At 64.4% G+C, this 56498-nt stretch carries 53 protein-coding genes (2 of these 53 running past the window's edge); 24 read left to right on the top strand and 29 right to left on the bottom strand.

Annotated features, from left to right (window positions below):
• The 3 genes in view from WG908_RS11095 to recN are tightly spaced (at most 58 nt apart) and all read left to right on the top strand, a layout consistent with a single transcriptional unit that may run on beyond the window.
• Positions 1 to 547: the 3' portion of a sensor histidine kinase gene (locus tag WG908_RS11095; RefSeq protein ID WP_340186647.1), read on the top strand. Its footprint begins 473 nt before the window's first position; only the last 547 of its 1020 coding nucleotides appear in the window; its start codon lies beyond the left edge, outside the window; its stop codon occupies positions 545 to 547.
• Positions 548 to 590: 43 nt separating this feature from the next.
• Complete coding sequence (locus tag WG908_RS11100) at positions 591 to 1388, top strand: outer membrane protein assembly factor BamD (protein WP_445326705.1); 798 nt, start codon at positions 591 to 593, stop codon at positions 1386 to 1388.
• Positions 1389 to 1446: 58 nt separating this feature from the next.
• Positions 1447 to 3111, top strand: a complete 1665-nt coding sequence (gene recN / locus WG908_RS11105; protein ID WP_340186649.1) for a DNA repair protein RecN — start codon at positions 1447 to 1449, stop codon at positions 3109 to 3111.
• Between the two features lie 180 nt (positions 3112 to 3291).
• On the opposite strand, the gene arsB is transcribed toward recN, so the two are convergent.
• From arsB to WG908_RS11150, 10 genes are all read right to left on the bottom strand, one after another.
• A complete protein-coding gene (gene arsB, locus WG908_RS11110) occupies positions 3292 to 4365 on the bottom strand; it encodes an ACR3 family arsenite efflux transporter (RefSeq protein WP_340186650.1) in 1074 nt (357 codons plus the stop codon).
• Entirely contained in the window at positions 4362 to 4808 is a 447-nt protein-coding gene (gene arsC / locus WG908_RS11115) for an arsenate reductase (glutaredoxin) (protein WP_340186651.1), read from the bottom strand. The genes arsB and arsC overlap by 4 nt, the downstream gene beginning before the upstream one ends.
• Before the next feature lie 25 nt (positions 4809 to 4833).
• Entirely contained in the window at positions 4834 to 5181 is a 348-nt protein-coding gene (locus WG908_RS11120) for an ArsR/SmtB family transcription factor (RefSeq protein ID WP_340186652.1), read from the bottom strand.
• A gap of 104 nt (positions 5182 to 5285) precedes the next feature.
• The gene (locus WG908_RS11125) at positions 5286 to 5975 is read right to left on the bottom strand and encodes a response regulator (RefSeq protein WP_340186653.1); all 690 of its coding nucleotides are present in this window, start codon (positions 5973 to 5975) and stop codon (positions 5286 to 5288) included.
• Entirely contained in the window at positions 5972 to 8629 is a 2658-nt protein-coding gene (locus tag WG908_RS11130) for a DUF4118 domain-containing protein (RefSeq protein WP_340186654.1), read from the bottom strand. The genes WG908_RS11125 and WG908_RS11130 overlap by 4 nt, the downstream gene beginning before the upstream one ends.
• Positions 8626 to 9222 (bottom strand): potassium-transporting ATPase subunit KdpC, encoded by a 597-nt coding sequence (gene kdpC / locus WG908_RS11135; RefSeq protein WP_340186655.1) that lies wholly within the window; start codon positions 9220 to 9222, stop codon positions 8626 to 8628. The genes WG908_RS11130 and kdpC overlap by 4 nt, the downstream gene beginning before the upstream one ends.
• A gap of 11 nt (positions 9223 to 9233) precedes the next feature.
• Positions 9234 to 11249, bottom strand: coding sequence for a potassium-transporting ATPase subunit KdpB (gene kdpB, locus WG908_RS11140; protein ID WP_340186656.1), 2016 nt, complete (start codon positions 11247 to 11249; stop codon positions 9234 to 9236).
• Positions 11250 to 11263: 14 nt separating this feature from the next.
• Positions 11264 to 12967 (bottom strand): potassium-transporting ATPase subunit KdpA, encoded by a 1704-nt coding sequence (gene kdpA / locus WG908_RS11145; RefSeq protein ID WP_340186657.1) that lies wholly within the window; start codon positions 12965 to 12967, stop codon positions 11264 to 11266.
• Between the two features lie 13 nt (positions 12968 to 12980).
• Complete coding sequence (kdpF, locus tag WG908_RS16555) at positions 12981 to 13070, bottom strand: K(+)-transporting ATPase subunit F (protein WP_445326706.1); 90 nt, start codon at positions 13068 to 13070, stop codon at positions 12981 to 12983.
• Between the two features lie 94 nt (positions 13071 to 13164).
• Positions 13165 to 13455 carry a hypothetical protein gene (locus tag WG908_RS11150; protein WP_340186658.1) on the bottom strand — a complete coding sequence of 97 codons (291 nt, stop codon included), beginning with the start codon at positions 13453 to 13455 and terminating at the stop codon, positions 13165 to 13167.
• Between the two features lie 140 nt (positions 13456 to 13595).
• Here WG908_RS11150 and WG908_RS11155 point away from each other — a divergent pair, with 140 nt between their 5' ends.
• Positions 13596 to 15491, top strand: a complete 1896-nt coding sequence (locus tag WG908_RS11155; RefSeq protein ID WP_445326707.1) for a potassium transporter Kup — start codon at positions 13596 to 13598, stop codon at positions 15489 to 15491.
• A gap of 279 nt (positions 15492 to 15770) precedes the next feature.
• On the opposite strand, the gene WG908_RS11160 is transcribed toward WG908_RS11155, so the two are convergent.
• The 4 genes from WG908_RS11160 to WG908_RS11175 form a co-directional block, all read right to left on the bottom strand.
• Positions 15771 to 16670: an ROK family protein gene (locus WG908_RS11160; RefSeq protein WP_340186659.1), complete on the bottom strand. Its 900-nt coding sequence runs from the start codon at positions 16668 to 16670 to the stop codon at positions 15771 to 15773.
• Positions 16667 to 17758: a glycoside hydrolase family 68 protein gene (locus tag WG908_RS11165; protein ID WP_340186660.1), complete on the bottom strand. Its 1092-nt coding sequence runs from the start codon at positions 17756 to 17758 to the stop codon at positions 16667 to 16669. The genes WG908_RS11160 and WG908_RS11165 overlap by 4 nt, the downstream gene beginning before the upstream one ends.
• Before the next feature lie 73 nt (positions 17759 to 17831).
• Positions 17832 to 19946 (bottom strand): TonB-dependent receptor, encoded by a 2115-nt coding sequence (locus WG908_RS11170; protein WP_340186661.1) that lies wholly within the window; start codon positions 19944 to 19946, stop codon positions 17832 to 17834.
• Between the two features lie 91 nt (positions 19947 to 20037).
• Complete coding sequence (locus WG908_RS11175) at positions 20038 to 21516, bottom strand: MFS transporter (RefSeq protein WP_340186662.1); 1479 nt, start codon at positions 21514 to 21516, stop codon at positions 20038 to 20040.
• 117 nt (positions 21517 to 21633) lie between these two features.
• On the opposite strand from WG908_RS11175, the gene WG908_RS11180 reads away from it, so the two are divergent.
• From WG908_RS11180 to WG908_RS11190, 3 genes are read left to right on the top strand one after another with little or no spacing between them, the layout of a single operon-like run.
• Positions 21634 to 22701: a LacI family DNA-binding transcriptional regulator gene (locus WG908_RS11180; protein ID WP_340186663.1), complete on the top strand. Its 1068-nt coding sequence runs from the start codon at positions 21634 to 21636 to the stop codon at positions 22699 to 22701.
• Positions 22698 to 23912, top strand: coding sequence for a serine hydrolase domain-containing protein (locus tag WG908_RS11185; protein ID WP_340186664.1), 1215 nt, complete (start codon positions 22698 to 22700; stop codon positions 23910 to 23912). The genes WG908_RS11180 and WG908_RS11185 overlap by 4 nt, the downstream gene beginning before the upstream one ends.
• Positions 23912 to 24901, top strand: a complete 990-nt coding sequence (locus WG908_RS11190) for an alpha/beta hydrolase (protein ID WP_340186665.1) — start codon at positions 23912 to 23914, stop codon at positions 24899 to 24901. Before WG908_RS11185 ends, WG908_RS11190 begins: the two co-directional genes overlap by 1 nt.
• A 140-nt stretch (positions 24902 to 25041) precedes the next feature.
• On the opposite strand, the gene trmB is transcribed toward WG908_RS11190, so the two are convergent.
• The 4 genes from trmB to WG908_RS11210 form a co-directional block, all read right to left on the bottom strand.
• Positions 25042 to 25737, bottom strand: coding sequence for a tRNA (guanine(46)-N(7))-methyltransferase TrmB (gene trmB / locus WG908_RS11195; RefSeq protein ID WP_340186666.1), 696 nt, complete (start codon positions 25735 to 25737; stop codon positions 25042 to 25044).
• A 100-nt stretch (positions 25738 to 25837) separates the two neighbouring features.
• Positions 25838 to 27043, bottom strand: coding sequence for a methionine adenosyltransferase (gene metK, locus WG908_RS11200; protein ID WP_340186667.1), 1206 nt, complete (start codon positions 27041 to 27043; stop codon positions 25838 to 25840).
• Between the two features lie 58 nt (positions 27044 to 27101).
• Complete coding sequence (lnt, locus tag WG908_RS11205) at positions 27102 to 28649, bottom strand: apolipoprotein N-acyltransferase (protein ID WP_340186668.1); 1548 nt, start codon at positions 28647 to 28649, stop codon at positions 27102 to 27104.
• Positions 28650 to 28654: 5 nt separating this feature from the next.
• On the bottom strand, positions 28655 to 29290 hold the full coding sequence (locus WG908_RS11210; RefSeq protein WP_340186669.1) for a YqaA family protein: 636 nt from the start codon (positions 29288 to 29290) through the stop codon (positions 28655 to 28657).
• Between the two features lie 112 nt (positions 29291 to 29402).
• Here WG908_RS11210 and WG908_RS11215 point away from each other — a divergent pair, with 112 nt between their 5' ends.
• The 8 genes from WG908_RS11215 (at position 29403) to WG908_RS11250 (ending at position 36836) form a co-directional block, all read left to right on the top strand.
• On the top strand, positions 29403 to 30191 hold the full coding sequence (locus WG908_RS11215; protein WP_340186670.1) for a hypothetical protein: 789 nt from the start codon (positions 29403 to 29405) through the stop codon (positions 30189 to 30191).
• Between the two features lie 136 nt (positions 30192 to 30327).
• Positions 30328 to 30717: a winged helix-turn-helix domain-containing protein gene (locus WG908_RS11220; protein WP_340186671.1), complete on the top strand. Its 390-nt coding sequence runs from the start codon at positions 30328 to 30330 to the stop codon at positions 30715 to 30717.
• Between the two features lie 176 nt (positions 30718 to 30893).
• Complete coding sequence (locus tag WG908_RS11225; RefSeq protein ID WP_445326711.1) at positions 30894 to 33185, top strand: TonB-dependent receptor; 2292 nt, start codon at positions 30894 to 30896, stop codon at positions 33183 to 33185.
• 223 nt (positions 33186 to 33408) lie between these two features.
• Complete coding sequence (locus tag WG908_RS11230; protein WP_340186672.1) at positions 33409 to 33882, top strand: hypothetical protein; 474 nt, start codon at positions 33409 to 33411, stop codon at positions 33880 to 33882.
• 71 nt (positions 33883 to 33953) lie between these two features.
• Entirely contained in the window at positions 33954 to 34283 is a 330-nt protein-coding gene (locus tag WG908_RS11235; RefSeq protein WP_340186673.1) for a hypothetical protein, read from the top strand.
• A gap of 27 nt (positions 34284 to 34310) precedes the next feature.
• Complete coding sequence (locus tag WG908_RS11240) at positions 34311 to 34814, top strand: DUF2793 domain-containing protein (protein ID WP_340186674.1); 504 nt, start codon at positions 34311 to 34313, stop codon at positions 34812 to 34814.
• 181 nt (positions 34815 to 34995) lie between these two features.
• Positions 34996 to 36057, top strand: a complete 1062-nt coding sequence (locus tag WG908_RS11245) for an OmpA family protein (protein WP_340186675.1) — start codon at positions 34996 to 34998, stop codon at positions 36055 to 36057.
• A 239-nt stretch (positions 36058 to 36296) separates the two neighbouring features.
• Positions 36297 to 36836 (top strand): superoxide dismutase family protein, encoded by a 540-nt coding sequence (locus WG908_RS11250; protein WP_445326708.1) that lies wholly within the window; start codon positions 36297 to 36299, stop codon positions 36834 to 36836.
• Here the strand turns inward: WG908_RS11250 and thpR are convergent.
• Positions 36823 to 37371: an RNA 2',3'-cyclic phosphodiesterase gene (gene thpR / locus WG908_RS11255; protein ID WP_340186676.1), complete on the bottom strand. Its 549-nt coding sequence runs from the start codon at positions 37369 to 37371 to the stop codon at positions 36823 to 36825. The genes WG908_RS11250 and thpR overlap by 14 nt on opposite strands.
• A 133-nt stretch (positions 37372 to 37504) precedes the next feature.
• On the opposite strand from thpR, the gene WG908_RS11260 reads away from it, so the two are divergent.
• Positions 37505 to 38233 carry a Bax inhibitor-1/YccA family protein gene (locus WG908_RS11260; protein ID WP_340186677.1) on the top strand — a complete coding sequence of 243 codons (729 nt, stop codon included), beginning with the start codon at positions 37505 to 37507 and terminating at the stop codon, positions 38231 to 38233.
• Between the two features lie 73 nt (positions 38234 to 38306).
• Here the strand turns inward: WG908_RS11260 and WG908_RS11265 are convergent, their stop codons facing one another.
• The 3 genes from WG908_RS11265 to WG908_RS11275 all read right to left on the bottom strand — a co-directional run bounded on the left by WG908_RS11265 (position 38307) and on the right by WG908_RS11275 (position 41835).
• Positions 38307 to 38936, bottom strand: coding sequence for a glutathione S-transferase family protein (locus WG908_RS11265; RefSeq protein WP_340186678.1), 630 nt, complete (start codon positions 38934 to 38936; stop codon positions 38307 to 38309).
• A 227-nt stretch (positions 38937 to 39163) separates the two neighbouring features.
• Positions 39164 to 41482 (bottom strand): ATP-dependent Clp protease ATP-binding subunit ClpA, encoded by a 2319-nt coding sequence (gene clpA, locus WG908_RS11270; protein ID WP_340186679.1) that lies wholly within the window; start codon positions 41480 to 41482, stop codon positions 39164 to 39166.
• Positions 41483 to 41637: 155 nt separating this feature from the next.
• On the bottom strand, positions 41638 to 41835 hold the full coding sequence (locus WG908_RS11275; protein WP_340186680.1) for a DUF1192 domain-containing protein: 198 nt from the start codon (positions 41833 to 41835) through the stop codon (positions 41638 to 41640).
• A gap of 102 nt (positions 41836 to 41937) precedes the next feature.
• Here WG908_RS11275 and WG908_RS11280 point away from each other — a divergent pair, with 102 nt between their 5' ends.
• The 7 genes from WG908_RS11280 (at position 41938) to WG908_RS11310 (ending at position 48509) form a co-directional block, all read left to right on the top strand.
• Positions 41938 to 42942, top strand: coding sequence for an NAD(P)H-quinone oxidoreductase (locus WG908_RS11280; protein ID WP_340186681.1), 1005 nt, complete (start codon positions 41938 to 41940; stop codon positions 42940 to 42942).
• A gap of 107 nt (positions 42943 to 43049) precedes the next feature.
• A complete protein-coding gene (locus WG908_RS11285; protein WP_340186682.1) occupies positions 43050 to 43925 on the top strand; it encodes a UDP-2,3-diacylglucosamine diphosphatase in 876 nt (291 codons plus the stop codon).
• Positions 43926 to 43940: 15 nt separating this feature from the next.
• On the top strand, positions 43941 to 44969 hold the full coding sequence (locus tag WG908_RS11290; protein ID WP_340186683.1) for a glycosyltransferase family 4 protein: 1029 nt from the start codon (positions 43941 to 43943) through the stop codon (positions 44967 to 44969).
• 114 nt (positions 44970 to 45083) lie between these two features.
• A complete protein-coding gene (locus WG908_RS11295; RefSeq protein WP_340186773.1) occupies positions 45084 to 45761 on the top strand; it encodes a cell cycle transcriptional regulator TrcR in 678 nt (225 codons plus the stop codon).
• Between the two features lie 99 nt (positions 45762 to 45860).
• Entirely contained in the window at positions 45861 to 47582 is a 1722-nt protein-coding gene (locus WG908_RS11300) for a long-chain-fatty-acid--CoA ligase (protein ID WP_340186684.1), read from the top strand.
• A gap of 44 nt (positions 47583 to 47626) precedes the next feature.
• Positions 47627 to 48160, top strand: a complete 534-nt coding sequence (gene msrA, locus WG908_RS11305; RefSeq protein WP_340186685.1) for a peptide-methionine (S)-S-oxide reductase MsrA — start codon at positions 47627 to 47629, stop codon at positions 48158 to 48160.
• 85 nt (positions 48161 to 48245) lie between these two features.
• Positions 48246 to 48509, top strand: coding sequence for a hypothetical protein (locus WG908_RS11310; protein ID WP_340186686.1), 264 nt, complete (start codon positions 48246 to 48248; stop codon positions 48507 to 48509).
• 120 nt (positions 48510 to 48629) lie between these two features.
• Here WG908_RS11310 and WG908_RS11315 read toward each other — a convergent pair whose 3' ends face one another.
• From WG908_RS11315 to WG908_RS11340, 6 genes are all read right to left on the bottom strand, one after another.
• The gene (locus WG908_RS11315) at positions 48630 to 51467 is read right to left on the bottom strand and encodes a TonB-dependent receptor plug domain-containing protein (RefSeq protein WP_340186687.1); all 2838 of its coding nucleotides are present in this window, start codon (positions 51465 to 51467) and stop codon (positions 48630 to 48632) included.
• Between the two features lie 190 nt (positions 51468 to 51657).
• On the bottom strand, positions 51658 to 52416 hold the full coding sequence (locus tag WG908_RS11320; protein WP_340186688.1) for a metallophosphoesterase family protein: 759 nt from the start codon (positions 52414 to 52416) through the stop codon (positions 51658 to 51660).
• A 20-nt stretch (positions 52417 to 52436) separates the two neighbouring features.
• Positions 52437 to 52991: a dCTP deaminase gene (gene dcd, locus WG908_RS11325; RefSeq protein ID WP_340186689.1), complete on the bottom strand. Its 555-nt coding sequence runs from the start codon at positions 52989 to 52991 to the stop codon at positions 52437 to 52439.
• Between the two features lie 7 nt (positions 52992 to 52998).
• The gene (locus WG908_RS11330) at positions 52999 to 53448 is read right to left on the bottom strand and encodes a cytidine deaminase (RefSeq protein ID WP_445326709.1); all 450 of its coding nucleotides are present in this window, start codon (positions 53446 to 53448) and stop codon (positions 52999 to 53001) included.
• A complete protein-coding gene (locus WG908_RS11335; protein ID WP_340186775.1) occupies positions 53445 to 54089 on the bottom strand; it encodes a GH25 family lysozyme in 645 nt (214 codons plus the stop codon). Before WG908_RS11335 ends, WG908_RS11330 begins: the two co-directional genes overlap by 4 nt.
• 54 nt (positions 54090 to 54143) lie before the next feature.
• On the bottom strand, positions 54144 to 54626 hold the full coding sequence (locus tag WG908_RS11340) for a UPF0262 family protein (protein ID WP_340186690.1): 483 nt from the start codon (positions 54624 to 54626) through the stop codon (positions 54144 to 54146).
• Between the two features lie 139 nt (positions 54627 to 54765).
• Here WG908_RS11340 and WG908_RS11345 point away from each other — a divergent pair, with 139 nt between their 5' ends.
• Complete coding sequence (locus tag WG908_RS11345) at positions 54766 to 56253, top strand: replicative DNA helicase (protein WP_340186691.1); 1488 nt, start codon at positions 54766 to 54768, stop codon at positions 56251 to 56253.
• A 34-nt stretch (positions 56254 to 56287) separates the two neighbouring features.
• Here WG908_RS11345 and WG908_RS11350 read toward each other — a convergent pair whose 3' ends face one another.
• Positions 56288 to 56498, bottom strand: the 3' end of a protein-coding gene (locus WG908_RS11350) for a phosphoadenylyl-sulfate reductase (protein WP_340186692.1). It continues 575 nt past the right edge of the window; the window shows 211 of its 786 coding nt (coding positions 576-786); the start codon falls outside the window, past its right edge; it ends in the stop codon at positions 56288 to 56290.

The raw sequence follows: 56498 nt of genomic DNA on the forward strand, positions 1-56498 counted from the left end.
GCTGATTGCTCTGCAGCGTCGCGATATCGATCATGACGGAGCTGCCAAGGCGCTGGATCAGGCGGCCGCTCGCCTGGCGCTGATCGGCAAGATCAGCCGGGGCCTTTATGATCCCACGGGAGAAGGCCAGAGTGTCAGGGGCTTTCTTTCTGTCCTGGCCGGCGATCTGATCGAGGCGAGCGGGCGAAATGACATCAAGATCGCCGTGGTTGCGCCTGATGACCTGACACTGCCCCCTGATGTCGCCGTGCCGATTTCCCTGATTACGGCCGAAGCCATCAGCAATGCGATCGAACATGGCTTGTCGGGTCGATCGGGCGGCCACATCGCGGTGACGCTGGATCATGGCGATGGCGGATCGCTGATATTGCGGATCAGCGATGACGGGCAGGGGTTGCGGCCCTCTTTCGATGCCGCGTCGCTCAACAGTTTGGGGTTGCGGATCGCGACGACGCTCGCCGAACAGCTGGGCGGTCAGTTCAGCCTTGAGCCGGGCACGGCAACCGGGGCGGTCGCAACGCTGACCCTGCCCCGGCAAAGCGTTTGAGCGAACGACAATCTGCCGCTTGGCGATGGGCGACGGCTCGGCTATGACCGCGCCCATGCTGAAGAAAAAGATGAAGCCGTGGACCCTGTGCGCCGGCGCCGCAACCGCCCTCGCCCTGCTTGCAGGCTGTTCGACGTCGAAGAACAAGACGGACACGCAATATGTCGCCCGCGACGTATCGACGCTGTATAACAGCGGCAAATCGCGGCTCGACCGGGGCCAGTACAAGCTGGCCGCGGCTTTGTTCGACGAGGTGGAACGGCAGCATCCCTATTCGCCCTGGGCGCGCCGGGCGCAGCTGATGGCGGCGTTCAGCTATTATATGAACACCGATTATAACGAAGCGATCGGTGCTGCGCAGCGTTTCCTGGCGATTCATCCGGGCAACAAGGATGCACCCTACGCCTATTATCTGATTTCGCTGTGCTATTATGAGCAGATTGCGGACGTCACTCGCGACCAGAAGATTACGCAACAGTCGCTCGATGCGCTCGGTGAACTTGTTCGGCGTTATCCGGGCACGCGCTATGCGGCCGATGCCCGGCTGAAGATCGATCTGGTGAACGACCATCTGGCGGGCAAGGAGATGGAGGTCGGCCGCTTCCTGCAGCGGCGTGGGCAGTGGCTGGCGGCGACGTTGCGGTTCCGCGTCGTGATCGACAAATATCAGACGACGACTCATACGCCAGAGGCGCTGGAACGTCTGGTCGAAAGCTATCTGGCGCTTGGCATACCCGAGGAAGCGAGGAAAGCAGCGGCTGTGCTGGGCGCGAACTATCCCGGCAGCAAATGGTATGAGCGCTCCTACAAGCTGATCGAGGATCATGCGTCTGCGGCCTGACGGGCCATGGTTCCGTCAGTTTGTTCCCCTTTTGTGCAATAGGGGCTAGAAGCGCATTGTGCTGACCGCACTGTCCATCCGCAATGTCGTGCTGATCGAAGCGCTGGACCTGGAATTCGGGCCGGCGCTGAGCGTGCTGACGGGCGAGACGGGGGCGGGGAAGTCGATCCTGCTCGATTCGCTTGGCCTGGCGCTGGGCGCGCGGGCGGATACCGGCCTCGTCCGCCATGGCGAGGGGCAGGCGAGCGTCGTCGCCACCTTCGATGCGCCGCCGCCCGGTCATCCCGGCCGGGCGCTGCTCGCCGACAATGGCATCGACATCGATCCGGGCGAGCCGCTCATCATCCGCCGGACGGTGAAAGCCGATGGCGGCAGCCGGGCGTTCGTCAACGACCAGCCTTGTTCCGCCGGGCTGCTGCGCGAACTGGGCGCCAGCCTGGTCGAAATCCATGGCCAGCACGACGATCGCGGCTTGCTCAATCCACGCGGCCATCGGGCGATGCTCGATAATTACGGTCGCTGCGACACGTCCGCCGTGGGTGAGGCGCATGAAGCGTGGCGGGCAGCGGCTGCGGTGCTGGCGCAGAGCCGCGCGACGGTAGAGACGGCGGCGCGCGATCGCGATTACCTGACCCATGTCGTTGCCGAGCTGGCGGCGTTCGCGCCTGAGCCGGGGGAGGAAGCGACGCTCGCGCAGGCCCGTGCGACCATGCAGAAGGGCGCGCGGCTGACCGATGACCTGACGGTGGTCAGCGATTGCCTGACAGGGTCCGACGGCGGCCTTGCCCAGTTGCGGCAGGCAGCGCGCCGGCTCGACCGGATCGTGGGGGAATATCCGCCGCTGGGCGCAATATTGGAGGCGCTCGATCGCGCGGTCATCGAAGCGGGCGAGGCGGAGGAGCGGCTGGCCGAGGTAGCGCAAGCGTTGAGTTTCGACCCGGCGCGGCTCGACAGCATCGAAACCCGGTTGTTCGATTTGCGTGCGCTGGCGCGCAAGCATCAGGTGCAGCCCGACGAACTGGCGGGCTTGCGCGGCGAACTGGCGGCGCGGCTGGCGGCGATCGAGGGCGGGCAGGAGCATATCGCCGCGCTGGAGGCCGATGTCGCGGCCAAGGCGGCCACCTATCGCAGCGCGGCGCTGGCGCTCACCGGGCAGCGGCAGGCGGCGGCGGCGCGGCTGGATGCGGCGGTGGCGGCCGAACTCGCGCCGCTCAAACTGGACGCGGCGCGGTTTCGCACCGCCATCGTTCCGCTCGACGAGGGCCAGTGGGGAGCAAAGGGCGCGGATCGGGTCGAGTTCGAGATTTCGACCAATCCCGGCGCGCCGTTCGCGCCATTGGCCAAGATCGCGTCGGGTGGCGAACTGTCGCGCTTCATTCTGGCGATGAAGGTCGCGCTGGCCGAGCGGGGCGGGGCGGATACGCTGATTTTCGACGAGATCGACCGCGGTGTGGGTGGCGCGGTCGCTTCGGCGATCGGCGAGCGGCTGGCGCGGCTGTCGGGCGGAAACCAGATATTGGTGGTGACGCACAGCCCGCAGGTCGCGGCGCGGGGGGCGGGGCACCTGCTGATCGCCAAGGCCAGCGACGGCATCGTCACGCGGACCGGCGTCCACGCGCTGGACGAGGGAGAGCGGCGCGAGGAAATTGCGCGGATGCTGTCGGGCGCGCAGATCACCGCCGAAGCAAGGGCACAGGCCGACCGGTTGCTGGAGCGGCTGTAGCGGCGCTTAACTTCGCACTTTTCACGTTCGATCAGACATAATCGTGCGCGGCCGCGATCCTATCGAGCGGTGCCGGGCGGGGGAGGGTTGACAAAGCAAGGAGCCGGGATCGCCAAAACAGGCGATCCGCCAGAATGATGACATATCGTGGCCCTGTAGGACAGAGGCGCGGTCATGCGATCATGCGCGGGCCTGTGGCGGGACGGTCGCGGGAAACCAGCGCCGCCCGAGCCAGAAGGCGACATTGACGAGCAGGATCAGCACCGGCACCTCGACCAGCGGCCCGATCACGGCGGCGAAGGCCACCGGCGAGGCCAGGCCGTAGGCGGAGATGGCGACCGCGATGGCGAGTTCGAAATTATTCCCCGCCGCGGTGAAGGCCGCCGCCGTGGTACGCGGGTAGTCGCTGGCGATCAGCTTGCCCATGTAAAAGCTGATGCCGAACTGGACCACGAAATAGATGGCGAGGGGCATGGCGATGCGGAGCGTGTCGCCCGGCAGGGTCATGATCTCGCCGCCCTTGAGGCTGAACATCGCGACGATGGTGAACAGCAGCGCGACGAGCGTGAGGGGAGCGATTTTCGGAAGAAAGCGCGTTTCGTACCAGTCGTGGCCCCGGGCGCGCGTCAGCCATGCGCGCGTGAGATAGCCGGCCAGAAAGGGAATGCCCAGATAGGTCAGCACCGCTTGCGCGATCGTCCAGAAGCTGACCGTGACGACACTGCCTTGCAGCCCGAACAGCGGCGGCAGGACGGCGAGAAAGACCCAGGCATAGACGCTGAAGAACAATATCTGGAAGATCGAGTTGAACGCCACCAGCGCCGCGACATATTGATTGTCGCCCCTGGCAAGCTGGTTCCAGACGATGACCATAGCGATGCAGCGCGCAAGGCCGATCAGGATCAGGCCGGTCATATATTCCGGCTGGTCGCGCAGGAACAGAATCGCCAGCGCGAACATCAGCGCCGGGCCGATGATCCAGTTCTGGACCAGCGAGATCGCCAGCACCCGCCTGTCGTCGAACACGCGCGGCAGTTGTTCATAGCGCACACGCGCGAGCGGCGGGTACATCATCAGGATGAGGCCGATGGCGATCGGCATGTTGGCGGTGCCCCATGACAATGCGCCGATGGCGTCGGGCAGGCCGCCGAACGTCGATCCCAGGCCGACGCCCAGCGCCATGGCGAGGAATATCCACACGGTCAGATAGCGATCGAGGAACGAGAGGCGGGCGCGGCGAGGCCGGGTCGTCATGCCGGCCCCCCGGTCGTGCCGGCGATGCGACGGCCGGCGGCGTCGACCACCTGTTCGCCGTCTTCCTTGGCAAAGGCGCCGCGCTGACCGACCGGGATGAGGTCAAGCACCGTTTCCGAAGGACGGCACAGCCTGACGCCCAGCGGCGAGACGACCAGCGGGCGATTGATCAATATCGGATGCGCCATCATCGCGTCGATCAGTTGCGCATCGTCAAGGTCGGGATTGCCCAGCCCCAGTTCGGCATAGGGCGTGCCCTTTTCGCGCAGCAGCGCGCGGGCGCCGTTCCCGGTCCGCGCGATCAGGCTTTCCAGCAGGGCGCGAGAGGGCGGAGCCTTGAGATATTCCACGACATGCGGCTCGATCCCGGCGTTGCGGATCAGGGCGAGCGCGTTGCGCGAGGTGCCGCATTGCGGATTATGATAGATGATGATGTCGGTCATCGGGGGCGATCCCATGATGCGCTTGTCAGCCGGCGGGACAGGCGATCTGGCCGAGCAGGTCGGCGCATATTTCGGGCGCCCCCCGGCAGCAGTCCTGCATCAGGAAGCCGAGCAGGCGGCGGATGCCGGCATAGTCGGCGCGATAGTGGATCAGGCGGCTTTCGCGTGTCGACGCGACAAGGCCGGCGCGTTCCAGCGTCGCCAGATGATGCGACATGGTGGAGGGCGGTACGCCCGCACGCGCAGCGATGGTTCCGGCGATCAGCCCATCCGGGCCGGCCTTCACCAGCATCCGAAACACCGACAGCCGGGTTTCATGCGCAAGCGCGCCAAGGGCATCGACAGCCCAGTCCTGCGGGTCCAGCATGTTCATAATTTCATCCTTCGAGGAGGATGGAAATATGAACATTGCGCGGAGCCGTCAAGCGATGGTTCGATGGATGTCGAAAGGGTTATGTGTTCGCAAGGCGCGCGCGGTCAGTGTCCAGCCAGCAGTCGATAGCCGACGCCCGGTTCATTCCTGATCAGTTTGGCTTGCGACGGGTCATCCTCAATCTTTCGGCGAATGTTGCGGGCAGCGACGCGAAGATATTCGACGTCGGTTTCATGGCCAGGTCCCCAAACGGACTTGAGGAGGTGCGTGTGAGTCACGACGCGGCCGGGTGACTTGGCGAGTTCGGCCAGCAGGCCATATTCCTTTGGCGTCAGGTGCACCTCTTCTCCATTCTTGCGGACCTGCCGGAGCGACAAGTCGATTTCGACCGTACCGAGGCGCAGGACCGGAGAGATCACTTCGCTGGTCAGCTTGTGGCGCAGGGCGGTCCTGATCCGGGCCAGCACCTCTTCGCTGTCGAACGGCTTGGAAACATAGTCGTCAGCGCCAAGGTCCAGCGCCGCGACCTTCTGATCGGTCGCCTCACGCGCCGACACCACGATCACCGCGAGGCCAGCGCCCTTGATCATGGGGATCAGTTCGAGCCCATCGCGATCGGGCAAGCCGAGGTCGAGCAGGACCAGGTCGGGCTTGTCGATCTGCACGCTCGTCAACGCTTCCTTCGCCGATCCGGCCTCCACGACCAGATAATCGGCGCGAGTGAGGCCGGCGTGCAGCAAGCGCCGGATGGCAGGCTCATCATCGACGACCAGCACGGTCACGGGACTGCTCATTCGCCGGGCCATTCTTTCAACTGGTCATGACGAAAATGGATCCTGAACGAAGCGCCCCGGTCATCCGCGCGGTTGGATGCTTCGACTTCGAGGCCCATCGCTTCGGCAAAGCCCTTGACAATGGCAAGGCCAAGTCCGGTCCCGCCTTTTCGATCCGACCCTTCGATGCGAGTGAAGGTTTCGAATATGCGCCGTTCCAGCCCTTGTGGAATTCCCGGTCCTTCGTCTTCGACGCACAGCGTCAGGCCATAGGGATCACGAGCGGCGGTGATGGTGACGGGGGCGTTGGCGCCGCCATATTTGGATGCGTTTTCGATAAGGTTGATCAGGCAATGATGAAACAGTTGCGGATCGACCATGACGAAGGGAAGGTCCGCCGGAATTTCGACCTTGGCCGGGTGATCCTGAAGCGCGGCGCCAAGATCGTGAAGGGCGCTGGAAACGGCCTCCGACAGATCGACAGGCTCGATCTTCTGGTGCAGCGACCCCGCCTCGATCCGCACCATGTCGAGGAGGTTGGCGACGAACCGGTGGAGTCTTTCTGCCTCGGCCTTGGTCGCCGTGAGCTGAACATCTTGTTCCGGCGACATCGCCCGCATTTCCTTGAGCGACCCCAGAATTGTGGTGAGCGGGGTCCGCAGGTCGTGACTGACGGACGAAAGCAGGGCATGGCGCAGCCTGTCGCGTTCGCGCACATGGGCGAGCGAGGACATTTCCTCTTCAAGCGCGATACGTTCGAGTGCGAGGCCGGCCTGATCGAGCAGGCTGAGCAGGAGCGGCAGCTGATCCGAGCGGATCGGCGCGCGCGCGTCGGAACGGGAGAGGCCGAACACTGCCAGGACCCGGCCCGATGTGCCGACCGGATAAAACAGCCATTCCGATGCAGTCAGGGTGTCCGATCCCCTGCCGGCGGGCTTGTTGTTGTCCAGCGCCCAGCGGGCCGCCGCATCGTCGAGCATTTCGAGCCTGCATTCAGGGGGAGCGGACGACCGTATCGACAGGCCTTCCATGGCGGGCATCAGCAGCACCGTATTGCTGTCCAGCAACTGATTGACTTCCCGGCAAAGAACCTGCGCCAGGTGGTCGATCGTGCTGATACCCGTCAACTGGCGTGCGAACCCGGCCAGTGAACTGTTCTGAGCGGCGCTCGCCTGCGCCAGCAACGCCTGTTCCCGAACGCGCGATGCGAGCTTGCTTCCGACGATGGCGACGCCCAGCAACACCAGGACGGTTATGAGATTCTGCGGATCCTGAACCGTGAAGGTGTGCAACGGCGGGATGAAGAAGAAATTATAGGCAAGCGAGCAGGTGAGACCCGTCACGATTCCGGTCCGCATGCCGTATCGCGTCGCCGCCAGCATCACCGGGATCAGAAACAACAGCCCGATATTGGTGATGTTCCCATGTTCGAAAATCGCTTTGCCAAGGAAGGTGACGATCGCGGCCAGGCCCAGCGAGACGCCATAGCCCGACCATGACCCCCAATCCGAAGCCGCGCGCTGGCCCAGGTTCAGGCGCGCGGGCGGCGCCGCGTCGAGCGGGAGAACGTGCACGGCGAGGCCGGGCGTCTCTCGCACCAGCCGGTCAACGATCGATCCGTGGCGCATTTCGAACCAGAGGGATCGTGCCGACTTGCCGACGATCAGCTGGGTGGCGCGAGCGTCGGCGGCAAACTGCCTGAGGCCGTCGAACACCGATTGAGCGGGCACGGTCGCAATCTGGGCGCCCAGTTGCGTCGCCAGATGCATGGTTTCGGCAAGGCAGGCATGTTCGGCATCGGTAAAGCCGGTGCTGCGCGGCGTTTCGATATGCACTGCCGTCCACGGCGCGCGCAGCGCATCCGCCAGCCGCTTGGCCGCGCGCACCAGTTCGGGCGATCCGGGCTGTTCACTGATCGCGACGACGAGCCGGTCGTTGACGGCAAAGGTGCCGCCAACCGCGTTGGCGCGTATGTAATCCAGCATCTGGGCATCGACGGCCTGGGCCGCGCGCCGCAACGCCAGTTCGCGCAGCGCCGACAGGTTCGATTTCGAGAAAAAATGACCGAGCGCGCGCGAAGCCTCTTCGGGCACATAGACCTTGCCTTCGCGCAGGCGCTCGATCAGCTCATCCGGCGGGATATCGACGATTTCCAGTTCGGCGTTCTCGATGACCCGATCCGGCAGGGTTTCGCGCACGCGCACCTTGGTGAAGGAAGCGACCAGGTCGTTGAGACTTTCAAGATGCTGGATGTTGAGCGTGGAATAGACGTCGATGCCGGCCTCCAGCAGCTCCTCGACGTCCTGATAGCGCTTGTCGTGCCTGCTTCCGGGGGCGTTGGTGTGGGCCAGTTCATCGACGAGCACCAGCGCGGGCTGGCGCGTCAGGATGGCGTCGATGTCCATCTCTTCGAGAATATGGCCCTGATATTCGATCCGCTTGCGAGGCGTGATCTCAAAGCCTCTGGCCTTGGCTTCCGTTTCGCGACGCCCGTGCGTTTCGACAATGCCGATGACGACATCGACGCCGACATCGCGCCGTGCGGCGCCGTCGGTGAGCATTTCATAGGTCTTGCCAACGCCAGGGGCCGACCCAAGGAAAACCTTGAGCCGGCCCTTGTTCTCACGGGCGGCGGCGCGGAGCAGCGCGTCGGGATCAGGCCTGACTTCGTTCATCGGCCCCGGTTTGCGCCCCTTGGTGCCATCCTGTCGAGAGCAAGGTTGAGCTCCAGGACGTTGACCCGCGGTTCGCCCAGAAATCCGAACATCGGTTCGTCGACATGATCGGCAACGAGCGTGCGGAGGGCAGATTGTTCAATGTTCCGCGCCCTGGCGACGCGGCCAAGCTGAAAATAGGCCGCCTCGGGGCTGATATGGGGGTCGAGACCCGAGGCGGAAGTTGTCACCAGGTCAGGCGGAACGGAAACCCCCGGTGATTGCTGGAAGGATGCAAGGTCGGTCCTGACGCGGTCGGCAAGCACCTGGCTTGTCGGGCCAAGGTTCGAACCCGACGATGCGGTCGGATCGTAACCCTTGCCCGCCGCCGATGGGCGGCCCTGAAAATATCCGTCCTCAGCGAAGCTCTGGCCGATCAGCCGCGAGCCGACGATCCGGCCGTTGCGTTCGATCAGGCTGCCATTGGCGGCCGCAGGAAAGGCAAGCTGGGCGATGCCGGTCAAGGCCAGGGGATAGGCGAGCCCCAGCAGGAGCGCGAACAGGCCGGTCAGGACGAGCGCGGGGCGAAGGGCGGAAGCAAGATCCTTGGTCATGTGCGATATCCTCAGACGAGGTTGAGGCCGGCGACGGCGAGGTCGATCGCCTTGATGCCGACGAAGGGCGCGATCAGGCCGCCAAGGCCGTACACCGCGAGGTTGCGGGCGAGCAGCGGCCCGGCGCCCATGGGCTTGTAGGCGACGCCCCCGAGCGCCAGCGGCACAAGAGCCGGAATGATCAGCGCATTGAAGATGATCGCCGAAAGAATTGCGCTTTCCGGCGAGGCCAGCCGCATCACGTTGAGCACGCCCAGGCCCGGATAGAGGACAACGAACATGGCCGGGATGATCGCGAAATATTTCGCCACGTCGTTCGCCACGGAAAAGGTCGTCAGCGCGCCGCGCGTCATCAGCAATTGCTTGCCAAGGCCGACGATCTCGATGAGCTTCGTCGGATCGCTGTCGAGATCGACCATGTTGCCCGCTTCGCGCGCGGCCTGTGTGCCGGTGTTCATCGCAACGCCGACATCGGCCTGCGCCAGCGCCGGCGCATCATTGGTGCCATCGCCGCACATCGCGACGAGCTTGCCCCCCTGCTGTTCCTTGCGGATCAGCGCGAGCTTGTCTTCCGGCGTCGCTTCGGCAAGGAAATCGTCCACACCCGCTTCGGCCGCGATCGACGCTGCGGTGAGCGGGTTGTCGCCGGTGATCATCACCGTGCGGATGCCCATGCGCCGCAATTCGCTGAAGCGTTCGCGAACGCCCGCCTTGATCACGTCCTTGAGCGCGATGACGCCGAGCAGGCGGCCATCCTGGGCGACGCCGAGCGGCGTCTGGCCAGAACGGGCGATCTCTTCCGATATCCGGCGCAGTTCCGCCGCCTGCGCGCCGGACGCCGCTTCGGGGTTGGCGCGCAGAATGGCATCGACCGCTCCTTTCTGGATGATGCCGTTCGCGGTCTTCACGCCGGAAATGCGGGTCTGGGCGGTGAAGGGGATGATCTGCGCCCCTTCCGGCAACCGGGTCATCGTCACGCCGAACCTTTCGCGCGCAAGGACGACGATTGACCGACCTTCGGGCGTTTCGTCCGCAAGGCTGGCCAGCATGGTCGCCTGCGCCAGCGCACCGGGCTGAACACCGCCGAGCGGGCGGAACTCGCTGGCCTGGCGGTCGCCGATGGTGATCGTTCCCGTCTTGTCGAGCAGCAGCACATCGACATCCCCCGCAGCCTCGACCGCACGGCCCGACTTGGCCAGCACGTTGAAGCGCACCAGGCGATCCATGCCGGCAATGCCGATGGCGGAGAGCAGGGCGGCGATGGTCGTCGGGATGAGCGTGATCAGCAGCGCCGCCAGAATGGCGACCGGGATGGTGCCGCCGGCGTAGCTGGCGAATGAAGGGATCGTCGCCACCGCAATCAGGAAGATGATGGTGAGGCCGACCAGCAAGATGGTCAGCGCGATTTCATTGGGCGTCTTTTGGCGTTCGGCCCCTTCGACAAGCGCAATCATCCGGTCGAGAAAGCCCTGGCCCGGTTCCTGGGTGACGCGCACCCGGATCGAGTCCGAAATGACGCGCGTGCCGGCGGTTACCGCTGACCGGTCCCCCCCGGCTTCGCGAATCACCGGCGCGCTTTCACCCGTGATGGCCGCCTCGTTGACGGAGGCGACGCCTTCGATCACCTCACCGTCGGCGGGGATGAGGTCGCCGGTGCCGACGATCACCTCGTCGCCGCGCACGAGTTGCGACGCGGGCAGCAGCCGACCGTCGGGCAGGCGTGCGGTCAATTCGCTCTTGGCGGCGCGCAGCGATGCCGCCTGCGCCCGCCCGCGCCCTTCGGCCAGGGCTTCGGCGAATGTGCCGAACAATACGGTGAGCCAGAGCCAGACGATCAACTGGGCCTGAAAGCCGAGCGGCAGCCGTTCGTCGCCGATCAGCAGCAGCACGGTCAGCAGGAGCGCTACCACCGCAGTGGTGAACAGGACCGGGTTCTTCACCAGTTCGCGCGGGTCGAGTTTCCCGAAGGCGTCGCCGATCGCCGGAATGACCAGCTTGGCCGAAAACATGGAGGATGCTGTTGTCATGGTTCGAATATCCCTCAGAACAGCTGGCCGGAGATCATCGCGAGATGATCGGCTATCGGGCCGAGCGCGAGGCTGGGAAGAAAGGTGAGGCCGCCGACGATCAGGATGATGCCGACCAGCAGGCCGACCCACAGCGGGCCGGTCGTCGGGAAGGAGCCTGTTGTTTCCGGCGTGTATTTCTTGGCCGCCAGGCTGCCGGCTATGGCGAGCGCGGGCACGATCATGAAGAAGCGCCCGGTCCACATCGCGATGGACAGAAGGCCGTTGTAGAACGGCGTGCCCGCCGTCAGACCCGCAAAGGCCGAGCCGTTGTTACCGGTGCCCGACGCATAGGCGTAGAGGATTTCGGTAAAGCCATGCGGCCCCTTGTTGAGCGGCGCCGCAAGGCCGGCGGGCATAACGGCGCTAAGCGCGGTGAAGCCGAGGATGCACAGCGGCAGCACCGCAATGGCGAGCACGGCCAGCTTCACTTCCCTGGCCTCGATCTTCTTGCCGACATATTCGGGCGTGCGTCCGACCATCAGGCCCGCGATGAACACCGCGAGCAGCGCGAACAGCAGGAAGCCGTAGATGCCCGCGCCGACGCCGCCGACGACGATTTCGCCCAATTGGATGTTGAACAGCGGGATCATGCCGCCCAGCGCGGTAAAGCTGTCGTGCATGGCATTGACCGCGCCGCAGGAGGCGGCGGTGGTGATGACCGAGAACAGGGCGCTTGCAGCGATGCCGAAGCGGACTTCCTTGCCTTCCATATTGCCGCCGGCGACGCCGAGCTGGTGCAGCACGGGGTTCCCGGCCGCTTCCTGCCAATAGGTGATCCCGGCGCCGGCCAGGAACAGGATCATCATCGCGGCGAGGATCGCCCAGCCCTGACGCGTGTTGCCGACCGTCTTGCCAAAGCACCGGGTCAGGCCGGAACCGATCGCGAAAATCGACAGCATCTGGACAAGGTTCGTCAGCGCGGTCGGGTTTTCGAAGGGGTGGGCGGAGTTCGCGTTGAAGAAGCCGCCGCCGTTGGTGCCGAGCATCTTGATCGCTTCCTGGCTGGCGACCGGACCGAGAATCAGGGTCTGTTTCGCCCCTTCCAGCGAGGTCAGGTCGATGCTGGAGGCCAATGTCTGGGGCACGCCGGCGGCGACAAGGAACAGCGCATAGACGAAGCAGGCCGGCAGCAGCAGGTAGAGCGTTATCCGGGTGCAATCGACCCAGAAGTTGCCGATGGTTCCGGCCTCGCGCCTGGCAAAGCCGCGGAACAGGGCAAAGGCGATGGCGATACCGGTGGCGGCCGACAGGAAGTTGTGAATGGTCAGCCCCAGCATCTGGCTCAGATTGCTCATCACCGCTTCGCCGGCATACCATTGCCAGTTCGTGTTGGTCGCGAACGAAATGGCCGTGTTCATGGCGCCGTCCGACCCGACCGCGGCCAGATCACGAGGATTGAGCGGCAAGACCGCCTGGAGCCGCAGCAGGGCGTAGGTGAACAGCGTCAGCACCAGCTGGAACAGCAGCATGTGCAGCGCGTAGGCGCGCCAGCTCTGTTCGCTGTCGGGCCGGATGCCGGCGAGCCGGTAGAAGCCGCGCTCCACCGGGCCAAGAACGCGGTGCAAAGCTGTCGTTCGTCCGTCATAAAGGGCGAACAGGAACGCGCCCACCGGCTTGGCCAGGGCGACGGTCAACGCTGTGAACAGGAGGATCAGCGTCCAGCCTTCGATGGTCATGGGATGCTTCCGATCAGAATCGTTCAGGCCGCACGAGCGCGGCGATGAGGTAAATGAGAAGACCGGCCGCAGTCAGGCCGGCAAGGGTGAGGGAAAGGGTCACAGCATGCTCCTCAGGCTTTTTCGCAGAGGCGCAGGAACGCCAGCGTGACGAGGAAAAGGCCGCCCAGAAGCGCGAGCCAAAGCAGATCCGTCATTCAATTTTCCTTCCAGTACCACGAGCTGCGTGACGAGATCGGCACCTCTTCGAACAGGCCAGGTCCAAAGAGGGTCAGCGCCAGGCCGCTGGTCAGCAGCACGACAATCCCGAAGCAGACCGCGAATTCGCCCATCGTCGCTTCGTGCGGTGGCGGCGTCGCGGACATTCGATGCGCGACGAGCCCGAGCTTGCCGCAGCCCGCCAGCAGCGCAAGACCCAGCGCCCTGAGCATGAAGTCGGCCGCCCACCAGCGCTCGCCGCGGCGAAGTCGTTCGAAATGAGGTGACATGGGCAGGCTCCCGCACGGCATATGCGGTGTCCCGTTTGCGTCATGCGATCGTTAAGATTCTACCGGGAAGATCGGCCGCGGCATAAAGATTTCGTAAAGTCCGTGGTGCCTCCCCGCGCGCGCGCGTAGACACCCATGCCATGAGCGATATGTCGACGGATGCCGGGGAGCACCACAGCCACAACGAAAGTCTGACGGCGTTGGCGATTGGCGCGATCGGCGTCGTTTTCGGCGATATCGGCACCTCGCCGCTCTATGCGCTGAAGGAAAGTTTTGTCGGCCACCACCCGCTCGCCGTCGATCCGGCGCATATTTTCGGCGTTCTTTCGCTGATCTTCTGGACGATGATGCTGATCGTCACGGTGAAATATGTATTCGTCATTCTCCATGCCGACAACAAGGGGGAAGGCGGCAGCCTCGCTTTGCTCGCAATGATCGGGCGCAAGCTGGGCACGAACCGGTGGAGCCCGCTCGTCGCGACCCTGGGCGTTGTCGCCACGGCCCTGTTTTACGGCGATGCCATCATTACGCCGGCCATTTCGGTGCTGTCCGCCGTGGAGGGCCTGACGGTCGTCAACGAAGGATTTGCGGTTTGGGTGCTGCCGGTTTCGATCGGGATCCTGGTGGGGCTGTTCGCGATCCAGTCGCACGGCACCGCCGTGGTCGGGCGCCTGTTCGGCCCGATCATGGTCATCTATTTCATCGTGCTCGCGGTGCTTGGACTGACCAATATCGTCAAGGCGCCCGAAATGCTGTGGGCGCTCAGCCCCCACTATGCGCTCCAATTCTTCCTGATCGATCCCAAACTCGCCTTTCTGGCGCTGGGATCGGTGGTGCTCGCGGTCACCGGGGCGGAAGCGCTTTATGCCGACATGGGGCATTTCGGACGCAAGGCGATCATGGTCTCGTGGCTTTACATCGCCTTTCCGTGCCTGCTCATCAACTATCTCGGCCAGTCGGCACTGCTGCTCAAGACCCCGGCCGCCGCGGAGAACCCGTTTTTCCTGATGGCTCCCGAATGGGCGCGACTGCCGCTCGTGGCCCTGGCGACGATGGCGACGATCATCGCCAGCCAGGCCGTCATTTCGGGCGCCTATTCCGTGTCGCAGCAAGCCGTGCAGCTCGGCTTTCTGCCAAGGCTCAAGATACTGCACACAAGCGCCAGGGCCGCCGGGCAGATCTATATTCCCGTCGTCAACTGGATGCTGCTGATCCTGGTCATCCTGCTGGTGCTGGGCTTCAAGAGCTCCGGCAACCTCGCCGCGGCCTATGGCATCGCCGTGACGGGCACCATGTTCATAACGGCCTGCATGCTGGGCGTCCTGACCTTCGCGGTCTGGAAATGGCACCCGCTTCTGGCGACGGTGGTGACCGGGTCCTTCCTGGTCGTCGATGGCCTGTACTTCGCTTCGAACGTCACCAAGATCCCCGATGGCGGCTGGTTCCCATTGCTGGTGGCGGCCATTGCGTTCACCTTCCTCACCACCTGGGCGACAGGGCGGCGGCTGATGCGCGAGCGCCTGGAAGAAGGGGCCATGCCGATCAATGTGTTCCTGAAGTCGATCGGCCACAAGGTGCGCCGGGTGTCAGGCAGCGCGATATTCCTGGCCTCAAGCTCGGAGGGGATCCCGCCCGCGCTGCTTCACAATCTCAAGCACAACCACATCCTGCACGAGCGCGTGGGCATCCTTACCGTCGTGACCGAGGGAGTGCCGCACGTTCCGCCAGAGGGGCGGCGCGAAGTCGACGATCTGGGGCATGGCTTCTATCGCATCGTCCTGCGCTACGGCTTCATGGACGAGGTCGACGTTCCGGCGGAACTCGCCATCGAGGATCGCGCGGGCGGGCCGTTCAGGACGCTGGACACGAGCTATTTCCTGGCCAGGCAAACGCTGATCGTTTCAAGCAGGCCCGGCATGGCGATCTGGCGCGAAAAGCTGTTCGCCTGGATGGTGCGCAACGCCGAAAGCGCGATGCAGTTTTTCAAGCTGCCAACGAACCGGGTCATCGAACTGGGAAGCCAGGTGGAAATCTGAAGGCCAAGCGGTTCATCACGCGGCTTTTGGCGGGTCCCATGGGAACGGGCCGTAAGCATCGGCCGTGGCGAAGGCTTCGGGCAAGAGCGACGAAAAGCCTTTGGCCTGTCACCGCCTGCGATAGCGGAAGTACCAGACGACAGGCACGGACCCCTGGTCCCATTCTACCCCCTCGCCAGGGAGTCGGACGATTGGAAGCTCCACTTCCCGCGCCGGTCGTGACTTCCATAAGATCCGCACTCCGGTCAGTCGTCGCGATGCTGAGCGCGGTTTCCGCTTTTACTTGAGCTTCCCGTCAAGCTGCCCCGCGGCGATCAGCCCGCCCGCCAGTCCCGCGTCGCGCAGGGCGCATGGCACGATATAGCCGGCCCAGTCTCCCGACCGAACCACGTCGATATAGCCATTCACCAAATCGGCAGCCTTGCTGCGAACTTTGCCCAGCAGCAAAGGCGTGTCCATTACCCCGCCGCCCATCACGATCCGGTGCGGCCTTGCCACCAGGGTCAGGTTGACGACCAGATGGGCGACATAATGGGCAATGATGTCGATCGCCGCAGGCTCCGCGACAGCATCGAGCGGCGCTCCCCATCGAGCCTTGATCGCCGGGCCGGCCGCCATTCCCTCGATACAGTCGCCATGGGCCGGACAGCCTCCATCATAGGCGTCGCCCTGCGCGCGCGGGCAGACCATATGTCCCGCCTCCGCATGGCCAGCCCCGATGACGATTTCGCCATCGACGCACAGAGCCGCACCAATGCCCGTTCCCACGGTGACGTAGGCGATCGACGGTGCGCCCAGACCCGCGCCTGCCGTCGCCTCGGCCAGCGCGGCCATGCCGACGTCCGTCGACAAAGCGACCGGCACCTGTCGGGACGAAAACATCTCGATCAAGCTGACCCCGCGCCACAAGGGCTTGGGCGTGTTTCCGATCAGGCCATAATCTGGCCGAGACCTGTCCAGCTCAACCGGGCCGAACGCGGCGATGCCGAGCGCGGAAAACGCACCATGCCGCTGCTGCAGATCGTCGAGCGCCGCATCGATCAGCATGGATGTTTCCGGCGGAGCAGCGGTATCGATACGGACGGAGTCCACTATCGTCCCGTTTCGATCTCCGACCGCGCAAATGATCTTCGTGCCGCCCAGTTCTACCGAAGCGAGCAAGGGCGATGCTGTCGTCATAGGCTCTGAGCCGTTGCCCGCTCCCCGTTGAGGACGAGGCGCATCATGGGGGCGATCGTGCCCACGAATATGGGGGGCGCGGATGGCATTCCGGGCAAGAGGTCGGCGAAGCTCACCACGGACAGGTCGTTCAGCACCTGCCACGCGTAGGTCTGCGATGGAGCCTCGCTGGGGTTGCGCATCACCAGGCCATTGCCGTTGATCGGGACATACGGCCCCATCATCGCGGAAGCGACCATGCCATACAGGCCGGTTGGCGCGTCGATCCGCGGATGGAAGGTGTGGGATTGCGTGGACCAGAAGAGATAATATCGCCCCTCGAAAATGATGGCATGGGGACGTTCCAGTTCCATGTTCACCCCGACCGCGCTGATCAGCGGTGGTTGGGGTATCCAGCGCGATCCGGCGCGCCGCGCGACGCCGACTACGCCGTTGTAGCGTTCGTCTTCGCGCGGGGATGAACCCGCGAACAGCATATATTCCTCGCCGCCCGCCGGATCGGCGACGATATAAGGGTCGCGGAAGGCGGTCATGAAGCCGGGCGCCGCTTTCGTCTCGGTCGCGGGGCGATACCATGTCCCATCCGCTTCGAGGCATTCACGATGATCGGTCCAATCGGTTGTGACGATGGGCGTCCCTGGGCGCAGCTTTCCATGCGCCTCGAAGATCCGCTGCCGATATGTCGTCGCTGTTTCCCCACGTTCGCCGGCGGCGGTGTAATAGAGCGTAAGGGACCCTGTCCGCGCATTGAGGAAGGCGCAGCCCGACCATTCGCGACTGCCCGCGCTGAAACCGTCGGGCAACAGATTTCCCTCGTCGCGCCACATGGTTCCCGTCACCGACAGCAGCCTGATGCGCGCCCGATCATGGCGCTGGTCGCGCGAAAGATGATCGGGAGCGGAAAGCGCCATCCAGAGCTGACGCCTGTCGACCGTCGCCACCTCGCCACCAGCGTCATAGACCGGCCAGAAGTCCCAGAGATGAAGTCCCGCGACCAGCTGCCTCAAGCTGCCGGCGGGAATGGCCGGGATGACAGTATGGGTGTCGCCACGGCTGCGCAATAGGCTGGCCGTCCAGCTCGACGTCATGATAGCTATTTCTCCGGTTTTCAAAAATTCGGCGTCGACCCCGTGCAGGAGGCCGACGCCGATCACCTGCGGCCTATTTTACGCTTGCCGTCAGGCGAAGTCCGATGGTGCGAGGGAAGGGACCCGCGAACAGCGTGGAGTTCCGCACGAATGTCGGACGCCGGCTGTCGCTAAGATTTTCGCCAAACAGCGACAATTTCCAATCGCCCCTGCGCAGCCCTATCGATCCCGCGAACAGCGTCGATGACGGCACGATATAGCCATCGTTCATCAGGCGATTGCCACCTGTGGAGGCGGATGCGTTCATCGTCAGGTCCAGTCGGTCGCCGATCGGATGACTATAGTCCACATCCACCCGTGTGTTGAACTTCGCGGTGTTGAGCATCCTGCCGTCCTGCCGGATCGCCGGGGCGCCCGCCGCGACCAGCGGATTGACGTCCAGGAACTTGGAGTCGTTGACATTGCCAGTGAAGCCGAGCGCCAGTCCCTGGACCGGCGTCTTCCAGCGGACTTCCAGATCGATGCCGTTGGAGCGCGCGTTGCCCAGCGTCGCGAAGCCCGGAATGAACAGCGTGGACGTATTCAGGCCCGATTGGAGATTCTTGTATCTGACCGAGTAGAGATTGAGCCCGACCTGCAGATCATCGCCGGCCAGCCGGGCCTTGATGCCCAGCTCATAGTTGATCAGCCGGTCCGGCCGCACACCCTGGCTGGAGATGATCCCGTCCTTCGCCAGGGCATCGACCTGGAACTGTGACTGGACGATGCCGCTGCGAAAGCCGGTGCCCGCGTTGAAGAAGATGGTGAGATCCTGGTTGGGATAATAGGAAAGGTTGGCGCGCCAGGTGGTGATCCTGGCCTTGGCACCGCCCGGATTGACGGCCCGTGTGCCCAGCACGGTCTGATCGTTCACCGACCGGCGATCATCGTCGAAATAGCGCAGCCCGACGAGCGGAACGAGCTTGCCGTCGAACAGGTCGTAGCTGGCCTCGCCGAACACCGCCCAGTTCTTGGTTCGGGTGATCGTGTCGCCGATCACGAACGGGATGCCGCCCAGATTGAGGTCGAAGTTGAAGGTTCCCTTGGCCTTGGAATAGATCGAGCCGATGAACCAGTGCAGCGGCCCGGCGCCATTCGAGGTTAGCCGTGTTTCCTGTGAGAAATTATAGGACGGATAGCGGTTGACGAGCGGCGAGTCCGGCGCCACCGCGGCGAGATAGCCAGTGCTGCCTTCCAGATAGGAGGTGCTGCTCGACAGGGTCGCGAACCCCAGGTCATATTGCATGCTGAGGCTGTAGATTTCGAAATTGGTCTTCTCGAAGCCCTTGACCCCGCCGTAATTGGTGATGGTTGGCGGATCGAGCGAGTTCAGGCTCTGCGTGTAGCCCTGCTGGCCTTCGAAATGCCAGATCTGGGCCTGCGCCTGAAACGTGTCGGAAGGCTTCCACAGCAATGTCGCGCGGATGTCGCTGTTGTTGATGTAGTTGGCGTCCTTCGCCCTCGGCGCGCCGACCGCACCGCCGCTGTAGACATCGACGTAACCCGCCCGATGATCGTAGCCGCCGCTCACCCGCAATGCCAGTGTGTCCTTCACGATCGGCACGGATATCGCGCCTGCCAACCCGTAATTCAGGCCGCCCGCTTCCCTGGTCGTTGAAGCATTGGCGTCGATCTGCGCTTCCGCCTGAGTCAGGTTGGGGCTGCGCGTATGGTAGATGATCGTTCCGCCCATCGATCCCTGGCCGTAAAGCGTGCCCTGCGGTCCGCGCAGGACTTCGATCCGGTCGAGGTCGAGGAAGCGCACCGGCGGCGCGAAGCCGATATTGGGGATGGCGAAGGGGGCATCGTCCAGATAATAGCCGATCAGCGGATCGCCGACGGCGCCCCCCGCGCCCGACCCGCGCAAGGAATAGGCCCTCAGCAACGAACCGACCTGCTCCAGCGGCGCGGCGCCGGGGATCAGCGCAACCAGGTCCCCATTGTCCTTGACGCCCTTCGATGCCAGCGCCTCACCGGTGAAAGCCTGGATGGCGAGCGGCGCCTTCTGCAGCGTCTGCTCGCCCTGTTTGGAAGCCGTGACGATGATGTCGTCCGGCCTGGAGTCGTCATCGGCCGCCGTCTGGGCGTGTGCGGCCCCCACGATCATCGCAACGGATGCCGCCGATACCAGAAATCTCAATCCCCTCATTCTATCCTCCCTCGGGCGACATATATGACGCTCTGCAATCGATTGCCTAAAGCATCGTGCAATCGAATGCAAGTGCAATCGAATGCACGACTCATTCAACTGCGGGGACATTTCCCGCCTCGCGATCGCGCAGGTCGCGGATCAGGGCTTCATGCCTTCGGCGGTCCAGCCGGTAGGCCAGAAAGAAAGGCGCGCCCGCAAACAGCAGAACCGCCAATCCCGGACCCCAGAGCAGCCCGAGGCCGACGACCGTGGCCGACGGCAGGCTGGCCAGATCGGACGGAGCATGGGCGGCCGGAAAACCGATCCATTTAAGGCCGAGCCCAGCCAGCATCGAGCCGACGCCAGTCGCCGCCTTGGCCGCGAAGGTCAGCGAAGCATAATAAAGGCCTTCGCAGCGGACGCCGAAAAGATGATCATGTTCATCGATCGCATCGGCCGCCATCGAATAGAAACAGATGAAGCAGAGGTTGGAGCAGATCCCGAAAACGGCGCCGTTGGCGATCAGCAGGCCCAGCAGCGGATTTCCATGCGGCAAGATCCCGGTCATGTTGAGCAGCGGGAGCGACCCCTGCGTGACCGCGAGCAGGATGATGGCGACCAGCGCGCCGGTCCGTTTTTCCACATGCCGCAAAAGCTGAACGGCGAATGGGGTGCCGATCAGCATGCCGACGGGCAGGGCGAGCGTGGGAAGCTGAATCTGCTCGGCGCTCAGTCCCCAATAGAAGCGGTAGGCGTGGAGATTGAGCGCCAGCGCGCTGCCTGAGCCGATCAGCACGATGATGGCGCCAGCGAACAATTTCATGAAGGTCGGGTTGTGCAGCAGCTGGCTGATGTCGCGGAGGAAGCCATCAGCCGCCCCTGCAAGGCCTCTTTCGCCATGTCCTGGAGGAAGCGCGCGAACCTGGCGGGAGACGCCCAATATGCAGATCAGTCCGGACAGGATGGTCAGAAAGGCTATCAGGAGGCCAAGAAGCGGATAGGCCTCTCGCTCCTGCAAACCGCCGCGACCGGAAAATATCAGGCTGAAGGCTGGGCCGAGGCAGGCGAACGTGCCCAGGACGATGAAGATCGACCGGTAGGCCATGATGCTGGAGCGTTCGCGATAATCGTCCGACACCTCCGCGGCCAGGGCCGAATAGGGCAGGCTGAAGACGGAAAGCGATACCCGCACGACGATGTTCAGCCCCAGCACATAGGCGAACAGCATAGATGCCCCCATGCCGGAGGGCAGGGCGAACAGGGCCGTGATACTGGCGGCGAGCGGCGCCAGCGCGCCGGCCATGAAGGGCAGCCTGCGTCCCCAGCGCGATCGATAATGGTCGGAAATGGCGCCGATCAGCGGATCGGCGACCGCGTCGATCGCCAGCGACAGGAACAGTATGATCCCCGCGAGATCGGGGGAAATGCCGCAGACGGTCGTGAGATAGAAGAGGAGGAAGGTGCCCAGTGCGGCCTGCGTCGCGGCATCGACCATCTGGCCGGAGCCATAGGCCAGCTTGAACCCCGCTCCGAGCTTCGTGACTGAAGCGCCGTTGTGCGACCCGTCGCGATCCTGCTCCTGCGCCATGCAGCTTCCTCCCATTATGTCTTGCAATCGTTTCCATATTCGCCGGCGAGGATTTATGCAATCGATTGCCAACGGCTGGCTTGTCGTCTAAGGAGTCATGGAAAGGCGAGGGAGAAGATGGTGGTAGGTGGAAAAGGCCGTGGTGCAACGCTAGCCGATGTGGCGCGCGCCGCCAATGTTTCGCCCTCCACAGCATCGCGCGCGCTCAATGACAGTCCGCTGATTCCCGATGCCACCAAGGCGATCGTGCGGGAGGCCGCGCGGAAGCAGAATTATCGGGTCAACACGACCGCCCGGAACCTGCGGCGGCAGACTTCATCGACCGTCGCTCTGGTGCTTCCGGCCGATCCGGAAAGCGGCCAGATGGTTTCCGACCCGTTTTTCCTCGATATTCTTGGCGCGGTGGCGGACGCGCTGCAGGAAAAGAAATATGATCTGCTGCTAAGCACCACTGGCGCCCATCCGGACCGATGGTTCGAAGACTTCATCATGTCGCGCCGCGCCGATGGCCTGATCGTTATCGGGCAGGCGCATCATGCCGATGCGCTGGAACAACTCGCCGGGGAAGGGGCGCCGGTGGTCGTCTGGGGCGCCGCCGCCACCGGACTGCCTTATTGCAGCGTGGGAAGCGACAATCTGGCCGGCGGCGATATCGCGACATCGCATCTGCTCGCGCTCGGGCGACGGCATATCGCCTTCCTGGGCGATACCGACCTGCCGGAGGTGGCGCTTCGTTATGAAGGCTATCGCCGCGCGCTCGCCGCGCAGGGTCTGTCGGCCGACCCGGCCCTGCTGAGCCGCACGCCCTTCACGCGCGAGGGGGGCGCCGCCGCCATCAATCGGCTCGCCGACAGCGGGACCAGGTTCGACGCGGTCTTCGCCACCAGCGATCTGCTGGCGATGAGCGCGATCCAGAGCCTGCAGGCGCGAGGGATCGGCGTGCCGCAGGATGTATCGGTGGTCGGCTATGACGACATCCAGATGGCGGCCCATTACAGCCCCGCGCTGACCACCATCAGCCAGAACATTGCCTTGGGAGGGACGCTGCTGGTGAACAAGTTGATGGATCTGATGGCGGGTCAGCCAGCGGGCACGGACGTGCTGGAACCACGGCTCATCATTCGCCAGTCCTGCGGCAGTCCGGTCATGTCGGGCGGAACCGCGCCCGCCGGGGATCGCGCGTGAAACCCGGCTCGATGGCGGCGCAGGGTTCGAGCGCAGCGGGCGGGGCCATCGCCCATGGCTGGGCATCGCCTGACTTCGCCCCTGCTGCCGAAGCCTTTGCAAAGGTCCTCGCCAGCGGCGCGGAATTGGGTGCCGCCTGCTGCGTCTATTATCAGGGTGAGCCAGTGCTCGACATGTGGGGCGGGGTGGCTCGCCTGCCCGATCAGGCTCCGTGGACAGCGGACACGCTCATTCCCGTCTTCTCGATCTCCAAGGGCGTGTCCGCGCTCTGCGTTCTCACCCTTGTCGATCAGGGGGTGATCGACCTGGACGAACCGCTCGCCCGCTACTGGCCCGAATTCGCGGTCCATGGCAAGGATGTCATCACCGTGCGGGAAGCGTTGGCGCACCGGGCAGGGGTTCCGGCGCTGGATGGTGAAGTCAGTTTCGCGGATCTGCGCGACACGGTCGCCTGTTCCGCGCGACTCGCCGCGCAGGAGCCCGCCTTCACGCCCGGCAGTTCTCACCTCTACCATGCCCTGACGATCGGCTGGATCACCTCGGAACTGGTGCGGCGCGTCACTGGCCTCTCGCTTGGCCGCTTCTTCAGGGATCGGATCGCGGCCCGGCTCGATCTCGACATCTGGTTCGGCCTGCCCGCCGAACAGGCGGGGCGGGTGGGTAGCGTGGAGCCGCCGGAATTATCCGGCTTCATCCGGGAGCTTTGCCCGCCGGGCTCCCTGCCATGGCGCGCGATAACGCTGAACGGCCTGCTTCCGCTTGAACTGGCCGGCCCTGGCACGGGCTTCAACGATCCCCGCGTCCAGTCGGTGGAGATGGCAGGCGGAAACGGCATCGCCACGGCCCGCTCGCTGGCCCGGCTTTATGCGGCGACCATGGCGCCGCTGAACGGCGATCGACTTCTGTCTTCTGCGACGATCGCCGACGCCTGCCGCCCGGTTTCGACGGGTCCCATGTGGGGAACCGAGGTTGAAGGGCCAAATTGGGGAGCCGGTATAATGCTGCCTTCGCCGATGCAGCCGATGCTGGGGGACGGTTCCTTTGGCCATGACGGCGCGGGCGGGTCCCTTGCGTTCGCGCACCCTGCCAGCGGCATCAGCTTCGCTTACGTCCGCAATCGCATGGCAGCGGGCGGCATCATCGATCCGCAGGTTTATGCCGTGATCGATGCGCTAGGCTCTTGCATCGCGCAGGCGGGAGGCAAGTCATAATGGCGCTCGATCCTTTGCTCAGGTTATTGCTGCGTCTCGTCCCGTCAGTGCCCCCTGGCCCGGTGGACTGGCGTCAGATCAGGGAAACGATCCGCAAGGCGACGCCGATGATGCGAGGGCCATTCGGGCGACTGGCCGTCGGGCCGGTGGAGGACAGGACCGCGCCTGGCCTCGCGGGAGAGGTGCCGCTGCGCATCTACCGTCCCAAACGTGCGGCCAGTAAATCGACCTTGCTCTTCATCCATGGCGGCGGCTGGACGACTGGCGATCTCGACGCGTCCGACCAGACCGCGCGCCGCCTGTGCCGTGAACTTGACGTGGTGGTGGTCGCCAGCACGTACCGGCTGGCACCCGAACATCCCTTTCCCGCCGCATATGAGGACGCGATGGCGGCCGCCGTGTGGGTGTTGGACAATGCGGCCGATCTGGGTGGCGACCCGCATGCCGTATCGATCGGAGGAGACAGCGCCGGCGCCAATCTGACCGCCGCCGTCTGCATCGGACTGCGGGACCGTGATGATGAGGCGCTGGGCCTCTCTCCCGTCGGCAGCGTCCGCGCCGGGATGCGATCGCAGCTTCTGCTTTATCCCTGTGTCGACTTGCGGCCGAGCGCCTGGGATCTGCCATCGCGCATCGCCGACGCCGACCCCGGCCTGCGCCGTGATCCTACCGAGCAGACCATGGCCGCCTATCTCGGCGGCGCCGATCCCACGAACTGGCGCCTGTCTCCCTTGGTTGCTCCATCCCACGCGGACTTGCCTCCCGCCCTGGTCGTAGTGCTGGAGGTCGACCCGCTTCGTGACGAGGCGCTGCTTTATGCCGACAAGCTGAAGGGCTCGGGCGTCGCCGTCGATGTCATGCTGTTCGAGCATCTGACCCACGGTTTCATGTATTTGGCGGGATTGCTTCCGGCCGCTCGCCGTGCCTTCAGGTCGGTAGTACGGCGCTTCGGGCCACTATTGGCGGGCCAGGGCGCAGGCGGCAATTAGCCACCAATTGGGCGAAGGTCCTTTGATGACCTGCGGGCGTTCCGTCGATGTCGACATCGATCGTGCCGCCGCAGCGCGCTATGGCATCCGAGTCAGGATGATGAAAGGATGCAAATCCGGCAATCGCGGCGAAGAACGCTCTATTTACGCCGGTATCGAAAGTACCAGACCTCATGGCCGAGGCGGCGGGCCTTGGCTTCGTAGCGGGTTTCCGGCCAGCCGCCGGGGCGGTTCTGGAAATCCTTCGGCTCGTTCGCCAGCCAGTCGAAATCGGGATGGCCGTTCATCACCATCATCGCCCAGCGCAGATAGACGGGATGATCGGTGCCGAAGCGGAATTCGCCGCCGGGCTTCAGCTTGCGCGCGATCATCGCGACCGGGCCGGGGTTCATCATCCGCCGCTTGGCGTGCCGCGCCTTGGGCCAGGGATCGGGATGGAGCAGATAGACGAAGCTCAAGGCGCCGTCGGGGATGCGGGCCAGCACGTCCAGGGCGTTACCCATGTGGATGCGGACATTGCCGAGCGCGGCGTCGCGGACATGCGCGAGCGCGGTGACGACGCCGTTGAGGAAAGGTTCGCAACCGATAAAGCCATGGTCGGGCAGAAGGTCGGCGCGATAGGCGAGATGTTCGCCGCCGCCAAAGCCGATTTCGAAATGCAGGGGGCGATCATAGCCAAAGAGGCTGGCGGCGGTGATCTCGCCTTCGTCCGGCACCGAGATGGCGGGCAGGAGGGAGTCGACCAGTTCCTGTTGGCCGGCGCGCAGCTTGTGCCCCGACTGGCGGCCATAAAGGCGGTTGAGCGTCGTGGGATCGCCGGATTTATGCGCTGTCATGGCGGCGGCGGATAGCGGCAGGCGGCAGCGGGGGCAAGCGGTTGCTTGGCAGGGCGATCGGGCGCCGTCCCGGCTTTCGCCGGGACGGCACATTCCGATGTCAGAGAGCGGCCTTGAGATCCTCGACCAGATCGATCCTTTCCCAGGGGAAGAAGTCGCCTTCGGGGTCGCGGCCGAAATGGCCGTAGGCGGCGGTGCGCTGGTAGATCGGCTTGTTGAGGCCAAGATGGGTGCGGATGCCGCGCGGGGTCATGCCGCCCAGCTTTTCGATCCGCCCGATCGCCGCTTCGATCGCGTCGTCACCGACGGTTCCGGTGCCGTGGGTGTCGACATAGAGCGACAGCGGCCTGGCCACGCCGATGGCATAGGCGAGCTGGATCGTGCAACGTCTGGCGAGGCCGGCGGCGACGATGTTCTTTGCAAGATAGCGAGTGATGTAGGCGGCCGAGCGATCGACCTTGGTCGGGTCCTTGCCGCTGAACGCGCCGCCGCCATGGGGCGATGCGCCGCCATAGGTGTCGACGATGATCTTGCGGCCGGTGAGGCCCGCGTCGCCGTCAGGCCCCCCGATTTCGAAGCTGCCGGTCGGATTGATATGATAGACGGTTTCGTCCGACAGCCATGATGCGGGCAGCAGGTCGGCGACCACCTGCCGGACATAGGCGTGGAGCTGCGCTTCTTTGTCGCCCTGGTCATAGCCGGGCGCATGCTGGGTCGACACGACGATGGCGGTCGCGGCGACGGGCTTGCCGCCTTCGAAGCGCAACGTCACCTGGCTCTTGGCGTCGGGTTCCAGGAAGGGGGCCACGCCCGAATGCCGGTCCTGCGCCATGCGGTGCAGGATGCGGTGGCTGTAATAGAGCGTCGCGGGCATCAGGTCGGGGGTTTCATCGCAGGCGAAGCCGAACATGATGCCCTGATCGCCGGCGCCTTCATCCTTGTTGCCGCTGGCGTCGACGCCCTGGGCGATATGGGCGGACTGGGCATGGAGGTTGTTTTCGAACCGGAAGGTCCGCCAGTGGAAGCCGTCCTGTTCGTAGCCGATGCGCTTGACCGTTTCACGCACAGTCTTTTCGATCTCTTCCCGCGCGCCGGGCGCCCACTGGTCATTTTCGAACACGCCCTTGCAGCGGATTTCGCCGGCGAGGACGACGAGCTGGGTGGTCGTCAGCGTTTCGCAGGCGATGCGGGCCTCAGGATCCTTGGACAGGAACAGGTCGACGACGGCGTCCGAAATCTGGTCAGCGACCTTGTCGGGATGACCTTCGGAAACCGATTCCGAGGTGAAAAGATAATTGCTGCGCATGGGACTCCCGTTACCTGATAGCCGAGCAGGGCGATATAAAGAATTTGTTATATGGCTATTAGCCGCGCCTGCCGCGCATGGCAATTGCAATCGCGCCCAACGCCAGCGCGACGACAAGCGCCGCCCAGTTGCCGACGCGCGCGAACAGGGGCGGCGGCAGCGCGGGGGGCAGGCCGGTGTCGAGAAAACCGGCGCGATCATGGCCGATCGCGGCGCGCACCTGGCCGCGCGCGTCGATGATCGCGGAAATGCCGGTGGGGGTCGAGCGGATGACGGGCAGGCCTTCCTCGATCGCGCGCAGGCGGGCCTGCGCCAGATGCTGGACCGGACCCCAGCCACCGAACCAGGCGTCGTTGGACGGGTTGAACAGGAAGGCGGGGCGATGGGCGGCATCGACGACATGGCCCGAAAAGATGATTTCGTAGCAGATCTGGACGCCCATCGGCATTTCCGGCCGGCCGATCGCGCCCGGCAGGGTCAGGCTTTGCGGGCCGGGACCGGGCCAGAAATCCGCATCGCCCGGCACCAGCCGCGACAGGCCGATCGGCTGGAGAATCGAGCGGAGCGGCAGATATTCGCCATAGGGGACCAGATGCGCCTTGTCATAGCGGCCCGCGAGCCGGGCGTCGGGGGTGACGATGAAGAGGCTGTTGTTCGCGCCGGCAAGGACGCGATCGGTGTAGCCGCCCATGTCGCGGTCCTTGAAATAGACCTTGGTGCCGCCGGTCATCAGCAGATCGCCGGGGCCAAGGAGCGAGGCGAGCCGATCGCGCCATTCCGGTTCCATGTCGAGATAGGCCGGGATCGCTGCTTCGGGCCAGAAGATGAGGCGCGGGGCGGGGCGGGGCCGACCCGACAGAGTGGCGAGCTTGCGGAAGTTCACCTGTTCGAGATGCGCCGAATATTTTTCCGCCTGGCCGATATTGGGCTGAACGACGCGGATGCGCGGCGCGCCGGCCGGAACCGGCGGAGCGGGCACGAGCAGCCCCCAGAGGGACAGGGCGACAAGCGGAGCGGCGAGCGCCGCGGCAGCGCGGAACTGGCGCTGGAGCAGCAGCAGCGGCACGCCGCTACCCAGGATGACGAGCGCGCCGAGGCCGTAGGTGCCGATGAGCGTCGAGGCGATCGCAAGGCCGGTGGGCAGCGCGACGACGCCGAGCGGGTTCCAGGCGAAGCCCGTGAACAGGGTGGCGCGGAGATATTCGGCGGCCAGCCAGAGCGCGGCGAACAGGAGGATGCGCGAAGGCAGCGCAAGCGCCAGGCGGCGACCGGCCCACCATGTCGCCAGCGTGGCGAACGCGGGATAGATGGCGAGATACAGCGACAGGAGGACGACGGCGCCATAGCCGAACCAGTGAGGCATCATGTCCTGAAAGGTGAAGGCGAAGGCGATCCAGTTGAGGCCGAGAGTGAAATGGCCGACGCCGAACAGCCAGCCGCGCAGGGCGGCGGCGCGGCGGTCGGGCGCGGCGTCGATCAGCACCATCAGCGTCGCGAGGCAGGCGAGCGTGACCGGCCAGAAATCAAGTGGGGCAAAGCCCGTCGCCGACAAGAAGCCGGCGAGCAGCGCGGCGACGCGGGGATGGCGGAGCAGGGCGAAGCGCACGAGCGTCAGCGGATCGTCGCCATGGTCGCGCGGCTGCAGGCGTCGGCCTTGTCCCCGCCGCCCGACAGCATCGACGCGGCGACGAAGCCGCCGACGATCAGGACCAGGAAGAGCGCCGAGAGCCAGGCAAGATATCTTTCGATGAACGCCTTGATCGGGCGGCCGAATTTCCAGAACAGGAAGCCCACCAGCATGAACTGGAACGCGCGCGAGAGGATGCTGGCCCACAGGAACGTCACCAGCGGCAGGCCGATGAAGCCCGCAGTGATGGTGATGAGCTTGAACGGGATCGGCGTCGCGCCCTTGATCAGGATGATTTCGGCGCCATATTCGCGCAGATAGCAGGCCGCGACCGGGAATTTGGCGGCAAGTCCGAGCGCGGCCAGTATCTGTTGGCCCAGCGCTTCGTAAAGGAAATAGCCGATCGCATAGCCCAGCAGCCCGCCCAGCACCGAAGCGAGGGTGCAGATGAAGCCGAAGCGGATCGCGCGTTCGGGGCGCGCGAGGCACATGAGGCCGAGCAACGGGTGCGGCGGTATCGGGAAAAAGCTGGATTCGAGGAAACTGATGACGAAAAGCCAGCGTTCGGCATGGGCGTGCGCCGCCTTGGCCAGGGTCCATTGGTAGAGCCGGGTGAGCATCGAGCGGGGACCTAGCCGAGATCGTTTCCGCTCGCCAGCGCTTTTGCTGTTCCAGGCTTTTGGGCGGGTTGCGGCGGGGGGCGACGTGCGCCTATGAGCGGAGCCGTGCGAGATGAGGCAGACATGCGGCCCAAGGGCAACCCCGACGGTGCATGAGCGGGTGACGGCGCCGCAGGGCACGGGCGGCCGCTATGGCGATGCCGGAGACGCGCGAGGGCGCGCGCTGGGGCTGGCGCTCGCGGTCATGATCAACACGCTGCTGCTGTTCGCGCTGCTGACGGTCGCGCCCAAAATCTGGGAACCGAAAAAGGAGCGGCGGATGCCGGTCAGCTTCACCCTGTCGGACGATCCCAAGCCGGGCAAGACCGCCGCGCCCAGGCAGGCCGCGCCGGAAAAGACGCCCGATGCGGAAAAACCGGTGACGCCCCGCCCGGTCGAGCGCGTGCCGCCGCCGGAAACGCCGGCGTTGCCCTTCATCGTCATGAGCCGCGAGGACATGGCGTCGGGCGACATCGGCAAGCTGGCCAGGCGCGGCGGCGGCGCGAGCGCGGCCGGAGCGGACAGCGCGGCTGCCTATGGCCCCGGCGAAGGACCGGGCGGCGAGCGGCTGTATGACGCCGAATGGGTGCGCGAGCCGACCGACGCGGAGCTTGGCCCCTATATGCCCGCCAATGCGCCGCCCGACGGATGGGGGCTGGTCGCGTGCAAGACGGTCGAGCGGTTCCGCGTCGAAAATTGCCAGATCTTGGGCGAGCATCCGCTGGGGTCGGGGCTGGCCAAGGCGGTGCGGCTGGCCGCGTGGCAGTTTCTGGTCCGTCCGCCCCGGATCGGCGGCAAGGCGCAGGTGGGAGAGTGGGTGCGGATCAAGATCGATTACAAGGAACGGCGGGTAGTGGAGTGAGGTGGCGGCACGGCGATAATCCTGGTCGCCGGCGGGAGGCCATGGCATCATGGCCGACAGCAAACTTTCCTTCGCCCCGGATTTTCGGCTATTCAGCCACCATGAGTGTCATCCTGCCTAATCGGATCGTCGGTACGTGCGCGTCGGGCCGCTGAAAATCAAATTGCAGTTGTTATGCGGCGACGGCTTCGCGATGGGGCCGGGCAAGGCGGACCTGTTGGAAGCGATCGACATGGAGCAGTCGATCTCAGGCGCGGGCCGCGCGCTGGGGATGAGTTATCGTCGCACCTGGCTGCTGGTGGACGAGATGAACCGATGTTTCCAGGATAAGCTCGTCGAGACGCTGGCCGGCGGCGGCAGGGAGCGGGGCGCGCGAGTGACGCCGTTCGGGCATCGCGTGCTTGCGGCCTATCGCGCGGCTGAGGTGGAGGCGGCCCGTGTGGGCGACAGCGCAGCCTATGCGGAATTGATCGGGATGCTGCTCGATGAACCGCGCGCCGACAAGCCACAAAAACCGGAAACCTGACGCTCTGCTTTTCTCGATCGAGGGCATGCCGATTGCCCGCCTTGCCCGTCGCGAAAAGCTCTATATATCATAGAATATAGAGATTCGCTGGTGACCACTTGCCGGCAGGCAAAGGGATATTCGTGCGCTTTCATTCCGCTACTCCGCTGTCCTGCGCGGCGGCATTCGCCTTCGTCATGCCTGCCGCAATGGCGCAGGACCAGGCCGACCCGTCCGCCGACGCCGGCAGCAGCAGCGTCCAGCCGATCATCGTCACCGCCCGCCGTCGTGCGGAAGATGCGCAATCCGTGCCAGCGGCGCTTTCCGTGGTCGGCGGGGCGCATCTCGACCGGTCCTATACGGTCAATAGCGGGCAACTGAGCCAGCTGGTCCCCGTGCTCAATTACAGTTCGGCCAATCCGCGCAATACCGCTTTCACCATCCGGGGCCTGGGCAGCAGCGTGGTCGCGGTCAGCCAGGCGAATGACGGGCTGGAGCCAGGCGTCGGCTTTTACGTCGATCAGGTCTATCACGCGCGCCCGGCGACGGCCGCGTTCGATTTTACCGATATCGACCAGATCGAGATAATGCGCGGGCCGCAAGGGACGCTGTTCGGCAAGAACAGCACAGCGGGCGCGATCAGCATCGCTAGCCGCCTGCCCAGCTTCACGAGCCAGGGCAGCGCCGAGCTGTCCTATGGCAGCGACAATTTCCTTCAGGCCAAGGCATCCGTGTCGGGGCCGGTCAGCGACAGGTTGGCATTTCGCCTGTCGGGCCTGTCGACGCGACGGGATGGCGTGATCCGCAATGTCGCGACCGGGCGCAAACAGAATAATATCGGCAATCAGGCGGTGCGGGGCCAGTTGCTCTACAAGCCGTCCAAGGATTTTTTGCTTCGCCTGATCGGCGACTTCGCCAATTTCCAGAGCAATTGTTGCACGCAGGTGCATGTCCGCACCGCACCCACGCTGAAGGTTCCGGCGCGGCAATATGCGGCGCTGGCGGCCAATGTGCCCGGTGGTCCCTATGTGCCGCCAAGTTTCAATCCCTATGACCGGGTGACGGACATTGACGCGCCGCTGAGCGTCAATACGAACGAAGGCGGCGTTTCCGCGATCATCGACCGGACTCTGGGCGAAGCGACGCTGACGTCCGTAAGCGCCTGGCGCTTTTGGAATTGGGATGCAGCCAACGACCGCGACTATACCGGCATCCCGATCCAGTTGATCCAGCATATTCCATCGCGGCAGGACCAATTCAGCCAGGAAGTGCGTATCGCTTCCAGTGGCGACGGGCCGCTGAGCTATGTGGGCGGGCTTTATTTCTTCCGGCAGAAGATCGTCGGACGACCGATCTCCATCTATGGGCCGCGCGCGGCCTACTGGCTGCTGTTTACGGATTCGGATCTGCTCGATGGCTATGGCACCGATGGCCATACCGATTTCCGGTCCGACAGCTATGCCGTCTTCGGCGAGGTCAACTGGCGGCCCGCCGCCCGGCTGACGATCACCGGGGGGCTGCGCTACACCTATGAGGAGAAGGAAGGGACCTACGACAGTTTCACGTTCGGCGGGCTAGCGACCGTGACCGCCGCGCAGCGCACCCAGCAGCTGTCCATCCTGCGCGGGCAGAGCTATGCCGCCAGCGACAGGGATGGCGACGTTACCGGGCGCGCGAACATCTCCTATGCCTTCACCGACGGCGTGCTGGGCTATGCCAGTTTTGCGCGCGGCGCCAAGTCCGGCGGCATCAATATGTCGGGCCTGCCGCTCGACAATAATAATCTGCCGGCGATCAACACCGCGGTGATCAGGCCAGAGAAGACCATCGCATACGAAGTGGGCCTGAAGACAAGCGCGCTGGACCGGCGGCTGATCGTCAACGTCGACGCCTATTATACGCAGGTGAAGGATTACCAGACCAATGTTACCGATACCGGCGCGGCGGTGGCGTTGCGCACCTACCTGGCCAATATTCCCAAGGTGCGGGTGAAGGGCGTGGAGGTGGACGCGATCGCGCAGATAAGCCGCGATTTCCAGTTGCGCGCGTCAGCCGCATACGCCGACGGGGCCTATGTTTCCTATCCCGGCGGTCCGTGCCCCATCGAACGTATCGGCACGGGTGCATCGGCATGCAACCTGTCAGGCCGCGGGCTGCCGGGCCTGCCCGGCTGGTCGGTGACGATCGGGGGTGACTATGCCCGCCAGGTCGGCGCGGCGACTGTTATCCTGCACGCCGATGCCAGTTCGCGCACGAAGAGTTCGAGCGATCCGACCGCTTCGGCCTATACGGTCATCCGGGACTATACGGTCGTGAACGGGAGCATCGGTGTACGCGCCGGCCGTTTCGAGGTGGCGGTGTTCGCGCGCAACCTGTTCAACAGGAATTACATGCAGAACCTGACCATTCAGGTCGGCAATTCGGGTTTGATCGTCGGGACGCCCAGTGATCCCCGCACGATCGGCTTCACATTGCGCATGCAGCAATGACATCAAGGGATGGCGATGGACGCCGCCGTGCCGCCGTCCGTCCCGCGATACCCGGCAATAATAACCTATTTGGAACATTATGGTTGACATCGTCACGCTGATATGGCACATGCGTAGACACTGAGAAATTGTGAGTCGCCGCTGCGGCGGGGTGCGAAGGTCGGTTCCGGGAGGGATCGGCCTTTTTCGTGTCCTGACGCGCTGCGACGAAATGGGGGATCGCATGGCTGGGGACGGGACGGGCGGGTCTGGTGGGGGAAAGCGTAGCGGATCTATCCGCCATTATGCCAAGCAGGGCAGGGCGGTGGTGCTGGACGCCGCATCGGCGATGGCGGCGAGCGAGGAGCGCGGGCCGGACCGGGAGGCGACGGACCAGGCGGCGCCCGAACGGCAGGCTTCAGGGCGGGGCGTGCAGTGGCGGGCGACGCGCAAGGACGGGTGGACGCCGGCCAGGCGCCAATTGTTCATGGAGACGTTGCAGGCGACCGCCAATATCGCCGAGGCGGCGCGCGCGGCGGGCAAGTGTGTCAGCAGCGCCTATACGCAAAAGAAGCGCGATCCGGCCTTTGCCCGCGAATGGTCGCAGGCGCTGGCGGTGGGCTATGACGAATTGTCGGCGCTGTTGTTGCGGCAGGCGCTGTTCGGCGTCGAACAGGAGGAAGTGACGACCGACGCGGCGGGCGAGGTCAAGAGCTGACCATCGCCGCGCTCGGCATCGGCGATGTCGAGCCTGCCGAGGCGACGATCGCGATTACGGGCGACGCGATCATGCCCCCCAGCCCGGTGCATGTGCGCGCGGTGGACGACGGCGCGGGGGGCTGGTCGGTCGGCTGGACGCGGCGCAGCCGCACCGGCTGGCGCTGGATCGACGGGGCAGACGTGCCGATGGCCGAAGAGAATGAACTTTACGCTGTCGAGATAACCGACGGCAGCGGCGCGTTTCGAAGCGCGCAGGTCCCTGTTCCGGCATTTCACTATGACGCTGCGATGCGGAGCGCCGATCTGGCCGCGGGGCATGGGGGGCCGTTTTCGGTCCGCATCAGGCAGATGGGCGCTCACGCGGCCGGTCGGTGGGCCGTAATTTCCCTGGCGGCCTGACTTTTTTCGATTGAAGGAGCATCAGACATGACCATGGAAACCACGCCGCGCTGGGCGATGCCGATGCTGCACGCCGGGCAGGCGCAGAAGGAATTGTTCCACAATGAAGCGCTGGCGCTGATCGACATGCTGTTGCACGGGCGGGCCGAAAGCGCCGATGACAGCGCCCCGCCTTCCAGCCCTGCCGCCGGCCAATGCTGGATCATTGCCGCCGGCGCTTCAGGCGCGTGGGCGGGGCGCGATGACGCGCTGGCCCTCTGGACGCCGGGCGGATGGCGGTTTGTCGTGCCGGAAGAAGGGCTTGCCCTATGGGTCGCCGACCGGGGGCATGCGATGCACTATGACGGAACCGATTGGCATGATGGGGCATTGAGGGCGGACGGACTGTATCATGACGGCGCGCGCGTGGTGGGTGCGCGTCAAACGGCCATCGGCAATCCCGTTGGCGGGACAGTGATAGATGTCGAAGCGCGCGCCGTCATTTCGGCGATATTGGTCGCTATGCGCGCCCATGGTCTGATCAATCCATGAGAGCTGATGATTTCATCACCATTACATTGACGTAGCCTGACGAGCATTTGCGGTTGATTGGAAAGAGATTATAACTGCGGCATAATAGCAACAGTTTAGGCAATTGTGCGCTTGCCATGAAACTTTCCACCCGTTACAGGGTTTTCCCAGTCCTTCGTGACACTCTTGAAAGGGGATTTTTATGCGGAAGCTCGCCCTCGCGGCTGCGCTCGCGACAACCGCCCTGGCTACTCCGGCCATGGCGCGCGACGACAGTTGGTACATCGGTATCGATTCCGGTATCACCATTACTGAAGACCAGAACATCACTTACACGCCGGGTTACACCACCCCGACGCTGACCACGAGCGCCGAATACCACAAGGGCTGGGACGTTGACGGCGTTGTCGGTTACGACTTCGGCGGTTTCCGCCTGGAGGCCGAAGCCGCCTACAAGCGCGCCAAGGTCGACCTGAGCGAGAGCGGTTTCGGCGGTGCTACATCGGCCCTGTCGTTCATGCTGAACGGTTTGCTGGACTTTGGTCCCGATGACGGCCTGCAGGGCTTCATCGGCGGTGGTGCCGGTATCTCGCGCGGCAAGCTGGCCACCGACATCGTGAACGATTCGGATACGGGCTTCGCCTGGCAGGCGCTGGCTGGCGTTCGCTATCCGTTGACCGACAATGTCGACGTGTCGCTGAAATATCGCTTCTTCAATCAGGACGATATCAAGCTGGTTTCCGGCTTCAACACGACCGGCGGCCCCGCCGGCGCTTCGGTTGAAACCAAGCTGCGGACGCACAGCGTGCTGCTGGGCCTGGCGTATAATTTCGGCGAGCCTGCCGCTCCGCCGCCGCCTCCCCCGCCTCCCCCGCCTCCGCCGCCTCCCCCGCCGCCTCCGCCGGTGGCCGAGTGCAGCCCTGGACCGTATATCGTGTTCTTCGAATGGGATAAGTCGGACGTCACTCCTGACGCCGCGACCATCCTGGACAACGCGGTGTCGGCCTACAGCAACTGCGGCAGCGCCCAGGTCATGCTGGCGGGTTATGCGGACAAGTCGGGTTCGGCTTCGTACAACGTCGGCCTGTCGCAGCGCCGCGCCGATGCGGTCAAGAGCTACATGGCTTCGAAGGGTATCCCCGACGGTGTCATGACGACCCAGGCGTTCGGTGAAACGAACCCCCGCGTCGAAACTGCCGACGGCGTTCGCGAACTGCAGAACCGTCGCGTGGAAATCACCTACGGTCCGGGTTCGGGCATGTAATATTGCACGATCCCGTTCAGGGGTCGTGAAGCAGAAGGGGCCGGTCGCAAGACCGGCCCCTTTTTTGCGTTGATGCGGAATCCGGGGTAAACAGCCGGCCAGTTGAACAAGGAATATGCCCGACTGGCGAACGGTTCGGGGGCGTCCGCAGGCTATGGCGGATGACAATTGCTTGCGATTGCGCAACAAAGCGTCGGTTCCGGCGTTCGCTTCCCAGCCGACCTATTCCACAGGAGCATATGATGAGACATTTGGCCGCGACGATGCTGGGGCTTTCCATTGCGACGCTGGGCGCCGGATGCACGACGCCCTACCGCGATCAGGCTGCTCCTGCTGCGTCAGCTTCACTGATGGCGGGCGACGGCAGCGCGCGCGGGACGGCAACGGTCACGCAGACGAGCGACGGGCTGCATGTCAAGGTCATGGCGGCCGGGCTGACGCCGGGCGTGCATGCCGCGCATGTGCATACGACCGGCCTGTGCACGCCGCCCGCCTTCACCAGCGCCGGCGGGCACTGGAACCCGACGGGCCGGCAACATGGCAGGGACAATCCCGCAGGCATGCACATGGGGGACATGCCCGACCTGATCGTGGCACCGGATGGAACGGGCATGCTGGAATATGTCATTCCGGGCGGCATGATCGCAACAGGTTCGATGCCGTTGCTGGACGCTGACGGTGCGGCGATCGTGATCCACGCCTCTCCCGACGACAACAGGAGCGATCCTGCCGGAAATGCCGGCGCGCGGATCGCGTGCGGCGTGCTCAGCGCATCCTGACCCGATCGGCGAGGTAGCGCCCGACGACATGATAGGTCGCCCCGTCAGGGCCAAGGATGCTTTCGAACAGCAGCACCTGATCGACCAGGAAGGCAGGAGTGGCAAGCCCGCCATGCCTGGTGACGAACATGTCCGTCGGCCTGCTTCCCGCGCCGAGGCGCGCCAGCGTAATATGGGGCAGATAGGCGCGGCGTTCGGGCGGCATCCCCGCGTCGACGCAGAGCCGGTCGATCTTGCGATGGAGGTGAGCGAGCGGCTCCCTGGGCGAAAGGCCCGCCCATAGCGCGTTGACATGGCCACGGTGATCGAACCGTCCGAGGCCGGCGCACGCGGTTTTGAACGGTGCGAAGGACAGTCGGCCCAGCGCCGCTGCAATGTCTTCCGCCTGGCGCGCGTCAACCTCGCCGATGAAGCGCAGGGTTATATGCAGTTGCGATGCGTCCTGCCATCGCGCGCCTTCCACACCGTGCATCAGCGATTGCAGGGCTGCCATGATGGCGGCGGGCGGGCGGATGGCGACAAATAGCCGGTGCATCGGGTGATGATAGCGGGGGCAGGTAAATGACGCGAGATCGGACTGGCCGATTCCGGTTTCACTTGAAAAATACCGGCCTTAGCCCGATAATATCGGAAACGGCGAATTCCGCCGTCAAAGGAGATTGGATATCATGGCCAACTGGTCTGACCCCCGACCCAGCATTACGGGATTTGGCGGCGCGACCGCCGCCAGCAGCGCGGCGTTCGACGCCGGGCTGCGGTCCTACATGCTCTCGGTCTATAATTATATGGCCAGCGGCGTCCTGCTGACGGGTCTGGTGGCGATGCTGTTCGCCAGCAGCTCCTATGCAGTACCGGTGCTGACCTCGCCCTTGCGTTGGGTGATCATGCTGTCGCCGCTGGCGATCGTGTTCGCGATGAACATGGGGCTTAATCGCTTTTCGACCGGTGCGCTCCAGGGCATGTACTGGGCGTTTGCGGTGCTGATGGGCCTTAGCATGTCGTCGATCTTCCTCGTCTTCACCGGCGTTTCGATCGCGCAGACCTTCTTTGCGACGGCCGCGGCATTCGCGGGCCTGAGCCTTTGGGGCTATACCACCAAGAAGGATCTGTCGGGCTTCGGCACGTTCCTGGTGATGGGCGTCGTCGGCTTGCTGGTGGCGATGCTGATCAACATCTTCCTGAAATCGACGGTTCTGCAACTGGCGATCAGCGCGATCGGCGTACTGATCTTCGCTGGCCTGACCGCCTATGATACGCAGCGGATCAAGAGCCTGTACGCGCATGTCGCGGGCAGCGACATGGCCGGCAAGGTCGTCATCATGGGGGCGCTGAGCCTCTATCTCGACTTCATCAACATGTTCACCTTCCTGCTGAACTTCATGGGCAGCCGCGACTGATCTGAACCTTTCGATAAAAAAACAAAGGCCCGGTGGAGCGATCCACCGGGCCTTTTTGGTTGCAGTGCGGCTTTCAGGCCGGCTGATCGCCCTGCATCTTCGCGATCAGGGCATTGTCCATTTCCTTCTGCCGCTGATAGGCGGGGCGGGCTTGCAGCCGCGACGCATAGGCTTCGAAGGCAGGGCGCGCGGGCATGGTGCCAAAGGCAAGGCCCCAGTCGATCTGCGATCCCACATAGACATCGGCGGCGGTGAACCGGTCGCCGCAGATCCAGCCATCGCCCGAAACCGCCTGTTCAAGCGCGTTCAGCGTATCGTCCAGCGTGCCGTAGCCGGCCATGCGTTCGCGTCCGTCGGGCACGACGAAGCCAAGCGCCTTGTTGGTGATCGCCGATTCCACTGGCCCTGCGGCGAAGAACAGCCAGCGATAATAGTCGCTGCGGGCGTCGAGCGGCGGCGCAAGGTTCGCGGCGGGAAACGCATCCGCCAGATAGGCGCAGATCGCCGCGCATTCGGTGACGACCGCGCCATTGTGGACGATCGCAGGAACCTTGCCCATCGGATTGATGGCGAGATATGCGGGCGCCTTCATGTCGGCGGTAAAGTCCAGAATCTCTGTTTCATAGGGCTGGCCGACTTCTTCCAGCATCCAGCGGGCGATCTGTCCGCGCGACATGGGATTGGTGTAGAGGGTCAGGGTCATGGGAGCGGTCTCCTTGGCGATATCGACATATGCGGCCGCGAATTGGGCGCGTGCCTGGGCAGCCTAGCGAGCATCGCGCACGCATCGAAACAAAAGGGGCAGATCCTACTAAATCGGATCTCGCGCTTAACTAGCACGGATATTCCAGCGGGCAACTGACTACGGACGTCACGAAAATGGGGCGGACCCTTTCGAAGCCGCCCCATATTCCATCGACGATGATGGCGTTATTTCGTGCCTTCCGCCGCCTTCGCCTTGCCGCCCTTCCGGCCCTTTTTGGGTGCGGCGGGGGTGATTTCGAAGGCGAGCGCATCGTCCTTGAACCGCACATGGACCTCGCCGCCATGGACGAGCTTGCCGAACAACAGTTCCTCGGCCAGCGGCTGCTTGATCTTCTCCTGCATCAAACGGCCCATCGGGCGCGCGCCGTAGAGCTTGTCATAGCCCTTTTTCGTCAGCCACGCCTTGGCGTCGTCGTCCAGGGTGATGTGAACATCGCGGTCGGCCAGTTGCAGTTCGAGCTGGAGCACGAACTTGTCGATGACGCGGGCGACGATTTCCGGCGGCAGATAGCCGAACGGCACGATCGCATCGAGGCGATTGCGGAATTCAGGCGTGAAGAGCTTCTTCACCGCATCCTCCTGCACGTCGCCGCGCGTGATGTCGCCAAAACCGATGCCTTCCTTTTCCATGTCGGACGCGCCGGCATTGGTGGTCATGATCAGGATGACATTGCGGAAATCGACGGTCTTGCCGTGATGATCGGTCAGGCGGCCATTATCCATCACCTGCAACAGGATGTTGAACAGGTCTGGATGCGCCTTTTCGATCTCGTCGAGCAGCAGCACGCAATGCGGGCTCTGGTCGATGGCGTCGGTCAGCAGGCCGCCCTGGTCGTAGCCGACATAACCGGGGGGCGCACCGATCAGGCGGCTGACCGAATGGCGTTCCATATATTCGGACATGTCGAACCGCTGAAGCGGAATGCCGAGCAGGGAAGCGAGCTGGCGGGCGACTTCGGTCTTGCCCACGCCGGTGGGGCCGGAGAAGAGATAGTTGCCGATCGGCTTGTCGGGATCGCGCAGGCCCGCGCGCGACAGCTTGATCGCCGACGACAGCGTCTCGATCGCCTTGTCCTGGCCGAAAACGACCCGCTTCAAATCCGTGGTGAGCGTCGCCAGCGTCGTCTTGTCGTCGCTCGACACGGTCTTGGCGGGAATACGCGCCATGGTTGCGATGACCGCTTCGATTTCCCTGGGGGTGATCACCTTCTTGCGCTTGGACGGCACCACCAGCATCTGCATCGCGCCGACTTCGTCGATCACGTCGATCGCCTTGTCGGGCAGCTTGCGGTCGTTGATGTAGCGCGCCGACAGCTCGACCGCCGCCTTGATCGCGTCGGGGGTGTATTTGACATGGTGATGATCCTCGAAGGCGCTGCGCAGGCCGGCGAGAATCTTGATCGTGTCCTCGATCGTAGGTTCGTTGACGTCGATCTTCTGGAACCGGCGCAACAGCGCGCGATCCTTTTCGAAATGGTTGCGGAACTCCTTGTAGGTGGTCGAGCCGATGCAGCGGATCGTACCGCCCGAAAGCGCGGGCTTGAGCAGGTTGGAAGCATCCATCGCACCGCCGCTCGTCGCTCCGGCGCCGATCACGGTGTGAATCTCGTCGATGAACAGAACCGCGTGCGGCATTTTTTCCAGTTCGGTGACGACGGCCTTCAGCCGCTCCTCGAAATCGCCGCGATAGCGGGTGCCCGCGAGCAGCGCGCCCATGTCGAGCGAATAGATGACCGCTTCGAGCAGCACGTCGGGAACGTCGCCCTCGATGATCTTGCGCGCCAGCCCCTCGGCAATGGCGGTCTTGCCGACGCCGGGATCGCCGACATAGAGCGGGTTGTTCTTTGACCGGCGGCACAGGATCTGGATGGTGCGATCCACCTCGGCCGAGCGACCGATCAGTGGGTCGACCTTGCCACGCGCCGCCTTTTCATTGAGGTTGACGGTGAACTGATCGAGGGCGCTGTCCTTCTTACCCTTGCCGTCCTGCACCTTCTTCTCCTCTTCGGAAGCGCCCTTGGTTTCCTGGCTCTCGGGCGCGGGGGTGCCTTTGCCGACCCCGTGGCTAAGGAAGGAAACCGCGTCGAGGCGGCTCATATCCTGCTGCTGCAGGAAATAGACGGCATAGCTTTCCCGTTCGGAGAACAGCGCGACCAGCACATTGGCGCCGGTCACTTCATCCTTGCCGGAAGACTGCACGTGAAGAATGGCGCGCTGGACGACGCGCTGAAAGCCGCTGGTGGGGGAGGGGTCGGTCTCGCCCTCCACCTTGAGGCTGTCGAGTTCGGTGTCGAGATATTGGGTGACGGCATCGCCCAGTTCGCCCAGTTCCACGCCGCACGCCTGCATCACCTTGGACGCATGGTCATCGTCGATCAACGCGAGCAGCAGATGTTCGAGCGTCGCATATTCATGCTTGCGGTCCGACGCATGGGTCAGCGCATTGTGCAGCGTGGTTTCGAGGGCGGCGGCGAAAGAAGGCATGTCGGTCTACTCCTGGCCCCACACAGGGGCATTGGTGAACCAGATGTCGGCATTGCTCGCTCGCGGATCAAGCCCAGGGGTCCGCGATTGCGAATTGCCAGACTGCCGATGCCCGATGGGGCCTTTCAAAGGCCGGCAGGGGGCAGGGCGCGGGTTCATTTATTGAATAACGCCTCGGCAATTGCCTTATGGTTAACGGCGCCTTCGATCTTTGCTCTGGTTCTGGCTATTTCGCCTTCAAGCGCCTTGATGCGCGCTTCCAGTTCGATCACGGACAATGGGTCCAGATCCTGCCGCAGCAGCTGGGCCAGGGGGTCATCGGCCCTTTTTGGCAGATACTCTTCCATGTCCATGTCCCCAATGTTGACCCTGTTGATCAGTCTGTCAATAAGGGCGGGCATGTCGATGCGATGAAATTTGTGCGATGCAACACGGGGGCGCCGGGGGCAGCGATTATGGCCGAGATGATGGACGTGCCCATGGAGATGACCGCCATCGCCATCAGCGCGCCGGGCGGGCCGCAGGTGCTGGTCCCGCAACGGCGGCCCGTGCCCCGGCCCGCGGCCGACGAGGTGCTGATCAGGGTCGCCGCGGCGGGCGTCAACCGGCCAGACATCCTGCAGCGGATGGGTAAATATCCCCCGCCGCCGGGGGCATCGGATATTCCGGGGCTGGAAGTTTCCGGCACGGTGGTGCGCGCCGGCGAAGCGGCCGATATGATGATCGGCCAGCGCGTCTGCGCGCTGCTGGCAGGCGGCGGCTATGCCGAATATGTGGTGGCGCCTGCGGGCCAGTGCCTGCCGGTGCCCGAAGGGTACGACATGGCCGAAGCGGCGGCGCTGCCCGAAACGCTGTTCACGGTGTGGACCAACCTGTTCGAGCGCGCTTATGCGGTGGGCGGCGACACCGTGCTGGTTCACGGCGGCACCAGCGGCATCGCGACGATGGCGATTTCGCTGTGCCGGCTGTTCGACATCGACATCATCGTTACCTGCGGCAGCGATGAAAAATGCCGCGCCGCGCTGGATTGGGGTGCGAGCCACGCGATCAATTATCGCACGCAGGACTTCGTCGCCGAGGTAAAGCGGATCACCGGCGGGCGTGGGTGCCAGGCGGTGCTGGACATGGTCGGCGGCGATTATCTGCCGCGCAACCTGGAATGCCTGGCCGACGATGGCCGCCATGTGTCGATCGCGGTGCTGGGCGGCGCCAGGACCGAGCTGTTCATTCCCGCGATCATGCAAAGGCGGCTGACCATCACCGGATCGACGCTGCGTGCGCGATCGGTATTGTTCAAGAGCCTGGTCGCGGACGAGATCATGCGGACCGTCTGGCCCTTCGTCGAGGAAGGCAGGCTGCGCCCGGCGATGGACCGGACGTTCGCGCTCAAGGACGCGGCCAAGGCGCATACGCGGATGGATGCGGGCGAACATGTCGGAAAGATCGTGCTGACGATCTGACTATCTTGTCAGTGGTGACGTAGTATTTCCGTCATATTCGGTGCGGAATTGTAACACAGGCGCTGTAGTGGCTTGCTCCCGAGGACAATAGCTCGGGGGCTGTTTTCATGAACGCAATTACCCGCCTGCCATTCCTGGCGGACCTGGATGAAGATGCAGAGGGCGCCTTGCACTTTCCCGAACGGGAGGGTGGCGAGCGTCGCCGCTTTCGCACCGTCTGGATTTCCGACATTCATCTGGGCACGCGCGGCTGCAACGCGAAGCTGCTGATTGATTTTCTCGACAATGTCGACAGCGATACGATGTACCTTGTGGGCGACATCATCGACGGCTGGCGGCTCAAGAAGCGCTTCTATTGGCCCGCCGCCCATAATGATGTCGTCTGGCGGGTGATGAAGCGGGCCAAGCGCGGCACGCGCGTCGTCTATATTCCCGGCAATCATGACGAAATGTTCCGACAGTTCACCGGCATGAATTTCGGTGGTGTCGAAATCCGGCGCAAGGCGATTCACCAGACCGCCGACGGCCGCAAGCTGCTGGTGCTGCATGGCGACGAGTTCGACACGATCATGCTGGCGCATCGCTGGCTCGCCTTCGTCGGCGACGCGGCCTATTCGATGCTGATGCGGCTCAACCTGATCGTGAACGCGGTGCGCCAGCGGATGGACCTGCCCTATTGGTCGCTGTCGAAAATGGCCAAGCACAAGGTCAAGAACGCGGTGGCGTTCATTTCCAAGTTCGAGGAGGTGGTCGCGCGCGAAGCCGGGGCGCGCGGCGTCGATGGCGTGGTGTGCGGGCATATCCACAATGCCGAGATCCGCGATATCGCCGGCGTCGCCTATTATAATGACGGTGACTGGGTGGAAGGCTGCACCGCGCTGGTCGAACATTTCGACGGACGGATGGAGATATTGCACTGGGCCGACGAAATCGCGGCGCGCGAGCGCGAGGCCGCGGTCGCCGCCGAGCGGCTGGCGGCCTGAGCGCTGATGCTCCCCATGCGCATAGCGATCGTCACCGACGCCTGGAGCCCGCAGGTCAACGGCGTCGTGCGAACGCTTCAGACCATTCGCGCGGAGCTGGAAAAGATGGGCCATGTCGTCCAGGTCTATTCGCCCGACCAATATGGCTCGCTGCCTTGCCCGACCTATCCCGAAATCCGGCTGGCGCTGGCCCGGCCCGGCGTCGTCGGCCGGGCCATTGCCGCCTTCCGGCCCGATGCGGTTCATCTGGCGACCGAAGGGCCGTTGTGCCTGGCCGCGCGCCGTTGGTGCCTGCGCACGGGATTGCCCTTCACCACCGCCTATCACACGCATTTTCCTGACTATGTGGCCCAGCGCACCGGCCTTCCGGCGCGCTGGTTCTGGCGCTATATCCGCTGGTTCCACGGGCCGGCGCAGGCGGTGCTGGTGTCGACCGCATCGGTGCAGCGCCAGTTGCGCGCCCATGGCGTATCGCAGGTGCGCGACTGGGGCAGGGGCGTTGACCTCGACGCCTTCACGCCCGACGCGCCGCCGCCCGCCCTGTTCGCGGACCTGCCGCGCCCGATCCAGCTCTATGTCGGGCGAGTTGCGGTCGAAAAGAATATCGAAGCCTTTCTCGCCGCCGACCATCCAGGGTCGAAGGTCGTCGTGGGCGACGGACCCGCGCGAGCGGCGCTTGAGCGGGCCTATCCCCAGGCGCGATTTACCGGGCCGCTGTTCGGCGCCGACCTGGCCGGCGCCTATGCGGCGGCGGACGTATTCGTCTTTCCCAGCCGGACCGACACGTTCGGGCTGGTGATGATCGAGGCGCTGGCCTGCGGCACGCCGGTCGCCGCCTATCCGGTGACAGGCCCGGTGGACATCGTCACGCCCGACGTGGGCGCGCTGTCCGGCCGGCTGGAGGATGCCATCGCGTCGGCGCTGCGCTGCGATCGGGCGGTCTGCGCCGCCTATGGCCGCCGTTTTACCTGGAGCGCCAGCGCGCATCAGTTTCTGGCCGGCCTGCATCCGATCGAGGTGGAGACGCTGCCGCAAAGAGCCTGACGCTTTTTCTTGCCGTTCCGCCCGCGATGCATTATCTCGGGCCCCTGCGCGGCCGCCCGGATTGGGCGGCCCTTATTGTTTCAGGTTTCGGAGAGTCACGTGTCCCAGCCCCTCATGCCCCATGCCACCGCCAGCTGGCTGGTCGACAATAGCGCGCTCAGCTTTGACCAGATCGCGGAATTTTGCGGGCTTCATATCCTTGAAGTGCAGGCGATCGCCGACGATACCGCCGCGACCAAATATACCGGCCGCGATCCCGTCCGCGCGCATGAGATCACGATGGAGGAAATCCACAAGGGCGAGGCCGATCCCGACTATCGGCTGATGATGCTCAAGGGCCCCGAGCCGGTTCGCCGGACCAAGGGGCCGCGCTACACGCCGGTCAGCAAGCGGCAGGACAAGCCCGACGGCATCGCCTGGATTTTGCGCAACCACCCGGAAATTTCGGACGGCGCGATCGGCAAGCTGATCGGCACGACCCGCACCACCATCGCCGCGATCCGCGACCGCAGCCATTGGAACATTTCCAACATCACCCCCAAGGATCCGGTGACGCTGGGCCTGTGTTCGCAGCGGGAACTGGACGCGCTGGTGGCCAAGGCAGCCAAGAAGGCGGGCATCGAGGCGCCCACCGATTCGCGTCTCGACGGCGATCGCGCAGCCCTGATCGAAGAGCTGCGGCGTGAGCGCGACGACGCCGCAAGGCGCGCCGAAGAGGCCCTTGCCGCCGGGTCCGACCTGGTGTCCGATGTCGCCAAGATCGTCGACCCCTTCAGCAGCAACAAGGGATAGGCACAAAGCCGTAACGTCAGCCGCGCGGACGGTTCCGCGCGGCCTTGCGCGCGCGGTTGACGCTTGCGTCAAGTAGAGACTTGACCTAGGTTCTCTTCAATGGAGAACATAGAAAAGGTCTGGAGAGAGCAGTACCGGCACCCGACGCCGTGGGACCAGACATTCCCGCCGCTGTCGATGGGCGATATGGTCACGCGCAGCGCCGACGCGCATCCCAATGCCCATATGATCGACTTTTTCGGTCGCAAGTTCAGCTATCGCCAGATGATGCGGGCCATTCGCCGCGTATCGTGCGGATTGCAGGCGATGGGTGTCGGCAAGGGCGACCGCGTCGGCCTGTACCTGCCCAACACCCCCCATTATGTCGCGGCCTATTATGGCGCTCTGCTGGCCGGTGCCATCGTCGTCAATTTCTCGCCGCTCTACACGGCCGCGGAACTGGAACATCAGGTCGAGGATAGCGGGACGAAGGTCCTTTTCACCCTGTCGGCCAAGGCGCTGCTGCCGACCGCGCTGGAGGTGCTGGACCACAGCAGCCTCGAAGCGCTGGTGGTCGGATCGATCGCGGAGGTTTTGCCAGGGCCAAAGGCGCTGTTGTACCGGCTGTTCAAGCGCGGCGAAGTCGCCGATCTGCCCGACGACCCGCGCGTGCTGCGCTACGACCGGCTGATCGCCAACAAGGGCAGGTGCGCCCCCGTCGCCATCGACGCCGAACGGGACATCGCGCTGCTGCAATATACCGGCGGCACCACCGGCACGCCCAAGGGCGCGATGCTGACCCACCAGAATCTGACCGCCAATGCGCGGCAGGTGCAGGCGATAGACCCGCGCCACGATGAGCAGGACCGGATCATCGGCGTGCTGCCCTTCTTCCATGTCTTCGCCAACACCTGCACGCTCAATCGCACCATATTGAACGGCGGCGAAATCGTCATGCTGCCGCGGTTCGAGGCGGTTCAGGTGCTGGCGGCGGTTCAGCGGGTCAAGGCGACATCGCTGCCGGGGGTGCCGACCATGTTCCAGGCCCTGCTGGATCATCCCGCGATCCGCAATATCGACTTTTCTTCGTTGCAGGCCTGCATATCTGGCGGCGCGCCGTTGCCGCTGGAGGTCAAGCAGCGGTTCGAGGCGGCGACGGGAGCGAAGCTGATCGAAGGCTATGGCCTCACCGAAACCAGCCCGGTGGTTTGCACCAATCCCTATGAGGGGATGAACAAGACCGGCACCGTCGGCCAGCCGGTGCCCGGCACGCGCGTGAAGCTGGTGGATCGCGAGGATCCGTCGCGTCCGCCGCCGCCGGGCGAACCGGGCGAATTGCTGTTTGCCGGGCCACAGGTGATGAAGGGCTACTGGCGGCGGCCGGACGCCGATGCCGAGGTGTTCGTGGGCGAATTTCTGCGCACCGGCGACATCGGCCTGATCGACGAGGACGGCTATGTCCGCATCGTCGATCGGTTGAAGGACATGATCGCGGTCGGCGGCTTCAAGGTCTTTCCCAGCCAGATCGAAACCATCCTCTACCATCATCCGATGGTGAAGGAGGCGCTGGTCATCGGTATTCCCGATCCCTATCGCGGCGAAAGCCCCAAGGCGTTCGTGACCCTGACCGACGGGGCGCACATCGACGGGGCGACGCTCAGGGACTGGCTCAACCCGCAACTGGGCAAGCATGAGCGCGTGGTCGAAGTGGAAGTCCGCTCAGCCCTGCCCAAAACCCTGGTCGGCAAATTGTCCCGCAAGGAACTGGTGGTCGAGGAACGCGCGAAGGCGTCGGCAAAGGCCGCCGAGGTCGTGGCGATCGAGACTGGAACGAGCGGCTGAGCGTTCCTATCTACCCGGCGGTGGCTGGACGGAAGGACGATGACATGGCGCAGGATTTCGCGACGCTTGCCGGAGGGTGCTTCTGGTGCACCGAAGCGGTCTATCAGAACCTGAAAGGCGTGAGCGCGGTCGAAAGCGGCTATATCGGTGGTGCACAGCCCGATCCGACCTATGAACAGGTCTGTTCCGGCACGACAGGCCATGCCGAAGCGATTCGCATCGCCTATGATCCCGACGTCATTTCCTATGGCGATCTGCTCGACATCTTCTTTGCAACGCACGATCCGACGACGTTGAACCGGCAGGGCAATGATGTGGGCACCCAATATCGCTCCGCCATCTTTCCGCACTCGCCCGAGCAGGAAGCGCAGGCCCGCGCCGGCATCGCGCGCGCGCAGGCGGATCGATCCGCGCCGATCGTGACCACGATAGAGGCGGACGCGCCCTGGTATCCGGCGGAGGATTATCACCAGAAATATTGGGAACGGGTGGGGACACGCAATCCCTATTGCCTGGCGACGATTCCGCCCAAGCTGGCCAAGCTGCGCAAGGGATTCGCCGAGCGCCTCGACGCCTGATCGCATCTTCCCTTCTATCTGCCTTTAGGCTGTGGTTAATCCTGGCTATGGCAGGGTGGTTGATGATCAAGCCGGGGAACGCACGATGACGAAGATGCTGATATGGGCGGCGCCGCTGGCGATGCTGACGCTGCCGGGTTGCGTTGCCAAGGCCGCGCTGGATGTCGCGACCATGCCGGTGCGCGCGGGCGCGCAGGCGGCTGACTGGGCGACGACCAGCCAGGACGAGGCCGACCGCAATTACGGCCGCAGGATGCGCGAGCAGGAAGCGCGCGAGGGCAAGGCGCGCAAGAAGGCGGACAAGGAGCGCCAGCGTCAGTGCCGCGATGCGGGATATGACGATTGCTGAGGGATTGAACCGCAAATGGCCGCCCGATCCGCAAGGGGATCGGGCGGCCATTTCGCTGTCATCCTGCACCTGCCCCGCTGGCGCGACCCGAAGGCGGGGAGAGCGGCCAATGCCGTTCGATCAGAATTCCAGGTTGAGCCGGCCATAATAGAAGCCGCCGCTGATGCCATAGGGCGCGTAGGCATTGTAAAGGAAGCCGGCGAACCGGTTCACCGGCTTGACCTTGCTGGGATAGGTGTTGAGCAGATTGTTCGCGCCGAGCGACAGTTTGACCCCCTGCGTCACTTCATAGCCGATTTCCAGATCGACGATGACCTTGGGCTTGAGCACGTCATCCACAAAGTCGCGGAAGCAGACATCACTCACGACGTTCACGGCGCAGGCCGTGAATTCGGCGGTGTGGAAGGCGGGCGCGTTGGCCCGCTGGGTGATCTTGCCATAGCGCGTGGCGCGCAGGTTCATGTTGAAATCGTCCTTTTCCCACAGGACGTTGGCGATGAACTTGTTGCGCGGCGTGCCTTCGCTCAGGTCCCCCTGCTTGGCGCGGCCGATCAGGCTCAGGCCCGACGCCGCAAGCTGCGTGGGGACGGGATCGATATGGGTGAAGATGGTCTTGTTGAAGTTGGCCGACAGGCTGAACAGCGCCGATCCCATATCGCCAAGGCCCGCGCGATAGGTGCCGACGATGTCCAGGCCGCGCGTCCGCGTATCGGCGGCGTTGGAGAAGATCAGGCCGCCGGCGATGCCGTTGATGCCGGCAGCTTGTAGCGCCGCGATGACGGTCGGGCCGCTCAGCGTTTCGCTCAGCAGGATGCGGTCCTTGATCTTGATCTGGTAGGCATCGACGGTGATGTTGAGGTTCGGCGCCGGCGTCAGCACGACGCCCGCCGAGAAGTTGACCGACTTTTCTGGCTTGAGCGGCACCGCGCCCAGCGCCCTTGCCGCCGGACCCGCCACCGGCAGCGCCTGCACCGGCAACAACACGGTCACGCCATTCTGGACGACGCCGATGGTCGATGACGATGCATAATGTTGCTGCTGCAATGTCGGCGCGCGAAATCCGGTGCTGGCGGTGCCGCGAAAGGCGAAACCGTCCATCGGCTCGATGCGGATCGACGCCTTGCCGGTGTCGGTGGTGCCAAAGTCGGTATAATCCTCGTGCCGTCCGGCCAGGCCGAATTCCAGCCCATCGATGATCTTGCCTTCGATATTGAGATAGGCGCTCCAGTTGCTGCGGTCCCATTTGCCCGCGCCTTCGGGCACGAAACCGGTAACGCCCTGCGCGCCGACGCCGGTGCGCTGCACCCCCGCCCACAATGCGCCCGGAGGCGATCTGTAGCCGCCGTCGATGTAAGACGCCGGTTCGCCCTCGCCGATGAAGAAGGTATTTTTCTTATATTCGGCGCCGACCGCCACCGACAGCGGCTCTGCCAGCCCCAGTTCGAATTCCTTGCTCAGGTCGAGATTGTTGGTCCATTCGGTGAAGCGGATCTTGCCCAGATAGAAAGTGGTCGGGCTGGCCGGACCCATGGACGGGTTCAGCGATGTCGTATGTTTGTATTTGATTTCGTTGCGCGAATAGGTGCTGCTGACGTCGACATGGACGCCGCCGCCGACTTCGCCGCGCAGGCCCAGCGCATATTGGAAATCCTCGTCATAGACGTGGATGCGGGGAATATAGCCTTCGGGATAGATTTCGATGATATTGTTCAGCGCGACCGGCGTGCGATAGGTCAGCCAGCCGGCGGCGTGACGCTTGGAAAAGGTGCCGAAGCTATAGGCTTCCAGGCTGTCGCCGATCGGCATCATCGCGTCATAGCCGACATTGCCGCCGATGACCTCGGGCTGTCCCGCCTTGCCCCGGAAACGGTCGGGATCGGCATTGCGCGGGTCGCCGGTGGGATAGAATGTGCCGCCGATGGGCGACCCGTCGACGATGGTACCCGATTGCAGCACGCTGTCCGCTGACAGATGGATGTATCCGCCATCGGGACCGATCGAAAATCCCTTGTTGATCTGGAAACGGCCCTGTTCGCCGCCATTGTCGGCGGTCGCGCCCAGCGTCAGCGCCGCGCCGCCGGACGTGTCGTTCTTCAGGATCACGTTGACGACGCCGGCGATGGCGTCGGACCCATATTGCGCCGATGCGCCGTCGCGCAGCACCTCGATCCGCTGGATCGCGTTGCCGGGGATCAGGTCCAGGTCGGGCGGCGACTGGCCATTCTGCACGGAACCGTTGATGAACAGCGCGGCGCTGTTGTGGCGACGCTTGCCATTGACCAGCACCAGCAGCTGGTCGCCGCCCAGGCCGCGCAGCGACAGCGTGCGCACCGCCCAGCTTGCCCCCGCGCCGTTGTTCGACACGTTGATCGACGGTACCAGCGTGCCGAGCAGGTCGCGAACCGATTGCTTTCCGCTCGATTCCAGGTCCTTGGCGCCCAGCACGTCGATCGGCGCCAGGCTTTCGGCGACGGTGCGCGTGGTCTGGCGCGTGCCGGTGACGATGATCGGGCTGGCCTCCACATCGGGTTCGGCCTGCGGGGCCATCGTGCCCGCTGTCGCATCCGTCCCGGCCCCGGCCTGCGCGAACTGCACGGCCATCGGACGATTGCGGGCCGCGCTGCGGCTGGTCGGCGCGGCGAGGGCGATCACCCCCTTGCCGGCTTCGGAATGGCGCAACGCCGTGCCCGCCAGCAATCGCTCCAGCGCGTCCTGCGTCGACAGCCAGCCGCGCACGTCGCGGCTGCGGAACGACGCCACCTCGTCATAGGGGAACAGGATGCGGATGCCCGACTGGGCCGACAGCGCCCGCAACGCATTGCTCAGCGGTTGCGCCGCTATGTCGAACTTGTGGCGTTGCGACAGGGCGGTGTCGGATTTCGCAGCTGCGAAGGTCTGGGCCGGAGTGACCAGACAGGTGGCCAGGGCCAACCCGGCCAAGGCGTTTCGGATACGCATTTCTCGTTCCCCTGATTACCGGCTCTCTTGCCGAAGTCAGTCATAGAAACGTAGGATTAGCGCCAATCCTCCATATCGGTCATATGAAATGCGCTCATGCGAATGATGCGAACCCAAATGCTGGGCAGGCGCGCGGGAAAATGCACCGGGCCGCCATGTCCATATTGCGGTGCGGCAAATCGGGGCGTCGTCAGCCGCCGGTCTGCAATGTCCAGCGATCTGCGCCGTGCAGACCGAGCGCGGTCAGCCGCCCGCTGCTCCACGCTCCGGTATCTATGCCGATGCGGTTGGCGCGTTCATCCACATCGTCGGTGATGCTGTGGCCGTGGACGACCATGGGGCCGAACGAGCGGCCGTGGTTCAGAAATTCCTGCCTGATCCATCGCAGGTCGGCCGGATCCTGATCCGCCAGGGGAACATGCGGCCGCACGCCGGCGTGAACGAACAGATAGTCGCGCATTTCGAGCCGATCCGGCAGGCCGTCGAGAAAATCGACATGCGCGCGCGGCACATGGTTGAGCAGCCAGCCGGCGATCTCGTCATCGTCCATCGCGGCGCCGCCGTCGGCCGCCAGGCCATAGCTTTCGAGCGTCGCGATCCCGCCGATCCGGCGCAGCGTGCGCGCCGCGCGTGGATCGCCGCGGGCGGCGAGCACGAACACCTCTTCATGATTGCCCTTGAGAATGTGGACATGGCTGCCGGCCTGCGACAGGCTGATCGCATGGGTTACGACCTGCGCGGAATGCGGGCCGCGATCGACCAGATCGCCCAGCAGCACCAGATGAATCGGCAGGCGCGGGCGCCCGGCGACATCCTGCGCGATCAGGTCGAGCAACTGGCCCAGCAGGTCGGCGCGGCCATGAATGTCGCCAATGGCATAGACGAGCCGGTCGTCGCCGATCGACGGCGGGGCCGCTTCATTTCGCACGCGCCTGAACCAACCGACCATGCCGATGTCATCGCACAGCGTTACAGCCGGGGCAATGTCACGCCCTGTTGGCCCATATATTTGCCGGCGCGGTCGGCATAGCTGACCTCGCACGGCTCGTTGCCCTTGAGGAACAGGAACTGGCAGGCCCCTTCATTGGCGTAGATCTTGGCCGGCAACGGCGTGGTGTTGGAAAATTCCAGCGTGACATGCCCCTCCCATCCCGGCTCCAGCGGGGTCACGTTCACGATGATGCCGCAGCGCGCATAGGTGGATTTGCCGAGGCAGATGACCAGCACGTCGCGCGGTATGCGGAAATATTCGACCGTGCGGGCCAGCGCGAAACTGTTGGGGGGGATGATGCAGCAGTCGGTCTTGCGATCGACGAAGCTGTTGGCGGCGAAATCCTTCGGGTCGACGATCACGCTGTCGATATTGGTGAATATCTTGAATTCGTCCGATACGCGCGCGTCATAGCCATAGGAGGACAGGCCGTAGCTGATGCAACCATCGCGCCGCTGGCTCTCCACGAACGGCTCGATCATGCCGGTGGAGAGGGCCTGTTCGCGAATCCATTTATCGGACAAGATCGACATGGGTTTTTCAGCTCTTCCTGACGGGATGAAGGCCAAGGTCCGCAGGACCAAAGGCGTGGGGGAGGAGGTGCGCGAGGCTGTGGCGGACGATCGCATCGCCCTGCGCCGCGCCGCAATAGATCGCTATGGCACGGCCCGCCACCTGCTCCGCCTCGGTCATGACCTGGCGGCACCGGCCGCAGGGCGTGACGATCATGTCGCCCGTCCCGCCGACCACGGCGATCGCGGTCACGTCGGCCAGCCGTCCGAGCGAACTGACGCTGGCCAGCGCCACCGTCTCGGCGCACAGCGACAGGCCATAGCTCGCATTTTCGAAATTGCTGCCGGTGACGATGGCGCCGTCGGCCAGCCTGACTGCGGCGCCGACCGCGAACCGGCTGTAGGGCGCATGCGCATGTGCCATCGCCGCCCTTGCCGCGGCCACGAGTGCGCGCGCGTCTTGCGATATATCGCTCACGGGGTCACCACATTCCACCGCACCGGGCCATCCACGCCTTCGATATGCCGCATGTCGCTCGCCGTCCACATCACCCAGGGCCTTGAGGCATAATCGGGCGGAAAGAAATTGCCGTCCAGCCACAATGTCCGGTTGATGCCGTCGGCGATCCGATAGACCTGCTCGAACGATGCGGACGGATTGAGCAGCACGGGCTTGCCGGCATGGCCTTCGATCTGGTTCACCAGCGTGTTGAGTTCGGCCAGCACGGTGTCGCGGCCGGGCCGGGCGCTACAGGCCGGGTCGAAATCCAGCCGGATGACGGGCGGCAGCGCCGCATTGTCGCGGGGCACGGTCGTAACGAACATCGTTCCCTGGTCCGACGCCCGCCGGCACAGGCTGAAATCGAGCGAAGCGCCGTAGCGCATGCCGGCCGATCGCGCCGCCGCCCAGTTATGGGCAAAGCCGGTGTCGCGCGATCCCTGACCGCGCGCGGCGCGAATATAGGCGAAATCCGCACCCTGCGCCGCCAGCGTGCCCCAGTCGATCGGGCCGCTGGCCGAATCGACCGTCAAGCCCTGCACCGGATAATCGGACCGGGCCGGGGCCCAGCCGCGCGCATGGAGCCACAACCCCGCGCCCAAAAGCATTGCGACGAGCATGATCACGCCGATCCGCGCCAGCGCCTGCCTGAATGTCAGCCCCCCGATGACGTCCTATCCCTTGATGTGCAGCACACAGATCAGCGTGAACAACCGTCGCGCCGTATCGAAATCGACTTTTATCTTGCCGTCCAGCCGTTCCATCAACATTTCGGCGGCGTCATTGTGGATGCCGCGCCGGGCCATGTCGACCGTCTCGATCTGCTGCGGCGAAGCATTGCTGATCGCCTGGTAATAGCTGTCGCAGATCGCGAAATATTCGCGGATCGGCCTGCGGAACCGGCCCAGGCCCAGGATGATCGCTTCCAGCGGCGTGCCGTCTTCGCGCCCCAGTTCGATCACCAGCCGTCCGTCCTCGACGCTCAACCGCACCCGGTAGGGGCCGGCATAGCCGTCGGCATGGACGCGCTGGGGCGCGAACATATTGTCTTCCAGCAGGTCGAAAATGGCGATGCGCCGTTCCTGCTCCACGTCGGCATTGCGCCACAGGATCGTGCGGTCGTCCAGCGTGATGTCTATGATGCGGGGATCGGCCATGGCGAAGGCTTTCGTCCCTGCGGCGCGGCGCGGACAATTGCAAGCAAATCCGCGCATGCCATGATTCATCCACAGCTATGGCCCGGTCGTATCGACCTTGGGCCTTGCGATTTGGATGCGGGCGCGCGATGACCGGCGCATGGTCGAACTCGTGAAGATGACGCCCGACGCCGCCGGCGCGGGTCCCCAATTGCCGCGCAATGTGGAGGCGGAAGCTGCGCTGCTGGGCGCGCTGATGATCGACAATCGCATTGCCGAGGATGTTCAGCTCAAGCTGCGCGCCGAACATTTTTTCGAACCGCTGCACGGCCGCATCTATGACGCGGTGATGAAGCTGCTGGAACGCGACATGATCGCCAATCCGGTGACCTTGAAGCCGATGCTGGAACAGGACCCGGCGCTCAAGGAACTGGGCGGCGCGGGCTATCTGGCCCAACTTACCGGCAATGGCGCGGCGCTGATCGGCGCGCGCGACTTCGCGCAGCAGATATACGATCTCGCGCTGCTGCGCGAACTGGTCGGGGTGGGCCGCGAACTGGTGGAAAATGCGCTCGACACCAGCGAGGACGTCAATCCCCGCGAACAGATCGAAGCGGCCGAAGTCGCGCTCTACAAGGTGTCGGAGGGGGAAGGGGAGACCGGATCGGTCAAAAGCTTTCTCACCGCCTCGACGATGGCGGTGCAGGTCGCCGAACGCGCGCTCAACAGCGGCGGCCACCTGTCGGGCATCACCACCGGCATCAACAGCCTCAACGCCAAGATCGGCGGCCTTCACAATTCCGATCTCATGATCCTGGCCGGCCGCCCCGGCATGGGCAAGACCTCGCTCGCCACCAACATCGCCTATAACGCCGCCTCCCGCTGGGTGCGCGATGAAGCCGACGGCATTCCGCGCGACAAGAATATGGGGGCCAAGACCGCCTTTTTCAGCCTCGAAATGTCGGCGGACCAGCTCGCCACCCGCGTGCTTGCGGAACAGTCGGGGATCAGCGGCGAAGCGCTGCGCATGGGCAAGATCAGCCGGGCCGACTTCCAGAACCTGTCGCGCGCGGCGCGCGAATTGCAGGACCTGCCGCTGTTCATCGACGATACCCCCGGCCTGACCATCGCCGCGTTGCGCACCCGCGCCCGTCGCTTGAAGCGCCGCCACGACATCGGCTTCATCGTCGTCGATTATCTCCAGCTGCTCCAGGGTACGGGCAAGGGCGGCGAAAACCGCGTGCAGGAAATTTCCGAAATCTCGCGCGGGCTCAAGACGCTGGCGAAGGAGCTGCACGTCCCGGTGCTGGCCCTCTCGCAGCTCAGCCGTGCGGTCGAACAGCGCGAAGACAAGCGGCCGCAGTTGTCGGACCTGCGCGAATCGGGTTCGATCGAACAGGACGCCGACATGGTCTGGTTCGTGTTTCGCGAGGATTATTACGTCGCCGCCAAGGAACCGGGCGACAAGGAAAGCGCCGACCATATGGAATGGGCGCAGGAAATGGAGCGGATCTACGGCCTGGCCGAACTGATCGTCGCCAAGCAGCGGCACGGCTCCACCGGACGCATCCGCATGAAGTTCGACGCGCGCATCACCCGCTTTTCCGATCTGGCCGAAGACAGCTACGCCGACACCAGCTACGAATAGGGGCGGCCGGCGATGTCGCCGACCGCGCCTGTGATCAAAAGACCGGTTGGTTGGCCGGGTCTTCCGGATCGATGACGGGCATGGGCGACACCGGGCTGTGGATGCCGCATTCCACCTTGTCCCAGCCGCGCCAGCGGCCCGCGCGCGGGTCTTCGCCCGGCTGCACTTTGGACGTGCACGGTTCGCAGCCGATCGACAGATAGCCCTGCGCTTCCAGCGGATGCCGGGGCAGGTCGTGCGCTTCG

The organism is Sphingobium anseongense (assembly GCF_037725245.1).
Lineage (GTDB): Bacteria > Pseudomonadota > Alphaproteobacteria > Sphingomonadales > Sphingomonadaceae > Sphingobium.

Excerpts from the sequence above, each read along its gene's own strand:
- WG908_RS11170 (WP_340186661.1), bottom strand. The coding sequence starts at position 19,946 with ATGAGGGGATTGAGATTTCTGGTATCGGCGGCATCCGTTGCGATGATC.
- arsC (WP_340186651.1), bottom strand. The coding sequence starts at position 4,808 with ATGACCGACATCATCATCTATCATAATCCGCAATGCGGCACCTCGCGC.
- kdpC (WP_340186655.1), bottom strand. The coding sequence starts at position 9,222 with ATGACCAAGGATCTTGCTTCCGCCCTTCGCCCCGCGCTCGTCCTGACC.
- WG908_RS11345 (WP_340186691.1), top strand. The coding sequence starts at position 54,766 with ATGGTCGAACTCGTGAAGATGACGCCCGACGCCGCCGGCGCGGGTCCC.
- WG908_RS11130 (WP_340186654.1), bottom strand. The coding sequence starts at position 8,629 with ATGAACGAAGTCAGGCCTGATCCCGACGCGCTGCTCCGCGCCGCCGCC.
- kdpA (WP_340186657.1), bottom strand. The coding sequence starts at position 12,967 with ATGACCATCGAAGGCTGGACGCTGATCCTCCTGTTCACAGCGTTGACC.
- WG908_RS11125 (WP_340186653.1), bottom strand. The coding sequence starts at position 5,975 with ATGAGCAGTCCCGTGACCGTGCTGGTCGTCGATGATGAGCCTGCCATC.
- kdpB (WP_340186656.1), bottom strand. The coding sequence starts at position 11,249 with ATGACAACAGCATCCTCCATGTTTTCGGCCAAGCTGGTCATTCCGGCG.
- WG908_RS11265 (WP_340186678.1), bottom strand. The coding sequence starts at position 38,936 with ATGACCCTGACCCTCTACACCAATCCCATGTCGCGCGGACAGATCGCC.
- msrA (WP_340186685.1), top strand. The coding sequence starts at position 47,627 with ATGGCGCAGGATTTCGCGACGCTTGCCGGAGGGTGCTTCTGGTGCACC.
- WG908_RS11245 (WP_340186675.1), top strand. The coding sequence starts at position 34,996 with ATGCGGAAGCTCGCCCTCGCGGCTGCGCTCGCGACAACCGCCCTGGCT.
- WG908_RS11210 (WP_340186669.1), bottom strand. The coding sequence starts at position 29,290 with ATGCTCACCCGGCTCTACCAATGGACCCTGGCCAAGGCGGCGCACGCC.
- arsB (WP_340186650.1), bottom strand. The coding sequence starts at position 4,365 with ATGACGACCCGGCCTCGCCGCGCCCGCCTCTCGTTCCTCGATCGCTAT.
- WG908_RS11165 (WP_340186660.1), bottom strand. The coding sequence starts at position 17,758 with ATGACGTCGAGCTGGACGGCCAGCCTATTGCGCAGCCGTGGCGACACC.
- WG908_RS11235 (WP_340186673.1), top strand. The coding sequence starts at position 33,954 with ATGCCCCCCAGCCCGGTGCATGTGCGCGCGGTGGACGACGGCGCGGGG.
- WG908_RS11180 (WP_340186663.1), top strand. The coding sequence starts at position 21,634 with ATGGTGGTAGGTGGAAAAGGCCGTGGTGCAACGCTAGCCGATGTGGCG.
- WG908_RS11315 (WP_340186687.1), bottom strand. The coding sequence starts at position 51,467 with ATGCGTATCCGAAACGCCTTGGCCGGGTTGGCCCTGGCCACCTGTCTG.
- WG908_RS11295 (WP_340186773.1), top strand. The coding sequence starts at position 45,084 with ATGCCCCATGCCACCGCCAGCTGGCTGGTCGACAATAGCGCGCTCAGC.
- WG908_RS11100 (WP_445326705.1), top strand. The coding sequence starts at position 591 with ATGACCGCGCCCATGCTGAAGAAAAAGATGAAGCCGTGGACCCTGTGC.
- WG908_RS11280 (WP_340186681.1), top strand. The coding sequence starts at position 41,938 with ATGGCCGAGATGATGGACGTGCCCATGGAGATGACCGCCATCGCCATC.
- metK (WP_340186667.1), bottom strand. The coding sequence starts at position 27,043 with ATGCGCAGCAATTATCTTTTCACCTCGGAATCGGTTTCCGAAGGTCAT.
- WG908_RS11240 (WP_340186674.1), top strand. The coding sequence starts at position 34,311 with ATGACCATGGAAACCACGCCGCGCTGGGCGATGCCGATGCTGCACGCC.
- WG908_RS11120 (WP_340186652.1), bottom strand. The coding sequence starts at position 5,181 with ATGAACATGCTGGACCCGCAGGACTGGGCTGTCGATGCCCTTGGCGCG.
- WG908_RS11300 (WP_340186684.1), top strand. The coding sequence starts at position 45,861 with ATGGAGAACATAGAAAAGGTCTGGAGAGAGCAGTACCGGCACCCGACG.
- WG908_RS11230 (WP_340186672.1), top strand. The coding sequence starts at position 33,409 with ATGGCTGGGGACGGGACGGGCGGGTCTGGTGGGGGAAAGCGTAGCGGA.
- WG908_RS11190 (WP_340186665.1), top strand. The coding sequence starts at position 23,912 with ATGGCGCTCGATCCTTTGCTCAGGTTATTGCTGCGTCTCGTCCCGTCA.
- WG908_RS11310 (WP_340186686.1), top strand. The coding sequence starts at position 48,246 with ATGACGAAGATGCTGATATGGGCGGCGCCGCTGGCGATGCTGACGCTG.
- WG908_RS11290 (WP_340186683.1), top strand. The coding sequence starts at position 43,941 with ATGCGCATAGCGATCGTCACCGACGCCTGGAGCCCGCAGGTCAACGGC.
- thpR (WP_340186676.1), bottom strand. The coding sequence starts at position 37,371 with ATGCACCGGCTATTTGTCGCCATCCGCCCGCCCGCCGCCATCATGGCA.
- WG908_RS11320 (WP_340186688.1), bottom strand. The coding sequence starts at position 52,416 with ATGGTCGGTTGGTTCAGGCGCGTGCGAAATGAAGCGGCCCCGCCGTCG.
- WG908_RS11340 (WP_340186690.1), bottom strand. The coding sequence starts at position 54,626 with ATGGCCGATCCCCGCATCATAGACATCACGCTGGACGACCGCACGATC.
- WG908_RS11225 (WP_445326711.1), top strand. The coding sequence starts at position 30,894 with ATGCCTGCCGCAATGGCGCAGGACCAGGCCGACCCGTCCGCCGACGCC.
- WG908_RS11335 (WP_340186775.1), bottom strand. The coding sequence starts at position 54,089 with ATGCTCGTCGCAATGCTTTTGGGCGCGGGGTTGTGGCTCCATGCGCGC.
- trmB (WP_340186666.1), bottom strand. The coding sequence starts at position 25,737 with ATGACAGCGCATAAATCCGGCGATCCCACGACGCTCAACCGCCTTTAT.
- dcd (WP_340186689.1), bottom strand. The coding sequence starts at position 52,991 with ATGTCGATCTTGTCCGATAAATGGATTCGCGAACAGGCCCTCTCCACC.
- WG908_RS11275 (WP_340186680.1), bottom strand. The coding sequence starts at position 41,835 with ATGGACATGGAAGAGTATCTGCCAAAAAGGGCCGATGACCCCCTGGCC.
- WG908_RS11250 (WP_445326708.1), top strand. The coding sequence starts at position 36,297 with ATGATGAGACATTTGGCCGCGACGATGCTGGGGCTTTCCATTGCGACG.
- WG908_RS11285 (WP_340186682.1), top strand. The coding sequence starts at position 43,050 with ATGAACGCAATTACCCGCCTGCCATTCCTGGCGGACCTGGATGAAGAT.
- WG908_RS11150 (WP_340186658.1), bottom strand. The coding sequence starts at position 13,455 with ATGTCACCTCATTTCGAACGACTTCGCCGCGGCGAGCGCTGGTGGGCG.
- clpA (WP_340186679.1), bottom strand. The coding sequence starts at position 41,482 with ATGCCTTCTTTCGCCGCCGCCCTCGAAACCACGCTGCACAATGCGCTG.
- WG908_RS11175 (WP_340186662.1), bottom strand. The coding sequence starts at position 21,516 with ATGGCGCAGGAGCAGGATCGCGACGGGTCGCACAACGGCGCTTCAGTC.
- WG908_RS11155 (WP_445326707.1), top strand. The coding sequence starts at position 13,596 with ATGAGCGATATGTCGACGGATGCCGGGGAGCACCACAGCCACAACGAA.
- WG908_RS11215 (WP_340186670.1), top strand. The coding sequence starts at position 29,403 with ATGAGGCAGACATGCGGCCCAAGGGCAACCCCGACGGTGCATGAGCGG.
- WG908_RS11160 (WP_340186659.1), bottom strand. The coding sequence starts at position 16,670 with ATGACGACAGCATCGCCCTTGCTCGCTTCGGTAGAACTGGGCGGCACG.
- WG908_RS11260 (WP_340186677.1), top strand. The coding sequence starts at position 37,505 with ATGGCCAACTGGTCTGACCCCCGACCCAGCATTACGGGATTTGGCGGC.